The 57671-nt window shown below is 72.2% G+C and carries 47 protein-coding genes (1 of these 47 cut by a window edge); 24 read left to right on the top strand and 23 right to left on the bottom strand.

The window, feature by feature from the left end; translation table 11 throughout:
• Positions 1-859, top strand: the 3' portion of a protein-coding gene (locus ACFW3L_RS05030) for a glycosyltransferase (RefSeq protein WP_378736512.1). 845 nt of this gene lie to the left of the window's left edge; the window shows 859 of its 1704 coding nt (coding positions 846-1704); its start codon lies beyond the left edge, outside the window; the stop codon is at positions 857-859.
• 161 nt (positions 860-1020) lie between these two features.
• Here the strand turns inward: ACFW3L_RS05030 and pstS are convergent, their stop codons facing one another.
• Positions 1021-2160: a phosphate ABC transporter substrate-binding protein PstS gene (gene pstS / locus ACFW3L_RS05025; protein WP_378736510.1), complete on the bottom strand. Its 1140-nt coding sequence runs from the start codon at positions 2158-2160 to the stop codon at positions 1021-1023.
• 301 nt (positions 2161-2461) lie between these two features.
• On the opposite strand from pstS, the gene treY reads away from it, so the two are divergent.
• The 7 genes from treY (at position 2462) to treZ (ending at position 11100) form a co-directional block, all read left to right on the top strand.
• Entirely contained in the window at positions 2462-4822 is a 2361-nt protein-coding gene (gene treY, locus ACFW3L_RS05020) for a malto-oligosyltrehalose synthase (protein ID WP_378736508.1), read from the top strand.
• A gap of 158 nt (positions 4823-4980) precedes the next feature.
• Positions 4981-5865 (top strand): TetR family transcriptional regulator C-terminal domain-containing protein, encoded by an 885-nt coding sequence (locus tag ACFW3L_RS05015; protein WP_378736506.1) that lies wholly within the window; start codon positions 4981-4983, stop codon positions 5863-5865.
• A gap of 39 nt (positions 5866-5904) precedes the next feature.
• A complete protein-coding gene (locus tag ACFW3L_RS05010) occupies positions 5905-6801 on the top strand; it encodes a 3-keto-5-aminohexanoate cleavage protein (RefSeq protein WP_378736504.1) in 897 nt (298 codons plus the stop codon).
• Between the two features lie 36 nt (positions 6802-6837).
• Positions 6838-7827 carry a 3-hydroxyacyl-CoA dehydrogenase NAD-binding domain-containing protein gene (locus tag ACFW3L_RS05005; protein WP_378736502.1) on the top strand — a complete coding sequence of 330 codons (990 nt, stop codon included), beginning with the start codon at positions 6838-6840 and terminating at the stop codon, positions 7825-7827.
• Positions 7824-8276, top strand: a complete 453-nt coding sequence (locus ACFW3L_RS05000) for a thioesterase family protein (RefSeq protein ID WP_378736500.1) — start codon at positions 7824-7826, stop codon at positions 8274-8276. Before ACFW3L_RS05005 ends, ACFW3L_RS05000 begins: the two co-directional genes overlap by 4 nt.
• A 91-nt stretch (positions 8277-8367) precedes the next feature.
• On the top strand, positions 8368-9216 hold the full coding sequence (locus ACFW3L_RS04995) for a putative RNA methyltransferase (protein ID WP_378736498.1): 849 nt from the start codon (positions 8368-8370) through the stop codon (positions 9214-9216).
• 66 nt (positions 9217-9282) lie between these two features.
• Complete coding sequence (treZ, locus tag ACFW3L_RS04990) at positions 9283-11100, top strand: malto-oligosyltrehalose trehalohydrolase (RefSeq protein ID WP_378736496.1); 1818 nt, start codon at positions 9283-9285, stop codon at positions 11098-11100.
• Between the two features lie 117 nt (positions 11101-11217).
• Here treZ and ACFW3L_RS04985 read toward each other — a convergent pair whose 3' ends face one another.
• Both ACFW3L_RS04985 and erm read right to left on the bottom strand, forming a co-directional pair.
• Positions 11218-11793 carry a hypothetical protein gene (locus tag ACFW3L_RS04985; protein WP_378736494.1) on the bottom strand — a complete coding sequence of 192 codons (576 nt, stop codon included), beginning with the start codon at positions 11791-11793 and terminating at the stop codon, positions 11218-11220.
• A gap of 9 nt (positions 11794-11802) precedes the next feature.
• Positions 11803-12699 (bottom strand): ErmE/ErmH/ErmO/ErmR family 23S rRNA (adenine(2058)-N(6))-methyltransferase, encoded by an 897-nt coding sequence (gene erm / locus ACFW3L_RS04980; protein ID WP_378736492.1) that lies wholly within the window; start codon positions 12697-12699, stop codon positions 11803-11805.
• Positions 12700-13222: 523 nt separating this feature from the next.
• On the opposite strand from erm, the gene ACFW3L_RS04975 reads away from it, so the two are divergent.
• Entirely contained in the window at positions 13223-13924 is a 702-nt protein-coding gene (locus ACFW3L_RS04975; protein WP_378736490.1) for a class I SAM-dependent DNA methyltransferase, read from the top strand.
• A gap of 12 nt (positions 13925-13936) precedes the next feature.
• Here the strand turns inward: ACFW3L_RS04975 and ACFW3L_RS04970 are convergent, their stop codons facing one another.
• Both ACFW3L_RS04970 and ACFW3L_RS04965 read right to left on the bottom strand, forming a co-directional pair.
• On the bottom strand, positions 13937-14761 hold the full coding sequence (locus ACFW3L_RS04970) for a phosphotransferase enzyme family protein (protein WP_378736488.1): 825 nt from the start codon (positions 14759-14761) through the stop codon (positions 13937-13939).
• 57 nt (positions 14762-14818) lie between these two features.
• Positions 14819-16096 carry an MFS transporter gene (locus ACFW3L_RS04965; RefSeq protein ID WP_378736486.1) on the bottom strand — a complete coding sequence of 426 codons (1278 nt, stop codon included), beginning with the start codon at positions 16094-16096 and terminating at the stop codon, positions 14819-14821.
• A gap of 111 nt (positions 16097-16207) precedes the next feature.
• Between ACFW3L_RS04965 and ACFW3L_RS04960 the strand changes: the two genes are divergently transcribed.
• Both ACFW3L_RS04960 and ACFW3L_RS04955 read left to right on the top strand, forming a co-directional pair.
• Positions 16208-16705 carry a GNAT family N-acetyltransferase gene (locus ACFW3L_RS04960; protein WP_378736484.1) on the top strand — a complete coding sequence of 166 codons (498 nt, stop codon included), beginning with the start codon at positions 16208-16210 and terminating at the stop codon, positions 16703-16705.
• Positions 16706-16788: 83 nt separating this feature from the next.
• Positions 16789-17337 (top strand): helix-turn-helix domain-containing protein, encoded by a 549-nt coding sequence (locus ACFW3L_RS04955; protein WP_378736482.1) that lies wholly within the window; start codon positions 16789-16791, stop codon positions 17335-17337.
• A gap of 14 nt (positions 17338-17351) precedes the next feature.
• On the opposite strand, the gene ACFW3L_RS04950 is transcribed toward ACFW3L_RS04955, so the two are convergent.
• Positions 17352-19601, bottom strand: coding sequence for a DUF6351 family protein (locus ACFW3L_RS04950; protein WP_378736480.1), 2250 nt, complete (start codon positions 19599-19601; stop codon positions 17352-17354).
• A gap of 240 nt (positions 19602-19841) precedes the next feature.
• Entirely contained in the window at positions 19842-20402 is a 561-nt protein-coding gene (locus tag ACFW3L_RS04945; RefSeq protein WP_378736478.1) for a pyridoxamine 5'-phosphate oxidase family protein, read from the bottom strand.
• A 277-nt stretch (positions 20403-20679) separates the two neighbouring features.
• On the opposite strand from ACFW3L_RS04945, the gene ACFW3L_RS04940 reads away from it, so the two are divergent.
• On the top strand, positions 20680-21336 hold the full coding sequence (locus ACFW3L_RS04940) for a response regulator (RefSeq protein ID WP_378736476.1): 657 nt from the start codon (positions 20680-20682) through the stop codon (positions 21334-21336).
• 11 nt (positions 21337-21347) lie between these two features.
• On the opposite strand, the gene ACFW3L_RS04935 is transcribed toward ACFW3L_RS04940, so the two are convergent.
• From ACFW3L_RS04935 to ACFW3L_RS04910, 6 genes are all read right to left on the bottom strand, one after another.
• The gene (locus ACFW3L_RS04935) at positions 21348-23117 is read right to left on the bottom strand and encodes a GAF domain-containing sensor histidine kinase (protein WP_378736474.1); all 1770 of its coding nucleotides are present in this window, start codon (positions 23115-23117) and stop codon (positions 21348-21350) included.
• 193 nt (positions 23118-23310) lie between these two features.
• A complete protein-coding gene (locus ACFW3L_RS04930) occupies positions 23311-26625 on the bottom strand; it encodes an NACHT domain-containing protein (protein ID WP_378736472.1) in 3315 nt (1104 codons plus the stop codon).
• Positions 26626-26768: 143 nt separating this feature from the next.
• Positions 26769-28073, bottom strand: a complete 1305-nt coding sequence (locus tag ACFW3L_RS04925) for an FG-GAP repeat domain-containing protein (RefSeq protein WP_378736470.1) — start codon at positions 28071-28073, stop codon at positions 26769-26771.
• 384 nt (positions 28074-28457) lie between these two features.
• On the bottom strand, positions 28458-29819 hold the full coding sequence (locus ACFW3L_RS04920; protein ID WP_378736468.1) for an MFS transporter: 1362 nt from the start codon (positions 29817-29819) through the stop codon (positions 28458-28460).
• Positions 29820-30129: 310 nt separating this feature from the next.
• Positions 30130-30813, bottom strand: a complete 684-nt coding sequence (locus ACFW3L_RS04915; RefSeq protein WP_378736466.1) for a nucleoside/nucleotide kinase family protein — start codon at positions 30811-30813, stop codon at positions 30130-30132.
• 136 nt (positions 30814-30949) lie between these two features.
• On the bottom strand, positions 30950-31486 hold the full coding sequence (locus tag ACFW3L_RS04910) for an NUDIX hydrolase family protein (protein WP_378736464.1): 537 nt from the start codon (positions 31484-31486) through the stop codon (positions 30950-30952).
• Between the two features lie 461 nt (positions 31487-31947).
• Between ACFW3L_RS04910 and ACFW3L_RS04905 the strand changes: the two genes are divergently transcribed.
• The gene (locus ACFW3L_RS04905; RefSeq protein ID WP_378736935.1) at positions 31948-32301 is read left to right on the top strand and encodes an STAS domain-containing protein; all 354 of its coding nucleotides are present in this window, start codon (positions 31948-31950) and stop codon (positions 32299-32301) included.
• Positions 32302-32434: 133 nt separating this feature from the next.
• On the opposite strand, the gene ACFW3L_RS04900 is transcribed toward ACFW3L_RS04905, so the two are convergent.
• Positions 32435-34249 carry a PH domain-containing protein gene (locus ACFW3L_RS04900; protein ID WP_378736461.1) on the bottom strand — a complete coding sequence of 605 codons (1815 nt, stop codon included), beginning with the start codon at positions 34247-34249 and terminating at the stop codon, positions 32435-32437.
• On the bottom strand, positions 34246-34743 hold the full coding sequence (locus tag ACFW3L_RS04895; RefSeq protein WP_378736459.1) for a PH domain-containing protein: 498 nt from the start codon (positions 34741-34743) through the stop codon (positions 34246-34248). Before ACFW3L_RS04895 ends, ACFW3L_RS04900 begins: the two co-directional genes overlap by 4 nt.
• A gap of 121 nt (positions 34744-34864) precedes the next feature.
• Here ACFW3L_RS04895 and ACFW3L_RS04890 point away from each other — a divergent pair, with 121 nt between their 5' ends.
• Entirely contained in the window at positions 34865-35773 is a 909-nt protein-coding gene (locus ACFW3L_RS04890) for an SPFH domain-containing protein (RefSeq protein ID WP_378736457.1), read from the top strand.
• Between the two features lie 16 nt (positions 35774-35789).
• Positions 35790-36044 carry a hypothetical protein gene (locus ACFW3L_RS04885; RefSeq protein ID WP_378736455.1) on the top strand — a complete coding sequence of 85 codons (255 nt, stop codon included), beginning with the start codon at positions 35790-35792 and terminating at the stop codon, positions 36042-36044.
• A gap of 54 nt (positions 36045-36098) precedes the next feature.
• On the opposite strand, the gene ACFW3L_RS04880 is transcribed toward ACFW3L_RS04885, so the two are convergent.
• Positions 36099-36758 carry a Uma2 family endonuclease gene (locus ACFW3L_RS04880; RefSeq protein WP_378736453.1) on the bottom strand — a complete coding sequence of 220 codons (660 nt, stop codon included), beginning with the start codon at positions 36756-36758 and terminating at the stop codon, positions 36099-36101.
• Between the two features lie 168 nt (positions 36759-36926).
• A complete protein-coding gene (locus ACFW3L_RS04875; RefSeq protein WP_378736451.1) occupies positions 36927-38591 on the bottom strand; it encodes an FAD-binding dehydrogenase in 1665 nt (554 codons plus the stop codon).
• Between the two features lie 249 nt (positions 38592-38840).
• Here ACFW3L_RS04875 and ACFW3L_RS04870 point away from each other — a divergent pair, with 249 nt between their 5' ends.
• Entirely contained in the window at positions 38841-39707 is an 867-nt protein-coding gene (locus ACFW3L_RS04870) for a hypothetical protein (protein WP_378736449.1), read from the top strand.
• 42 nt (positions 39708-39749) lie between these two features.
• On the opposite strand, the gene ACFW3L_RS04865 is transcribed toward ACFW3L_RS04870, so the two are convergent.
• Positions 39750-40844 carry a zinc-binding dehydrogenase gene (locus ACFW3L_RS04865; RefSeq protein ID WP_378736447.1) on the bottom strand — a complete coding sequence of 365 codons (1095 nt, stop codon included), beginning with the start codon at positions 40842-40844 and terminating at the stop codon, positions 39750-39752.
• A gap of 247 nt (positions 40845-41091) precedes the next feature.
• On the opposite strand from ACFW3L_RS04865, the gene ddaH reads away from it, so the two are divergent.
• Both ddaH and ACFW3L_RS04855 read left to right on the top strand, forming a co-directional pair.
• Positions 41092-41931: a dimethylargininase gene (gene ddaH, locus ACFW3L_RS04860; RefSeq protein ID WP_378736445.1), complete on the top strand. Its 840-nt coding sequence runs from the start codon at positions 41092-41094 to the stop codon at positions 41929-41931.
• A 224-nt stretch (positions 41932-42155) separates the two neighbouring features.
• A complete protein-coding gene (locus ACFW3L_RS04855; protein ID WP_378736443.1) occupies positions 42156-42779 on the top strand; it encodes a TetR/AcrR family transcriptional regulator in 624 nt (207 codons plus the stop codon).
• Between the two features lie 43 nt (positions 42780-42822).
• Here the strand turns inward: ACFW3L_RS04855 and speB are convergent, their stop codons facing one another.
• Positions 42823-43782 (bottom strand): agmatinase, encoded by a 960-nt coding sequence (gene speB / locus ACFW3L_RS04850; protein ID WP_378736441.1) that lies wholly within the window; start codon positions 43780-43782, stop codon positions 42823-42825.
• A gap of 139 nt (positions 43783-43921) precedes the next feature.
• Here speB and ACFW3L_RS04845 point away from each other — a divergent pair, with 139 nt between their 5' ends.
• Positions 43922-45505: a PucR family transcriptional regulator gene (locus tag ACFW3L_RS04845; RefSeq protein WP_378736439.1), complete on the top strand. Its 1584-nt coding sequence runs from the start codon at positions 43922-43924 to the stop codon at positions 45503-45505.
• A 466-nt stretch (positions 45506-45971) separates the two neighbouring features.
• Entirely contained in the window at positions 45972-47267 is a 1296-nt protein-coding gene (locus ACFW3L_RS04840; RefSeq protein WP_378736437.1) for a GAF domain-containing protein, read from the top strand.
• A 304-nt stretch (positions 47268-47571) separates the two neighbouring features.
• Here the strand turns inward: ACFW3L_RS04840 and ACFW3L_RS04835 are convergent, their stop codons facing one another.
• The gene (locus ACFW3L_RS04835) at positions 47572-48177 is read right to left on the bottom strand and encodes a hypothetical protein (RefSeq protein WP_378736435.1); all 606 of its coding nucleotides are present in this window, start codon (positions 48175-48177) and stop codon (positions 47572-47574) included.
• A gap of 558 nt (positions 48178-48735) precedes the next feature.
• Between ACFW3L_RS04835 and ACFW3L_RS04830 the strand changes: the two genes are divergently transcribed.
• Together ACFW3L_RS04830 and ACFW3L_RS04825 are read left to right on the top strand one after the other, a co-directional pair.
• Positions 48736-49968 (top strand): PLP-dependent aminotransferase family protein, encoded by a 1233-nt coding sequence (locus ACFW3L_RS04830; protein WP_378736933.1) that lies wholly within the window; start codon positions 48736-48738, stop codon positions 49966-49968.
• A 25-nt stretch (positions 49969-49993) separates the two neighbouring features.
• Positions 49994-50974, top strand: coding sequence for a D-alanine--D-alanine ligase (locus ACFW3L_RS04825; RefSeq protein ID WP_378736433.1), 981 nt, complete (start codon positions 49994-49996; stop codon positions 50972-50974).
• A gap of 113 nt (positions 50975-51087) precedes the next feature.
• Here the strand turns inward: ACFW3L_RS04825 and ACFW3L_RS04820 are convergent, their stop codons facing one another.
• Complete coding sequence (locus ACFW3L_RS04820) at positions 51088-51831, bottom strand: SDR family oxidoreductase (protein ID WP_378736431.1); 744 nt, start codon at positions 51829-51831, stop codon at positions 51088-51090.
• A gap of 56 nt (positions 51832-51887) precedes the next feature.
• On the opposite strand from ACFW3L_RS04820, the gene ACFW3L_RS04815 reads away from it, so the two are divergent.
• Positions 51888-52235 carry a MerR family transcriptional regulator gene (locus tag ACFW3L_RS04815; protein WP_378736429.1) on the top strand — a complete coding sequence of 116 codons (348 nt, stop codon included), beginning with the start codon at positions 51888-51890 and terminating at the stop codon, positions 52233-52235.
• Between the two features lie 75 nt (positions 52236-52310).
• On the opposite strand, the gene ACFW3L_RS04810 is transcribed toward ACFW3L_RS04815, so the two are convergent.
• Both ACFW3L_RS04810 and ACFW3L_RS04805 read right to left on the bottom strand, forming a co-directional pair.
• Complete coding sequence (locus ACFW3L_RS04810) at positions 52311-53327, bottom strand: FAD binding domain-containing protein (RefSeq protein WP_378736427.1); 1017 nt, start codon at positions 53325-53327, stop codon at positions 52311-52313.
• Positions 53324-55933 carry a molybdopterin-dependent oxidoreductase gene (locus ACFW3L_RS04805; RefSeq protein WP_378736425.1) on the bottom strand — a complete coding sequence of 870 codons (2610 nt, stop codon included), beginning with the start codon at positions 55931-55933 and terminating at the stop codon, positions 53324-53326. The genes ACFW3L_RS04810 and ACFW3L_RS04805 overlap by 4 nt, the downstream gene beginning before the upstream one ends.
• 218 nt (positions 55934-56151) lie before the next feature.
• Here ACFW3L_RS04805 and dctA point away from each other — a divergent pair, with 218 nt between their 5' ends.
• Positions 56152-57570, top strand: a complete 1419-nt coding sequence (gene dctA, locus ACFW3L_RS04800) for a C4-dicarboxylate transporter DctA (RefSeq protein ID WP_378736423.1) — start codon at positions 56152-56154, stop codon at positions 57568-57570.
• The last annotated feature ends 101 nt before the right edge of the window (positions 57571-57671 follow it).

Genomic DNA, 57671 nt, shown 5'->3' with positions numbered 1-57671 from the left:
GCCGCACCCGCACGCCTACCGGGAACGCGTCCCCGAGGCGCGCCGCCGCACCCCGCTGGTCCACGCCGTGGTGGACGTGACGGGAGCCCCCTACGACCTGGTCCGGGGCTGCGTGGACCGGCTGCTCAACGGCACCGAGACCGACCTCGCCGTGACCCTGGTCGCCGATTGGGAGGGCGCCGGATCCGCCCCCGGCGGTTTCGACGGGCCCCAGCTGGACCTGCGTCTGATTCAGGCCAACTACCTGCGGGAACCGTGGATCTCCTTCGCCGCCACCGCGCCCAGGACCGGTTTTCCCTCGCCCTTCCTCCTCCAGGTGCCGGTGGCGTGGGGGCTGGGTGAACTGGCGCTGTCCCGGCTCCTGGCCAGTGCCGAACGCGCCCGCGCCGGGCTCACCGAGCTCTTCCTGGCGGCCTCGCCCACCCGCGACGCCGGGGTCCGGCTCTGGCGTACCCGGGCCCTGGCCCGGGCCATGCGCGTGTGCGACGACGAGGAGGACCTGGCCGACGTGGTCGCCGCGCTCCACGGCCGCTACCGCATCCACGGTGGGGAGGGCACCCTCACCGACCTCACGCTGCACCGCTCCGTCCCGCCTCCGCCCCGGGCCGCGGTCGAGTGCCCGGGGCCCGTCTCCGTCGCACCCGTCCACGCTCATGGGGGCGACACGGAGACGGAAGGAGGGGAAGAGCGGGAGGAGAGCGAGGGCGAGGAGGAGCCTCGCCGACGGTGGTGGCGCCGACGTCGACGCCGGAGGCCACGAGCGCGGCTCCGCTCGCTCTGGTACCGGGCCTGCCGGGCCTGCGGGCGCGAGATGCCAGACGAGGACGACCCCGGTGGGGACCCGGCCGCGACCGGGTAGGTGGGGGAAGACACCGACCCGGCCGGACGGGCTCCGGCGTACCGCGCAGCGCCCGTCCGTGACGCATGACCCAGCGCTACGTGGTCAGTACGTAAGGTACCGGATCAAAGGTGTGGATCGGGCGCGCCACCGGGGTGACGCGCCCCGAACCACGGTGCCGTCTAGGACCCGATCGCCTCGATGGAGGCCAGCAGGTCCTCACGCAGAGAGTCGTTGACCGGGGTCGAGTCGGTCTCCTCGGAGGCCGCCGCCTGGCCCTCCGGACTCACCACGTACCGCAGGAACGCCTTGACCCGCTCGGCCTCGGCCTGGTCGGCGTAGTCCTGGCACACCGTCTCGTAGCTCACCAGGACCAGTGGGTAGCTGCCGGGTTCGGTGGTGCCGTAGTCCAGGGCCAGAGCGAGGTCGTGCTCGCTGGTGTTGTCCTCCCGGCGGGGCGAGTCGGCCACGACCTGGGCGGCCGCCTCCGGCGAGATCTCCACGAACTCGTCTCCCACGCCGATGCTCGCGGCGGGCAGCCCGTGCAGGTGGGACATCTCCACGTACCCGATGGCGCCGTCGGCCCGCGAGACGGTGTCGGCGATACCGCTGTTGCCCTGTGCGGACTCGCGCGGGGTGATCGGCCACTGCCCGTCGGCCTCGTGCGGCCACGAGTCCGGGGCGGCCTCGGCCAGGTAACGGGTGAAGTTCTCCGTCGTGCCGGAGTCGTCCGCCCGGTTGACCTGGGTGATCGCCAGGTCCGGCAGGTCGGCGTCGGGGTTGTCCTCCGCGATCTGCGGGTCGTTCCAGCGTGTGATGTCCTGGTTGAAGATCTTCGCCACGGTGTCCGGGCTCAGGTTGAGCTCCTCGATCCCGTCGAGGTTGAACACCACCGCGATCGCCACCACGTACGCGGGCAGGTTGATCGTGTCCGACCCGTCGCAGCGCGACACGGCGTCGGCGTTCTCCTCGGGGTCCATCGCCGCGTCGGTCCCGGCGAAGGTCACCGCGCCGTCGATGAACTGGTTGCGGCCGCCGCCCGAACCGATCGAGTCGTAGTAGATGCGCGCGTCCTCGCAGGCCGATTGGAAGCCCGCGATCCACGTCGTCATCGCGTTCTCCTGGGCGCTGGACCCGGAGCCGTGCAGGCTCCCCGAGAAGCACTCCAGGTCGTCGGGGACGGCCGGGCCGGCCCCCTGGACGGCGTCGTCGCTACCGCAGGCGGTGGACGCGAGCAGAAGTCCGGCCAGCGCGGCCGAGGCCGCGCCCCGGTAGGCGTTCGAACGGCGCTGGGTGCGGGTGCGCTTGTTGGGCGGGAGCACGCTTCCTCTATCCCCTTCGTCGGAGTCGGTGGTCCTCGTCGTCCTGACCGCTGGTCGCCGGTACCCGGCACGTTGTCGCTGGTGATGGAAGACCGCCGATGAATTTAACCATTGCCGGACCAACTTCCCCAACGCGGGTGTGTGCGGAACCGGACGTGTCCGTGGCGGCACGGGGGACTCCGGGTGGACGGAAGGTGAACGAGGAGTTCTGCCCCGGTGAAAGTCGCTCCCTCCGACCCTTCGTCACCAGTCCGGGCGGGCATGTATGACACGCCGAACGACCGGGCACGGGTCCTGGGTGATGAGCGCGCACAGCACCGACCCGAACGGGCAGCAGACCCCCACCTCGACCTACCGAATCCAGCTGAGGCCCGGTTTCGGTCTTCCCGAGGCGACCGCACTCCTGGATCAGCTGCACCGGCTCGGGGTGGGCGCCGTGTACCTGTCACCCCTCCTGGCGGCCACCCCCGGTTCGGACCACGGGTACGACGTGGTGGACGCCACACGCGTCTCCGAGGCGCTGGGCGGCGAGGGCGCCCGCGCGGACCTCGTCGCGCGGGCGCACGCGCTCGGCATGGGGGTGGTCGTCGACATCGTCCCCAACCACATGTCGGTGGCCCGACCCGACGCCAACCCGTGGTGGTGGGACGTCCTCGAACACGGCCGCGACTCCGTGTTCGCCCGCTGCTTCGACCTCGACCACGACTCCGGGCCGATCCTGGTGCCGGTCCTGGCCGACGACGGTGACGACGGCCGCGCGGCCCTCGCCGAGCTCACCCTCACCGACGGCCACCTGGTCTACTTCGACCTGCGCTTCCCGCTGGCCCCCGGCACCCACAGCCCCGGAGACGACCCGGCCGACGTGCACGCACGCCAGCACTACCGGCTGGTCTCCTGGCGTCGCGGAGACAGCGAGCTCAACTACCGCCGCTTCTTCGACGTCGACCACCTCGCCGCAGTCCGGGTGGAGGACCCCGGGGTCTTCGACGCCACCCACGCCGAGATCCTGCGCTGGGGCGTCGACGGGCTGCGCGTGGACCACGTCGACGGGCTCAGTGACCCCGGGGGCTACCTCCGCCGCCTCGCGGAACGCTTCCCCGGGTGGATCGTGGTGGAGAAGATCCTCGCCCCCGGGGAGTCCCTGCCCGCCTCCTGGCCGGTCGCCGGGACCACCGGGTACGACGCCCTGCGCACGGTCTGCGGGGTGTTCGTCGACCCCGACGCCGAACCCGTCCTGACCGCTCTGGCCCGCGATCACGGCGTGCCCACCGACACCGAGGCCGTCGACCACCAGGCCCGCTCCCACGCCGCCAACGAGCTCCTGCGCGCGGAGGTGCGCAGGATCGCCGCGACCCTGCCCGGTTCCGGAAGCGCGGAGGAGGCCGTCACCGAGCTCCTCGCCTCCTTCGACGTCTACCGCTCCTACCTGCCCGAGGGCGAACCGGCCTGGGCCCGGGCCGTGCGCGCCGCCGCCGAGCGCCGACCCGACCTCCAACCCGCCCTGAAGACCCTCGACCGCACCGTCCGTGAGAACCCCCACGGGGAGACCGCCCGCCGGGTCCAGCAGACCAGCGGCATGGTCGTGGCGATGGGCACCGAGAACACCGCCTTCTACCGGGGGACCCGCTTCGTCGCGCTCAACGAGGTCGGCGGCGACCCGGCCCTGTTCGGAGTGGGCACGGCCGCCTTCCACGAGGACAACCTGCGCCGCGAGGCCGCCGAACCCCGCACCATGACCACGCTCTCCACCCACGACACCAAGCGTTCCGAGGACGTCCGCGCCCGTCTGGCGGTTCTGTCGGAGATCCCCACCGAGTTCGCCGACGCCGTCCGCCGGTGGAGCGCTCGTGCCCCGCTGCCCGAACCCTCGCTGGACCTCCTCGGCTGGCAGACCCTGCTCGGTGCGTGGCCCCTCAGTGACGAGCGCCTGGTCGAGTACCTGCTCAAGGCCGCCCGCGAGGCCCGACTCGGTACCTCCTGGACCGCTCGGGACACCGACTTCGAGGACCGCGTCCGCGCCTGGCCCGGGCGGCTGCGCGCCGACGCGGACCTGTACGCCGAGGTCGGGGCCATGGCCGCGTCGCTGCGAGAGCCGGGTTGGAGCAACGCGCTCGGGCAGAAGGCCGTCCAGCTGCTGGGCCCGGGCGTGCCCGACCTCTACCAGGGCACCGAACTGTGGGACCTCTCCCTGGTCGACCCGGACAACCGCAGGCCCGTGGACCACGGGGCGCGTGCCGAGCTCCTGGACCGCCTCGAACGGGGGTGGCGCCCGCCCGTGGACGAGACCGGCGCCGCCAAGCTCCACCTGGTCCGCACGTGCCTGCGCGCCCGCGAGGAGATGCGCCCCACCGGCTACCTGCCGCTGGCCGCCCAGGGGCCGTCCGCCGAGCACGCCCTGGCCTACGCCCGTGCGGTGCGGGGCTCCCGCGAGCCCGCGCTGGCGGTGGTGGCCACCCGGTTGCCGGCGACACTGGCCGACGCCGGGGGCTGGGCCGACACCGTGCTCCCGCTGCCCTCGGGGCCGGGGGAGTGGACCGACCTCCTCACCGGGCGCACGCTCGCGCCGGAACGGGTCGACGGTCTCACCACCGCGCGCCTGTCCGAGGTCCTCGACCACTACCCGGTGGCGGTCCTGGCCAGGGGGCGCACCACCATCAACTGACTAGTCAGTCGATCAGGCGTTGCCGGGTCTTTTCGTGCGAGGCGAGTCGGTTATGGCCAGGTTATTCATGGTCTGTGCGGCGGGTGACGTGTTGCGAAGAGGAGGGCGTCCCGGTGAATGGATTGCGATAATCGCCATGGCGTTGGTACGTTCTCCACGTGACAGACAACGTGGCCGACGACGTTCGGGGCAGGGCCCGCGAGGCGATCCGCAGATCCGGACTCTCCCAACGGGAGTTCGCGACCCGGCTCGGCATCGACCCCAGCAAACTCTCCAAGTCCCTGACCGGCACCCGGCGGTTCACCGCCCTGGAACTCGCCGGGATCGCGGACGAGACCGGAGTGACGGTCAACTGGCTGATCAACGGTGAGGACGACGCCGAGACGGTCTCGGCGGCCCCGCGCGACTCGTCGGCGGTTCGGCCGCCGCCCGCCCGACTGGCGGACCACCCGAAGGCCGCCCGGGAGCACAACCGGCGCCTCCAGATCATCGAGGCGGCCTGGACCCTCATCGCGGAGCGCGGGTACCACTCGGTGCGCGTCGCCCAGGTCGCCCAGGCCTGCGGGACGTCCACCGCCACCGTCCACTACCACTTCCCGACCCTGAACGACCTCCTCGTGGAGGCGCTGCGGCACTCGGTGAAACAGGCGTTCGACCGCCAGGTCGCGGAGCTGCACACTCTCGCGGACCCGTACGAGCGCCTGCTCCGCCTCGTCGAGCTCCAGCTGCCCGGCTCCGACCGTCTGCGGCTGGAGTGGTCCGTGTGGCTCCAGGTCTGGACGGCCGCGGCCCTGGACCCCGGGATGCGGGACCTGCACGCCGACTCCTACCGGCGCTGGCACGAGACCATCGCGCGCACCCTGCACGAGGGAAGCCGGAGCGGCGTCTTCCGGGACCTCGACGTCGAGGAGACGACCCGACGCCTCACCGCCCTGATCGACGGCCTGGGCATCCAGGTCATGACCGGCATGCCCGGACGGACCGTCGGACACATGCGCGACACCCTGCGCTCGGTCATCGACCGTGACGTCCTGGGTCGCTGACCCCAGCAACCACCGCACACGCCGAGAGGGAGCCCCATCGTGAGCGACACCATGAACCCCAACCCCATCCTGACCTGTGCCCTCACCGGCGCAGGGGACACCGTCGGCCGCAGTGAGCACGTCCCCGTGACACCCCGCCAGATCGCCGCGGCCGCGGTCGAGGCCGCCGAGGCGGGCGCCAGCGCGGTGCACATCCACGTCCGCGACCCCGAGACCGGTGCCCCCTCCCGCGACAACGCCCTGTACCGGGAGGTCGTCGACCGCATCCGCCAGACCGGGGTCGACATCGTCATCAACCTCACGGCGGGGATGGGCGGCGACCTGGTGATCGGCCAGGACGACCCGCTCCAGTTCGAGGAGGGCACCGACCTCGTCAACGGCCTGGACCGCCTCCCGCACGTGGAGGAGCTGCTGCCCGACATCTGCACCCTGGACTGCGGGAGCCTCAACTTCGGCGACGGCAGCCAGGTGTACATCTCCACCCCGGACATGCTGCGCGCGGGCGCCAAGCGCATCCAGGAGCTGGGGGTCCGCCCGGAGCTGGAGATCTTCGACACCGGCCAGCTGTGGTTCGCCAAGACCATGCACGCCGAGGGCCTCATCGACGACCCGACGATGTTCCAGCTGTGCACCGGGATCCCCTACGGCGCGCCGTCCGACCCGGGCGTCCTCCAGTCGATGGTGAACCTGCTCCCGGAGGGCGCGCAGTGGGCGAGCTTCTCCATCGGCCGCAAGCAGATGCCGTGGGTGGCGCAGTCGGTACTGCTCGGCGGGCACGCCCGGGTGGGGCTGGAGGACAACCTCTACCTCAGCCGCGGGGTGAAGGCCACCAACGGCCAGCTCACCGAGAAGGCCGTCTCCCTCATCGAGAGCCTCGGTGCCCGGGTGGCCACGCCCGCCGAGACCCGCGCCATGCTCAAGCTCCGCAGTGCGTAGTCCCCGCCCCCGACCCCCGAACACTGGAGTCACACGATGACGGAGAACACGAGAACCACCCCCGAGACCGTCCGCACGGTCGCCTGCGTCGGAGCGGGCGTCATCGGCGGCGGCTGGGTCGCCCACTACCTCGGGCGCGGCTACCAGGTGGTCGCCTGGGACCCCGCCCCCGACGCCGAGACCAAGCTGCGCGGGCTGGTCGCCTCGGCGTGGCCCGCCCTGGAACAGCTGGGCCTGGCCGAGGGCGCCGCCCTGACGAACCTGAGGGTCGTGGACACCCTCGCGGAGGCCGTGGCCGACGCCGACTTCGTCCAGGAGAGCGCTCCGGAGCGCCTCGACCTCAAGATCGACCTCCTCGCCGAGATCGATGCCGCCACCCCCGAGGGCGTGGTCATCGCCTCGTCCACCTCGGGCTACAGCATGAGTGAGATGCAGGTGGAGGCCGCGACGCCGGAACGGCTCGTCGTCGGTCACCCCTTCAACCCGCCCTACCTTGTGCCTCTGGTCGAGGTCGTCGGCGGTGATCGCACCGAGCAGTGGGCCGTCGACTGGGCCTCGGACTTCTACCGCGCGGCGGGCAAGTCCGTGATCAGCATGGACCAGGAGCTTCCGGGGTTCATCGGCAACCGCATCCAGGAGGCCGCCTGGCGCGAGGCCCTGCACATGGTCGCCGAGGGCGAGGCGACCGTCGAGCAGATCGACCAGGCCATGACCAGCGGACCCGGGCTGCGCTGGGCCTTCTTCGGACCCTGTCTGACCTTCCACCTGGCCGGGGGAGAGGGCGGTATGGCGCACATGCTCGACCACTTCGGCCCGTCCCTGAAGTCGCCGTGGACCCGCCTGGAGGCGCCCGAACTCACCGAGGACCTGCGGAACCGCATGGTCGCGGGCACCGACGAGGTCGTGGCCGGGCGCTCCACCGCCGAACTGATCGCCCAGCGCGACCGCCGTCTGATCGCGGTGTCCCGCGCCCTGGAGGAGGTCGAACGGGCGGAGGCCGCCGAACGGAACGGGGGAGCGGCGTGAGCGCGACCCTCACCCAGCGGCTGCGGCCCGAGTGGATCGACTACAACGGCCACCTCAGCGAGGCCTACTACGTCCTGGTCTTCGGGTTCGCCACGGACGCGCTGATGGACCGGGTCGGTCTGGACGCCGCCTACCGCGCCGGGTCCGGCTGCTCCCTGTACACGGTGGAGGCGCACGTGCGGTACCTGCACGAGGTCGGCGCGGACGCCGAGGTGGAGGTCCGCACCCGGGTGATCGGCCCGGCCCCGGGCCCGACCGGTGCCAAGAAGGTGCGGATCTGCCACGAGATGTGGGTCGGGGACGTCCTCGCGGCGACAGAGGAACTGATGGCGCTCCACGTCGACCAGGCGCTGGGACGGGCGGTTCCCCTCCCCGACGAGGTCGCCGCGCGGCTGGCGGCCCTCACCGAGCCCGCACCCGACTACGCGGGCCGGGCCGTCGGCGCCTAGCACGCGGCCGGTGAACGGAGCGGACCCCGTCCGCGGACGCGCGACGGGGCCCGCTCCGACACCCTGGTCAGACGGTAGGCTGACCGCGATCATGACGAACAGGACCGGACCCGAACTGCGCATGCCCGCCTCCCTGGCGGCCTCCCTCACCTGCCCCGTCTGCGCGCGCCCCCTGGGCCAGGGGCTCACCTGCGCGGGCGGCCACAGTTTCGACGTCGCGAGGGAGGGCTACGCGAGCCTGCTCACCGGCGCCACACCGCCCGGGTCCGGTGACAGCAGGGACATGGTCGCCGCCCGGCAGCGCTTCCAGGAGCGGGGGCACTACGACCCCATCGGTCGCGCCCTGGCCGAGGAGCTCGAAGGCCGACACGTCATCGTCGACGTCGGCGGCGGCACCGGGCACTACCTCACCCAGATCCTCACCGCGCTCCCGGACGCCGTCGGCCTGACCACCGATGTCTCCAAGTTCGCCGCGCGGCGGGCCGCCAGGGCCCACCCCCGCAGCGGGGCGGTCACCGCGGACTCCTGGCGGCGCCTGCCCCTGGCCGACCACACCGCCGACGCCCTGATCAACGTCTTCGCCCCCCGTAACGCCCCCGAGTTCCACCGCGTCCTGCGCCCCTCGGGGGTCCTGCTGGTCGTCACGCCCGCCCCCGACCACCTGCGCGAACCCCGAGCGGCCCTCGGGCTGCTCGACGTGGACCCCCGCAAGGACGAACGCCTGGCCGAGAGCCTGGGGGACCACTTCGCGCCGGTCGCCACCCGCGATCTGCGCTTCACGATGGAACTGGCCCACGAGGAGGTCCTGACGGTCGTGGGCATGGGCCCCAGCGCCCGGCACGTCGCCCCCGAGGAGCTGCGGGCCCGCGTCGCCGCGCTTCCGGACCCCTTCACCACCACCGCGTCGGTCCTGGTCCGGACCTACCGCAGGTCCGGGTAGCGGCCGGTCACACCGGTCGAGGAACCCTCGGCGTGGCGCCCGGGCCAGCGGGGTAGGCCACCCCCCGTGAACGAACCGGCCACGCACCCAGCACCGTCCACCACCCCGGACCCCACACCGCTCGCCACCCCAGGACGCGGCGCCCGGGGGGACTTCTCCGTCTGGGCGCCCCGGTGCCGTCGCGTCCGCGTACGCGTGGACGGCGTCGACCACCCCATGGAGCGCACCGCCGACGGGTGGTGGCACACGAGGATCGAGGGCGCCGGACACGGAACCGACTACGCCTACCTCCTCGACGACGACCCCCGGCCCCTGCCCGACCCCCGCTCCCTGTGGCAGCCCGAGGGTGTGCACGCGCCCAGCCGGGTCCTCGACCACGCGGCCCACACCTGGTCCGACACCGTGCGTCCCGCATGGACGGGCCGACCGCTCGCGGGGGCCGTCGTCTACGAACTGCACGTCGGGACCTTCACCTCCGAAGGCAGCCTCACCTCCGCGATCGACCGCCTGAACCACCTGGCCGACCTCGGCGTCACCCACGTCGAGCTCCTGCCGCTCAACGCCTTCGACGGAACCCACGGCTGGGGTTACGACGGCGTCCTGTGGTCCACCGTGCACGAGCCCTACGGAGGCCCCCGCGCACTCAAGGCGTTCGTCGACGCCTGCCACCAGCGTGGCCTGGCCGTGCTGCTGGACGTCGTCTACAACCACCTGGGCCCCTCCGGCGCGTACCTGCCGCGCTTCGGCCCGTACTTCTCCGGGGAGAACGACTGGGGGCCCGCGCTCAACCTGGACGGGCCCGACTCCGATCCGGTCCGGCGGCTGATCATCGACGGCGCCCTGGACTGGCTCCGGCACTACCACCTGGACGGGCTGCGACTCGACGCGGTCCACGCCCTGCGCGACGACCGCGCCGTCCCCCTGCTCGCCGAACTCTCGGCCGAAGTGGACGCCCTGGCCGCCGGGCTGGGCCGCCCCCTGTCCCTCATCGCGGAGTCCGACCGGAACGACCCGCGCACCGTCCTGGCCCGGGAGGCCGGGGGCCTCGGCATGACGGCGCAGTGGTCGGACGACCTCCACCACGCCCTGCACGTCGCCCTCACCGGCGAGAACCACGGCTACTACGCGGACTTCGACGGTCCGGGGGTGCTCGCCGAGACGCTGCGCCGGGTCTTCTGGCACGACGGGACCCACTCCACCTTCCGGGGCCGCGCCCACGGGGCCCGGGTCGACACCGCGCGGATCCCCGGCGACCGGTTCCTCGGCTACCTCAGCACCCACGACCAGATCGGCAATCGCGCCCGGGGCGACCGGATGGGCGAGTACGTCTCGCCGGGCCTGCTCGCCTGCGGCGCCGCCCTCGTCCTCTGTTCTCCCTACACCCCGATGATCTTCATGGGAGAGGAGTGGGCGGCCACCACGCCCTGGCCGTTCTTCGCGTCCTTCACCGACCCCGCCCTGGTCGACGGCGTCCGCCGTGGGCGCCGCCGTGAGTTCGCCGCCCTCGGCTGGGCGGAGGAGGACGTCCCCGACCCCATGGACCCGGCCACCCGCGACAGCGCGGTGCTGGACTGGTCCGAGGCGGACCGCGGGCCGCACGCCCAGGTGCGCGACACCTACCGGGCCCTGATCGCCCTGCGCCGCGCCGAGCCCGAACTCGCCGACCCGCGTCTGGACCGGTTCACCGTCGACGCGAGCGAGGACGGTCGAACGCTGACCCTGGTCCGGGGGACGCTGCGTCTGGTCTGCAACCTCGGTGCGGACGAGGCCAAGGTGGAACTCGCGGCGGAACCGAGCGAGGTGCTGTGGGAGAGCGGGCGCCCGAGGGTCGCCGGGAGCACGGTCGCCGTTCCCGGGGAGTCCTTCGTGATCCTGCGGATCTGAGCGCGGCGGGCGGCGGGGTCAGGGTCCCCGCGCCGCCGCCTCCTCGCCGCCACCCCGACCGGAGCCGCCAACGCCACCCGACCGGTGCACCGTCGGGCCCGATCCCTCGCGCACCGCTCACCCCACCGGGCCTGCGAAGTCCGCCTCGTCCTCGCCGTTCACCACCGAGACCAGCACGGAGGAGGGGGAGTCCGGCCCCCCGCACACCATGTCCGTCACGTGCGTACCGGTCTCCAGCTCACCGAGCGGCGCCTCCGTGGTGGCGGGGCCCTCGTGGCCCTCGTACGAACACCGCACGTCCAGGAACCCCGTGCCGAGGACGCGGCCCAGCTCCGGCACCTCCAGGGTCAGGGTGAACCCCACCTGGCCGGAGGGGGTGAGGGCGACGTCGTCCACCGTGTAGACCACGTCCTCCTCCACCCCCTCCCGGAACTCCTCCTCGTAGGCGCCGACCGGGTACGGGAAGACCGCTCCCTCACCGAAGGCGTACTCGGTGCCGCGCACGGTCCCCTCCGCGGAGTCGTCCCCCTCATCGCCCTCCGGCTCCTCCCACTCGTCCGTCGGTGACCCGGACGGGTCGGTGGCGGTCCCGGGCGGTTCCGGCGGTTCCGCGGGGACCTCCCGTTCCGGGGTACCGCAGCCGGTGAGCAGAAGGATCGGAAGGACCAGGGCGCAAGGGAGGATTCTTCGCATCCCTCCACGCTAGGTCAGGGGTGTCCGCCCTCGACGTTCCCGTCGCGCGCCCTCCCGGCCGGAACCGGCCAGGGACCGGAAGACCTCCACCCACTGGTCGGGGTGGACCAGCCCCACCGGCGCGCCGCCGGGCACCCGCGCCGACCGCAGGGCGGCGGTCACGCGCCCTGCGGGGTACACCCGGGACAGCGACGCCGCCAGGGAGCCGCCCACGCCGCCGAAACCGAGTTCGACCACCCGCCGGTACTCGGCCCGTCGCTCCGGGGGCACCAAAGGCGCGGCTCGCCTCTTCAGCACCAAAATCCCGGCGTCCACCCGAGGCACGGGATGGAAGCGGTCGCGACCGATCCGCCCGGCCAGCCGCCACGACCACCACGGCCAGCTGAGCACGGTGACCAGACTCCACCTCCCGTAGGCCCCGGTGCGTTTGCGGGCGTACTCCAGCTGCGTCACGAGGGTGGCCGAACCGAGTCCCGGCGCCTCCAGGCACCAGCGGACGATGTCGGAGGTCCGGGAGTAGGGGATGTTGCCGACCACGGAGAACGGCGCACGGGGCGGCCGTGCCCGGGTGAAGTCGCCGTGGACGATCCGCACGCCCCTGGCGGGGTCCCGGTAGCGGGCCGCGAGCCGTTCGGCCAGCCGGGGGTCGAGTTCGTACGCGATCACCCGGTGGGCCGTCCGGGCGAGGAACCGGGTGACGGCTCCGTCACCGGGGCCGATCTCGACCACGAGGTCGTCGGAGGTCACCCCGGACAGCCGTACGACCCAGCGCGCGGTGCCGGGGTCGGTGAGGAAGTTCTGGGAGAGTCGCCGCCGTCTGTTCGGGCGCGTGCCCCCCTTGCCGGAACCGTCGTTGCGTCGGTCGGGGGTCCGGTGGGCGGGGTCTCTGCGGGAGTGGCGTGCCACGCGTGGTCCGTTCTGCCGCCTCGGAGGGCGGACTGACGTGGACGGGCGGCACGAGGGAACGCCACACCGGGGTGGGCGCACACCGGAGACCGGTGTGATCCAAGGCCGCCCGTCCGAAAGGGAAGGACGTCGGCAGGGCCTGGACCGGTACGCGGCGGATCGACACTCGTCCCGTCCGGGGCACGGCGCGCGGAGCGACGTGACCCGACACGGGCATGACTCTCCTGGCACCGCCGACGTCGCCCCGGGGAAAACGGGGGCGGAAACGGCGGTGCGCTCGGAGGGGTTCGGCTACCGGTCCAGTGGTACGGACCGGTGACGGGTGTGGGAGGGAGCGACCACGGACCAGGCGTGCTGGCCGCGAACGATCGCGCAGAAGGCTGACATGGACAGCACGTTAGGTGAGGGGGCCACAGTCCGGCAACGGGTTTTCCGGCCCGCCCGGACCGTCTGCCCCACGGCGGGCCGGGGCCGCCGAAAACACGCTCGCACGAACCACGACGGTCGCGCCATACTCGGCCCCATGCCTGACTTCTCCGACTTCGACACGCGTCACTACCGCACGGTCGACGTGGCCACCGGCTACGACGGCTGGTCCAGCACCTACGAGGACTCGGTGCTCGACGCCATGGACCTCGCCCTCCTCGACGGACTCACCGCACCCGACTGGTCCCGGGTCCGCCGCGCCGCCGACCTCGGCTGCGGCACCGGACGCACGGGATCATGGCTGCGTGGCAGGGGCGTGGAGCACGTGGACGGGGTGGACCTCAGCGCCGGGATGCTCTCCCTCGCCGAGGAGCGGGGCGCCCACGACACCCTCACCCGGGGCGACGTCCGTGCGACCGGACTGCCGGGCCACACCTACGACCTGGTTATCGCCTCGCTCATCGACGAGCACCTGCCCGACCTCACGCCGTTCTACGCCGAGGCGTGGCGGCTGACCCGGCCGGGAGGCCGCTGTGTGCTGGTCGCCTACCACCCGCAGTTCATCATGGCCTCCGGTATGCCCACGCACTTCACCGACTCCTCGGGGGAGGAGGTCGCCATCACCACCCACGTGCACCTGCTCGGTGACCACGTGAGCGCGGCCCTGGCCAGCGGCTGGCGCCTGGAGGAGCTGAACGAGGCGGTCGTGGACGACGGCTGGGTGGCGGCCAAGCCCAAGTGGGAACGGTACCGGGGGTACCCGATCTCGGCCGCCCTCGTGTGGGCCCGGCCCGACTGACCGGACGGGGGATCACGGCTCGGTCAGCACCTCGATCCAGCGCTCCTGGTGTCGCGCGACGTACTCCGAGGCCGGGCCCCAGTGGTCGGCGTGCCCCTCGGCGTGCAGACGCGCCCACGGCATCCTGCCGGTCCGTGCGCCCTCCTCCAGGACGTCGAACATCCCGCGCACCCGACGCAGCGCCGCTCCGGGAAGGGCCCGGCGCTGTTCGGCGTCGCAGCCGTAGCCGTCGGCCAGCGCCCGCAGCCTCCGGCCGTCGGCCTCGGGGTCGCCGCCCTCGTGCAGGGGGACGAACCCGTGCGCGGCGTAGCCGAGGTCGCCCATCCGACTGGCCGGACCGGCACCGTCCCAGTCGATGAGGCACCAGGACTCGGACCGCCGCCCGCCCCCGGCGAACGCCTCCTGTGTCCCCTCCCGATCACGGACCAGGTTCCAGGGGGCGAGGTCGTTGTGGCAGATCACCTCGGGTTCCTCGGGCGGGAAGAGGCGTTCCCATCCGGCCTCCTCCGGAGGCCGGAAACCGGCGGTGAGGTCGTGCAGCCGCCGGGCCATCGCGCCCAGTTCGCGGAGCTCCTCGGTGGTCATGGGCGGCATCCGGTCGGCCGGGACGCCGGGGACGTACGCCAGGCACTGGTGGCCCTCGGGGCGTTCGCCGTAGGTGACCGGGGCGCCGGTGTAGCCGCGTCGACGGAGGTGTTCCAGCAGGGAGGTCACCGCCGGGGAGGAGGGCAGCCAGGGCTTGCGCACGGTGCCGCCGATCCGCAGGACCCGGTCGGAGACGTTGCCGCCCTCCAGGACCTCGACGTCGTCCTCCGGGCCTGGGTGGTCGTGTGTCACGCGGCCATCCTCACGGAGGGGACCGGGCGGCGTCCACCGGAATTCCCGGCCGGTTCCTCAGTCCCTCCGCCGCGGACGGTCCGTCAGGTCCGCCTCGTGCATCCGCCCGAGGGGGACCAGCAGGGTCAGCATGAGCACCCCCATGCCGAGGAACACCGCCCGGACCCCGAGGAACTCCGCGAGCAGCCCGCCCGCCAGCCCGCCCAGGGGCATGGTGCCCCAGGCCAGCAGGCGGTAGACGCTGTTGACGCGACCCATCAGGTCGGCCGGGGTCACACGCTGACGCAGCGACACGGTGATGACGTTCCACACCGTGATCCCGACGCCGCCGAGGCAGAATCCGGCTCCCACCAGCCAGACGTCGGGCGTCAGGCCGGGGACCAGCAGGAACAGCGCGAACAGGGGGACGCACAGCCGCAGGGCGAGGGCCCGGCCGAGCACCCGCTCGCACCACTCGGCCACGAACGACCCCAACAGGCTCCCCGCGGCCAGGGCCGTCAGGAGCGCGCCGTAGGCGGGTTCGGACAACCCCATCGGGGAGTCCGGGCCCACCGCGTACAGCACGATGACCGCGAAGCAGGCGCTGGTGGCGAAGTTGGAGACCCCGACCATCACGGCGAACGAACGCAGGAGACGGTGGGACCACAGGAAGCGCAGTCCCTGGCCGATGTCGGCGCGCACGCTGGTGGGCGGTCCCGTGCGTTCGACCCGGAACCCTCCGCGTACCAGGAGCAGGACGCCCAGGGCGGCCACCCACAGCGCGGCCGGGGTCACGAACGCCAGGGCCACACTCGCTCCCACCAGGGCGCCGCCCAGGGGCGGGCCGACGAACTGCTGGGAGGTGAACTCCACCGCGTACAGCCGCCCGTTGGCCCGGGAGAGCCGGTCACGGTGGACCATCTGCGGCAGGATCGACTGCGCGGAGGTGTCGTACAGGGTCTCGGCCGTGCCGATCAGGAACGCGGCCGCGTACAGCAGCCAGATCGATCCCACGTCCAGTGCCAGCCCCACGGCCAGCAGGAGGACGAGGGCACCGCGTACGGCGTTGGCGCCGACCATGGCCCGCCGCCGGTCCATGCGGTCGGCCAGGGCACCGGCGGGCAGGGCGCACAGGAGCCAGGGCAGGCCCAGGGCCACGGTGACGCCCGCGACGAGGACGGGGGAATCGGTGAAGCGCAGGGCCGCCAGGGGCAGGGCGACCTTCAGGACACCGTCCGCCAGGTTCGAGAGTCCGGACGAGGTCCACACCCTCCAGAACCCTCCGCCCAGCGAGCGGGTCACGGGTGAGGTCTCGGTCAGGGGATCAGGGGGCGTGTGCCCTTGGGGGTCGGACATACGTCGAGACTGACAGATCGATTGAGAAAACTCAATCGATTGGGGTTGCTCAATCAGTGCCGCGTTCCGCGTTCAGCCCCCATGTCGGTGGCCGGGTGTACGGTGCCCAGCATGAACGCTCTCCGCCTCGAACCGTGGTCCGAGTCAGCCCTGGAGGTTCTGCGCCGCCAGAACACCCCCGAGATGACCGGGCACCTCGGGGGACCCGAGACCGAACAGGCGGTCGTCGACCGGCACCAGCGCTACCTGAGCCTCAGCGGCGGTGAGATGCTGATCGTCCGGCTCGGCACGGTGGCGATCGGTTCGGTCGGGTACTGGGAACGAGAGTGGCGGGGGCAGCAGGTCCACGAGACCGGGTACGCGATCCTTCCGGAGTTCGGCGGTCACGGGTACGCGGCGGTCGCCCTGCGGTTGGCCGCCGGTCGGGCTGCGGTGCGGGGCACCCGGCGTCACCTGCACGCGTTTCCCCACGTGGATCACGCGGTGTCCAACGCGGTCTGCCGCCGGGCCGGGTTCGAGCTGGTCGGCGAGGTGTCCTTCGAGTACCCCCCGGGCACCTGGCTGCCGTCCAACGACTGGCGCCTCGACCTGAGAACCCTCGACGCCTGAGCGCCCGATCCGTCCGCTGGTCGACCGCTCGCCGACCAGGCGGAGGTTCCGCCGGTCCGCGGAACTGGCCCTAGGCTGCACCCATGGCAGAACCGGACCCCGAACAGCCCGCCCCGCGCCAGCGGCGCCCGGCCACCGCCCGGGAGGCCAAGGCCCTCGGCCACCCGTTGCGCCTGCGCATCCTGCGCCTGTGCCTGAGCAGGGACCGCACCAACCGGGAGCTCGCGGACCGGCTCGACACCAACCCCGGCACCGTGCTGCACCACGTCCGCGCCCTGGTGGACGTGGGATTCCTCGTCGCCGGACCGGTGCGCAAGGGCGCGGCCGGAGCGCTGGAGAAGCCCTACCGCGCCACCGGGGAGACCTGGTGGCTGGACGACCCGCTCCGTGGCACCCCCACGGAGGAACACTCCTCACCGCTCGCCGCGTTCACCACCGAACTCGACGAGGCCGACCCCGACTCCGTCCAACTCGTGGGGCGCTTCGCCCTGCACCTGAACGAGGAGGAGGTCGCCGAGTTCAACCGGCGGCTCCTCGCCGTCATCGACGAGTACGTCACCACCGACCACCAGCGCCGAGACCGTCCCCTGCGCGGCGGAGCGCTCATCCTGCACGACATCCCCGAGGACTGACGCGGGTCCTCGGCTCAGAAGGACTGCCACGGACCCTGCGGGGGCCGCTGGCCCTCGCCCGGCTCCGACCAGTCGCACACCCCGTCCGCGAACACCTCCCGGGCCCGTTCGGCCTGGTCCTCGTCGAACTCCGCCGGGTGTGCCACCTCGTCGAAATCGGTGAGGCGGCACTTGACGACGTCGGAGGAGAGCGGGCCGCCCGCCACGATCCTCGGTGAGCCGTACGTGGGGAAGGCGTCGGCGCAGCGGTCGCCCCCGCCCTCCGGCAACGGCAGCTGCGGGGCGACCACGCGCTCGTCCCCGATCCAGCAGGAGTCCGTGAGCCACTCCGGGCGGGACCCGCGCAGGTGCTCGGCGGGTGCCCCCCGGGGATCGTCCCTGGCCAGCTCGGCGGCGGAGGTCACCCACGCGTCGAGTTCGGTCAGCGCGCGTCCGGCCACCGGCTGGTCGGCGGAGAACACGCCGCCCCGGTGCGCCTCCACCAGCATCACGTGGTTGTCGGCGGTGCCGTTGGCGGCGAGCAGGCGTTCGCGGGTGCTGAACGAGTGGTACCGCATGTGGATGTCCCCGTCCGGGGCGTGGTCCTGGTGGGGGCGGTGGTCCACGATCGGGACGTCGGCCAGTCCGCCGCCTCCGTGGAGCAGCCGCCCGCTGTCGTGGGCGGCCCGGATCGCCGTCGGGTCGCCCACGGTGCGTTCGGCCACCACCCCGCCGTCCCGGTCGAACCCGCCGACGTGCTCGTTCAGGTGCAGGAACTGGTCGGCGTCGATGGCCCCGTCGAGCAGAGCGGACAACCCGTACTGCACCCCCACGTTGTCCAGGGGAAGACGGGGCTGCCCGGTCTCGGGGTCGGTGCCGTAGACGTTGCGGGCGTGGGAGAACACGTCGCAGCGGGCGCCGTCCGGGTTGTCCTCGGGATGGTAGCGCTCCTCGGTCGGCAGCGCGGACGGGCACACGCCCCGGGGATCGATCCGGGCGGCGGCGTCGGCCATCGCGCCGATCCCCTCCCAGGTCCCGAACCCGGAGACCGCGCGCTGCTCCTCCCTGGTCAGGGCGTCCGGATGCGCCTCGGCGTAGGTGCGCAGCAGCAGGGCGTCCGACACGGCGGGAACGGTCGCGAATCCGACGTCCGGGTAGCTCTGGGAGACCACGATCCCGTCGAGCAGCCCGGGATAGTTGTCGGAGATCTGGTGGGACTGGTAGGCGCCACCGGAGGAACCCCAGCCCAGCGTGTGGTCGGGGACGCCGAGGGAAAGGATGAACCGCTGCTTGACGGCGCTCATGGTCTCGGCGGCCAACAGGTCGTCACAGTTGTGTCCGAACACGTTCAGGGAGGCTGAGGCCACCGCGTACCCCTGGGAGAGCATCCCGTGGTCCACCACCCCGGCGGTCCGCGCCCCCTGCACGAACCAGCCTCCGGGGCAGCCGCCCCCGAACTTGTACACCAGGCGGCGGTTCCAGCCCTCCGGAGCGGTCCACGGGTCCGGGGCCGGGTCGCGGGGGTCGTGCAGGACGGCCGTCTCGTACACGGAACGGTTGGCGGTTCCGGTCTCCACCCGGACCGTGTACGGCACCTCCTCACCGGTGGAGGTGGTCGTGCGGGCGACGTCGGCGGGCAGGGAACCCCCTTCCGGGAGCGGCGCGAACCGGCCGTCCGTGGTGCGGTACACGTAGCCCACCACGGTCTCCACCGAGCAGTCGTCGTCCGACGGATCGCCCAGGTCACCACCCCAGGCGAGCGTGAACTCCCCGGTCTGGCAGACGAACGGATCCTGGTGCGGCCCGGCGAACACGGGACCGGAGGCCGGGTGGTTGGTGACCACGACCCGGGCCTCGGTGGGGGTGCCGGGAGCCGGGGCCGCCCCCTCGGTCAGTGTGGCCACCAGGGCGGAACCCCCCTCGGGCAGGTCCGTGACCAGCCCCTCCAACACGTGTCCGCCCTCGGGGAGGAGTACGGGGCGCAGCGCGTCCGTGACGTCCGCGCCGTCCGCCGCCAGGCGCACCTCGTGCGGTTCGACCGTGGGCGGCGGTTCCACACGCACCAGCGCCGTCCCGCCCGTGACCGTGTCGGGCCGGGAGGACAGCACCCGGACCCGAAGCGCGTCGGGATCGCCGTCCGTGGGCGACACGACCGGTGCGGCGGACGTGGGCAGCGTCAGTGCGGCGGCGTGGTGGAGCAGCAGCGGTGTTCCGGAGACGGTGAAGAGGACGGCGGTGGCGGCCGCGCCCGCGCCCAGGGCCACCCGGCCCCACAGGGGCCTCAACGTCCGGCCCCCGCACGGGTGGACGTGTTCCTCCCCGTGCCGGAGCCCGGACCGAGATGGCAGTGGTGGCCGCTGTCGCACGAGGAGATCGTCCCCGTGCGGCACGGGTCGGGGTCAGGGACACACCGGCGGTGAGACGGGCTTTGCGCTCCCATGTCGCCACCGATACCCCGATCGGTGGCGAAACACACCAAAGGCCCGGGACCCGGGCGGTCGTTTCCCGGGTCCGGTGTGCCGTCCTCAGGTGTGGTGGACGTCCCGCCCGGTCACCCGGCCCGGCGTGATCCTCAGGATCTGGTCGCGCGGCCCCTCCGCCCAGGGCTGGGGGAGCCGCCCCTGGGGGATGCGCTCCAGTTCGGCCTGGTCACGCACCCAGCGGCAACGTCCGGAGGCCAGGACACTCCACCCCTCACGCCGCTCCTCGTCGAAGTGGTCGATCTGGAAGGCCGCGTGCCCCCGTGCGTGACGCATGATGGTCCCCGCCAGCGTGGACCGGAAGACGATCGTGTCGTTCACCATCGCGTAGTTGACCGGCAGCACCGTCGGTGCGGCGTCCCCCTCGATGGTGAACGCGACCCTCCCGATGTCGTGCGAGGCCAGGAGGTTGAAGCAGGTCTGGCGCGCCAGGATGGTGAACGCCGAGTGCTCGTCGTCGGCCAGGTCGGCCCCGGTCGTCATCTGGTCGCTCTCGGGGAGCCGGTTCGTGCCCTCCTCGGCGCTGCGCTGCTCTGGGGGCGAGGCCGGTCCCGTCACCCAGCTCCGGTCCCGTGCGGACGCGTCCGTACCGCCTGATCCAGTCATCACGAACCCCCGAAGTACCGTGCCCTCGATGTCATCCCTCCGCCATCATCGCTGGTCGTGCTCCCGAGGGCGGAGGGGCACGAGCCCCCTGTCCGACGGCGAAGGTCCCCACCTGCGGACTACCCGCCAGGACACTCGCCCCAAACGAAAAAGGACGTTTGACTCGTATGCCGCCAATCAGAACTGTCTAGGGTGGGAAACGCACCGTGTCCCCCACACGACCCGAGGCGGCCGCGCCGCCCCGGTCACCGCACCAGCGCTGAGGAGAACCGCCCCGATGGCCGGCGACGCAACGATCCGGGTTTTCCTGGTGGACGACCACGAGATCGTCCGACGAGGGGTCGGAGCACTCCTGGACGACGAGGACGGCATCGAGGTGGTCGGAGAGGCCGGAACCGCCGCACGGGCCCTGGCCCGGGTCCCCGTCCTCGAACCCGACGTGGTCGTGCTCGACGTCCGCCTTCCCGACGGCGACGGCGTCACCGTCTGCCGGGACCTCCGCTCGGCGCTCCCCGACACCCGCGTGCTCATGCTCACCTCCTACTCCGACGACGACGCCCTCTACGGCGCCGTCATGGCGGGAGCCTCCGGCTACATCCTCAAGCAGATCCACGGCACCGACCTGGTCGGCGCCGTCCGCACGGTGGCCGGGGGACGCTCGCTGCTCGACCCCGAGTCGACCACGCGCATGCTCGAACGGCTCCGCGCGGACGCCGTGCGCGAGGACCCGCTGAGCGATCTCACCGACCAGGAACGGCGCGTCCTGGAACTCATCGGTGAGGGCCTCACCAACCGGGAGATCGGGACCAGGATGTACCTGGCCGAGAAGACCGTGAAGAACTACGTGTCCCGGGTGCTGGCCAAGCTCGGCATGGCCCGCCGCACCCAGGCCGCCGCCTACGCCGTGCGGATGTCGATGAACCAGACCGCCTGACCCGTGCCCGGCTAGACCGTCCGCCTCTCGGCGTCCCGCCGGGCCGGAACCGACCACTCCACCACGGTGCCCTCCTCGGGACCGGAGACCACCGACACCGCTCCCCCCAGCTCCTCGGCGCGCGAGGCGATGTTGCGCAGACCGCTGCGGTGACCCCCCTCTCGGAAACCCCGGCCGTCGTCGGAGACCCGCAACACCAGCGCGCCGTCACCGACCGACACCTGGACGTCCACCGAGGCGGCCCCGGAGTGCCGTGCGGCGTTGGACAGCAACTCGCGCAGCACGGCGACCAGGTGTTCGCCGGTCCCCTCGTCCACCCCGTTGTCCACCGGACCCTGGGTGAGCAGACGCGGCGCGAACCCCAGGGACTCCGTGGCCGAGTTGACCACCGCCAGCACCTGGGAGCGCAGGGACGCGTCGTCACCCGCGGAGCTCTGGAGCGCGAAGATCGTCGACCTGATCTGCCGGATCGTGTCGTCCAGGTCGTCCACGGCGGACTGGACCCGCCCCGCCGACGTGGAGTCGTCGATCCGCCGCACCGTGCCCATCAGGGTGAGGGCGGTGGCGTAGAGCCGCTGGATGACCGTGTCGTGCAGGTCCCGCGCGATCCGGTCCCGGTCCTCCAGCACACTCAGTCGCTCGGAGTCCAGCCGGGCCTCGGCCAGTTCGAGGGCGACCGCCGCCTGGTTCGCGAACGAGGACAGCATGCTCAGCCAGTTGCTCTGGAAGGGCTCCCGGTCCTGGTCGCGGGCGAGCACCAGGACGCCCCGGGCGCCGTCCGGCGGACCGAAGGGCAGCACCAGCACGGGGCCCATCCCCAACCGGCCCAGGAAACCCACCCCGAGGTGTTCGAACTGGGCGACGTCGGTCCGCACCGGCGTCCCGCTCAGGTAGACCCCGCCCAACAGGGTGTCGGCCTCCCGCGGCAGGGTGGCGCCCCGCACCCCGGCGGACAGTGGCGCGCACGGGTCGTCCGGACCGTCCCACACCCGCACGGTGAGGGTCTCGGGTTCCTCCCCGGGCATGGCGATCACGGCGAGGTCGGCGTGGGCCATCACCCGGGCGCGCCGTGCGACCAGCCCCAGCACCTCCTCCGGGGCGGCGCCGGACAGCAGCCGGGTGGTGATCTGCCCGGAGGCGTCCAGCCAGGTCTCCCTGCTCTGGGTCTGCGCGAAGAGCTGCGCGTTCTCGATCGCCGTGCCCGCCGCCGTGGCCAGGGCCCGCAGCAGCAGCTCGTCGTCCCCGGTGAACTCGGCGCCACCGAGCTTGTCGGTCATGTAGAGGTTGCCGAACACCTGGTCGCGGATGCGGATCGGCACCCCGAGGAAGGTGTGCATGGGCGGGTGACCGGCGGGAAACCCGCGCGACTCGGGGTGTTCGCGCACGTTCCGCAACCGCAGGGGTCGGGGTTCCTTGATGAGCAGCCCGAGGATGCCCTCGCCCTTGGGCCAGTGCTCGATCTGGTCGATCTCGTCCGGCCCCAGCCCCACGGGGATGAACTGGCTCATGTCACCGTCCGGCCCGATCACCCCGAGCGCGCCGTACCGTGCCTCCACGAGGCTGGTCGCGGTCTCGGTGATCCGCAACAGGAGGGGTTCGAGCTCCAGGCCCTCACCGATGGAGACGACGGCTTCCAACAGTGTGCGGATGCGCTCCTGGGTCCGCGAGATCTCGGTCATCCGGGACCGGACCTCGTCCAGCAGATCGTCCAGCCGTACCTCGGGCAGTGACAGCCGATCCTGGCCGAGGTGGCGGTGGGGATCGCCGTCTGGGGCGCGCATGGGGGACTCTTTCCGGCAGCTGTCCTGGGTCCGCCACCGAGTCTAGGCGGGAGTTTCCGGCCCCCGTCGCCGCGTGCGCGTCGGTCAGGTGTTCCAGGTCACCAGTGATGACCAGGCAGTTCCCCCAGCTGCACCTCTACGAGGCGCAAGTGCCGAAAGCCCCCTCCAGAGGGGACCTTTCTCCCGAGCACGGTCATGCCGTCCCGGCGCCTCTTCGTGGTCTGAGCAGATAGGGAGCGTCCCGCACCACGCGGGAACCTTCCCCGAGAAGCTCCGCCCCGATCACCGTGGACGAGCGGAACGCGGCGACCTCCACGGTCAGGTCCGTCATCCCCGCCAAGGGGGTCAGATCCACGGGGCCACAGCCGTGCATGCGCAGGGTGCGCAGGTACGGAAGTCGGCGAAGCCACGCAGGTGCCGTGACTGGATCGAGGCTGAAGGTTCCGTGGTTCAGATTTATTTTTCGTAGTGCGGGAAGTTCCCTGAGGGCCTCCGCGAACTCCTCGTCATCGGAGTGGTGAAAATCGACTCTGATCTCTTCGAGGAGGGCCAGTTCCCGCAATATGGAAGCGGGTATGATCTGGGAATCATATCCCGTGAAATGAAGGCTCGTCAGGGAATCTCTCTGACTCAGTAGGCCGCTCGTGTCGCCGAGCTCTTTGTGATTGATCAGCGTGAGTTGGCGTAGGGCGTTCGCAGCAGTTCTCAGGTAACCCACATGGTCTGGATCCTGCTGAAATCGGAGTGTTAGGGAGTACTTCCTGTCTCTGTCGGGGAGGAGGTCATCGAGCGGGTGTACTGGGAGGGAGATGTCGAATCGAAGGTGTTCCAGATCGCGCAGGAAACTCGCCTCCCGAAGGTCGGGAACGGTTTCCGGGTGACTGAGGGAGAGATTCCTGATCCGAGTTCCAAGGAGAGGCTCGATGCTGGAAACGTAGGAAGCGTTGAAGTTGGTGAAGTGCTCCAACTCCTTGAGTCCGTGAAGTGGTCCGAGGTCGATGCGCCACGGGGCACTGGCGGAAACACCGTTGAGGGACACGTTGGTGAGATGAGGCATCTCGGAGAGCGGAGTGATCCCATCGCGGTCCGTCCCCCCAACCATGACGACACGAGCCTGCTGTGCGTAGCGGGGAAGTAAGTGCAGGTCGCGGGCCGACAGGGGAAACGCATAACGATAGGTGTCATGTACCTCCTTCAGCACTGCGTGGGCGAGGTCCGGGGAGGGGGCTCGCTGCCAGGCGTCTCTGGTCGCGAGAAACACGGCCTCGCTGCGGAAGGGCAGACTCCGTTCGATCACCGGAACCGAATCCGGTCCGCCGATCAGTGATGCGGCCTCGATGGTCTTCGCTGCCTGTCTCGCGTTCTTCGGTGGACTTTTCGCGAGCAGGGGCAGTGCGGATTCACCGACCATCCCCAGGGCGTGAACGTGTTCCTTCGTTCTGGGTGGCAGGATGCTGAGGACGCGGTCCTCGATCTCCTCACGCAGTCGCTCGGCCAACTGGGGTGAGGTTTCCAGGCAGGCGAAGGCGACCAACAACAGCCGGTCGTGGTGCTTCTTCACCTGGTCGGCGCGGTCCAGCAGCCCAGTGACCAGTTCTTCCCTCTGCGTCGGGGTGGCGTGCCCGGCGGCCATCACCACCACCTCGTGCCACTGGTCGTCATGGGCCTTGCTGACCAGGAGCGGAAAGCTGTCGTCCTCCACGATCGCCTTCGCGGCCAGGTACTCCTCGAAGGTGCGGTGAAGGAAGCTCACCCGGTCGACGGTCGGGCACTGGAGCAGCCCGCTACGGACGACCAGATGGGTGAAGACCTCCTCCGGTTCCTCCTCGACACGGTGCATGGTCCGCAACACTCTGGAGACCTGGCGCTGTGCGGTCGCTCGCGGAGCGTCCGAACTGCCGTTGATGATCAGCCATTTGGCGAGTTCCTGGAGTAGCAGCACCAGTTCACCTCGGGACAGCTCCACCCCCGCGATCCCGCGCTGGTGATCGCGGTCCTTCAGGAGCATCGCCAGGGCGGCCTCGTACACCTCCATGCGGTCTCTGGGCAGCGATGTGTTGCGATCCCTGTGCAGTGCGCACAGCAGCGCGCACAGCAGGGGCGTCGCGGCGATCGCGCGCAGGTGCCGCTGTCCCAGGACCTTGCGCGTGAGCTCGTTCTCGTAGGTGTTCAGGAGTTCCAGTTCGGTGTCGTCCGCGACCTCGCTGCGCACCGCCCCGTGCCAGTGGTGGATGAAGGAACTGACGTCCTCGTCGGTGAGCGGTTGGAGTTCGGCGCTGACGAACCCGTCCGCCTCCAGCCAGGACTCCTGGGCCGCCCCGGGCCTGGTGGTGACCACGTACCGGCACTCGGGGAAGTCGGTCATGAGCTCCCGCAGCCAGCGCCGGGCCGCCTCTCTCTGTGCCTGGGGGAGTTCGTCCACCCCGTCGACCAGGACGATTCCTCTGCCCTCGGCGAGTACACGGTTCGCCCAGCCCTCCGGGGCCTGGTCCGCCAGGTGGCGGCCGGTGTGCCGGACGAAGTCGGCGGGCTCGGGCAGCTTCTCGCCCACGTACTGGCGGAGCGGAACCATGAAGGGGATCAGCCCGTTCCAGGCGGACATCGCCTCGGGGAAGTCGCCCCGGCAGGCGCGCACCCCCACCCAGCGCATCAGGGTGGTCTTGCCGGTACCGGCCGGTCCGCGCAGGAAGGTGCGTCGGGTGTGGGCCAGAGCCTGTTCCACCCGTAGGTGACCGGTGTGCACGGTGTCGGCCCACAGAACGTCCTGCTCTCGGTCCTCCTGCTCCCAGGACACCCGCAGGCTCAGGTACGCCAGGGTCAGCGGGTACCTCTGGGTCCGCGCGTCCGTGCCGAACAGCTCCAGGACGTCCCACCGCTCGGCGGCCGTCCTGCGGTACGCGGTCACGAAGGCTGCCTCGGCGTCCTCCTCCCGGCCCTTCCCCTTCCGCTCCTCCGCCTCCGGGATGCGGTCCAGCAGTTCGTCCAGCTTGCCCAGCACCAGGCTCTCCCGGCGCAGCAGTTCGCTGAACGCCCCGGCCTGGAAGCGCGGCAGCGTCCTCAGCGTGGCCATCACGTAGGCGCAGGACTCCGGCAGCACCCGGTCGTAGAGGGCGACCGCCTGCCCGCCGAGGTCCCTGGTGGCACCCGGCGCCCCGGCCCGCACGTACCGCTCCAGGTACAGGGGGTCGAGGTCCTGTTCGAACAGGACGCGGTCGGTCAGTCCGGCCCGCTCGAAGGAGTCCGCGACGGCCAGTACCGCCGCTTCGCGCTCGTTCTCGGCCAGCCCCTGGAACTCGTGGTCGAGGTAGCCGACCACCCTGTCGGCGATGCTCTCCTCGATCTCCGCGAACCTGCGCTCCAGCTTGCGCTGGTCGCGTCTTCCGGTGACCCTCTCCTGGACCAGGTCCACCACGGTGGTCGCGGTGTTCTCCGCGATCGGGTTGCCGATCCAGAGGCCACAGGCGGCCTTGACTACCGAGACACCCAGCTTGAGCGCGGCTTCGTACACGTGCGGACTCCGGGGGGTCGGAGGGAAACGGGGGCAGGATCCACACTAGGACGCGAAGGGCCGGTCCGGGCGTTCTCCACAGCCCGAACCGGCCTTCCGTCCGAAGACGGCCTCCCGTGCTCCGCCTGCCTGCTACCTACTGCCTACAGGCTCTCGGTGGTGAACTCCACCGGCTCCGGGTCGAAGCCGTCGGGACCGCCACGGAACAGCGCGTATCCCGCGTCGCCCTCCGGCATGGCCGGGTGCGCGGTGCTCAGCAGCAGGTCGGGGTGACCGTCACCGTCGTAGTCGGCCAGCGAGTGGGGGAGGTGGGCCCCGAGGTCGCCGCGCTCCGGGACCGGGAGTGCGGTCGCCCGCTCGCCGGTCAGCCCGTTGGGGCCACCGAACAGCAGGGTGGCGGCCTCGTAGGAGTGGAACGGGCCGGTCATGGCCACCGCGTCGTCGTAGCCGTCGCCGTCGACGTCACCCACCAGGAGTCCGTTGCCGAACCCGTCCCCGTCCTCGGCGTCGCCGGGAACGCCCTCGCTGTCGAGGGTGAGACGGGACGGTTCGGCGTCCAGGAAGCCGTCCCCGCCCGCGTAGGAGTCCACGTACCCCGGGTGCAGTTCGTCCTCGTATCCGGGTTCGTTGTTGGGGATGCCGCTGACCCCGACGAGCAGGTCGGGATGGGCGTCGCCGTCGAAGTCGCCGTTCGCGTACGCGTGGTTCAGCGCGGTGTCACCGAGGACCTCCTGCGCGGGGCCGTCCGGGCCGGAGCGGAGCACCAGGTGGGGCGCGGGGGACTCGTCGCGGTTGCGGACCAGCAGCAGGTCCAGGGCCGCGTCGCCGTCCGCGTCGATGACGTCGAGCTGCGCGTCCCCGGCGTCCTCGGGCAGGGCCACCTCGCCGCTCTCGGCGGGGGAGCCGTCCCGTTCGAAGGGCCCCTGGTGGAAGGCGGCCTCGTACTCGTCGATCGGGCTGCCCTGGAGGTGGTCCAGGACGGTGACGTCGGTGTGGCCGTCGCCGTCGAAGTCACCGACGACCAGGGACACCGCGTACATGTCGCTCGGGTCGTCCTTCTCCAGCCAGGGCAGCGGCACGGCCTCCCCGGCGGGGCCCTCGGGCCCGCCCCACACCACGTAGCCGCTCCCGGCGTCCACGAGCAGGTCGGTGTGGCCGTCGCCGTCGAGGTCACCGGTGCCCAGGACGGTGAGGAGCTCGCCGTCGTCGGGCAGGCCGAGGTCCGCGCGGGTCAGCGTGACGGAGCGGTCGGGGGACAGGCCGTCCGTTCCGCCGAGCAGCACCCCCACGTAGGGCTGGCCGGTCTCCGCGTCTCCGGAGCGTCCGGTGATCGGCACGTCCGGGAACCCGTCGCCGTTGACGTCGTTCGGCGCGGGGGTCGTGCTGCTGGTGTTCTCCACTTCGTCGAGGTCGGTGCTCGGCGCGCCGCAGGCCGTGGCCAGCAGCACGAGCGCCGCACTCAGGGGGACGGTGGTTCGGTGAAGGATGGGGATCTCCCTGGGGTGAGGGGGACGGGAATCCGTCCGGTCGTGGGCAGTACGGACCTCGGACCGTTCACCGGTTCAGGGGCGTGGTCCCGGGGCGCTCCGGGGCCGTTCTGGTACACCCTTCCGTGTACTCGTCGGTCGATAAGTTCCCCGTGAAGACCGCGCGTGTGCGTCGGACGGCCGTCGTTAGGCCGCCGTAGGGGCCTGCCCGGACCCCCGGGGCCGCCTGCCTCCCCTCACGCGATCGGCGCCGCGAACCGGTACGGACGACGGAAGGGCCGGGGCGGCGTGTGCCGTCCCGGCCCTTCCCGACGCGGGGGAGAGGCCCCCGCCCACTGCTGCCCGCTACTTGGTCACCTTGGTGGAGATGCTGTCCAGGTCGTCGTGACTGGTCTCGCGGCTGACGATCAGCGCGCCCAGGGTGATGGTGCCGACCAGGACCAGGTAGCCGCCGACCCAGGCGAGTCCGAAGGTCCCCGCGAGCCAGGTCGCGATGTAGGGCGCGAACGAGGCGCCCAGCAGGCTGGCGAGGTTGTAGGCGGCCGAGGCGCCGGTGTAGCGCACCTTGGTCGGGAACAGCTCCGGCAGCACCGCCGCCATCGGGCCGAAGGTCAGACCCATCAGGGACAGGCCGATGATCAGGAAGGCCATCACCCCGACGGTCCCGCCGCTGCCCATGAGCGGACCCATGGCGAAGCCGAACGCGATGATCGTGCACGTGACCGTGATCAGGACGGGCCTGCGGCCGAACCGGTCCGCGAGCAGTCCGGAGATCGGTGTGAACAGCGCGAAGAACAGGACACCGATGAGCAGGAAGACCAGGAAGTCGGTGCGTTCGTAGCCCAGTCCGGTCTCCGCGTCCGTGCCGAAGCCCAGGGAGAAGACCGTCATGAGGTAGAAGAGCACGTAGGTCGCCAGCATGATGAGCGTGCCGATGACCACGGCTGGCCAGTTGTGGCGGAAGACCTCGACGATGGGGGTCTTGACGCGTTCCCCGGAGGCGATGACCTTGGCGAAGGCGGGCGTCTCGTGGAGGGTGAGCCGCACCCACAGGCCGACGATGATCAGCACGGTGGAGAGCAGGAACGGGATGCGCCAGCCGAAGGCGAGGAAGTCCTCGTCCGACATGGCCTGGCTCAGGATGAGGAAGACGCCGTTGGCCAGGAAGAAGCCGATCGGCGCGCCCAGCTGCGGGAACGTGCCGTAGAAGCCGCGCTTGCCGGGGGGTGCGTTCTCGGTGGCCAGCAGCGCCGCACCGCCCCACTCGCCGCCCAGGCCCAGGCCCTGGCCGAACCGGCACAGCGCCAGAAGCAGCGGCGCGGCCACGCCGATCTGCGCGTAGGTCGGCAGCAGGCCGATCGCGATGGTCGCGATACCCATGGTCAACAGGGAGGCCACCAGGGTCGCCTTGCGGCCGATCCGGTCCCCGAAGTGGCCGAACAGCCAGGATCCGATCGGGCGGGCCACGAAGGCGATGGCGAAGGTCGCCAGCGACTGGAGGCGCGCCGCCATCAGGTCGCCCTCGGGGAAGAACAGGTAGGGGAAGACCAGGACCGCGGCGGTCGCGTAGATGTAGAAGTCGTAGAACTCGATGGACGTGCCCACAAGGCTCGCCGTGAGGACCTTCCGCTTCGGGTTGGTCGGTGGCGCCGCCGTCTCGGCTTGTGGCCGTTCCGGCGCCGGGTTGTCTTCGGCGACGTCCTTCATGAGGAGTTTCTTTCCAGGTCAGTGCGGGTCGATGGAGGGATGTTAGCCGCGGTGGACGCCATATGGAACTTTTGTCTCAACATGTGGACGCCGGGGGCGAGGGTCGACGTTCCGCCACACGAGCGGACATATCTGGATCAACCGCCCTGACGGCCCTCCCGTCCTCCCGGTGATCCACCTCACCGGCCGGGGTGCTCGGTCGGGGGCGGAGGGGGCCGGGCGCGGACCGTCCCCAGGGCCCTCGGTGCTCGCGCTCGGGTCCCGCCTCCGGGCGGCGAGGTCCTCCCAGGGGACCGGCTCGCGGGAGGGGTCAGCGCGCGGAGTAGCGGTCCCGCGACCCCAGCCTCGGGACACCGCTCACCCGCACGACCCGGGTGCAGTGGTCCCGCAGGGTCTTCACGAGTTCCCCGTTGGGCCGGTCGCTGCGCTCGACCCACTCCTGGGCGGCGCTCACGCTCGCGCCGCCGGCCATCTGGCGGCGGCGCAGACGTCGCTCGCGGACCCGGTCCTCGGCCTCCACGTACCAGAGCTCCGCGAACAGCCCGCGCACCCCGGCCCACGGTTCCTCGTCGCTGGCGAGGTAGTTGCCCTCGGTCACGACCAGCCGCGTGCGGGGCCCGATCACGTGCTGGGCGGCGATGGGCTCGTGCAGCCTGCGGTCGTAGTCGGGGACGTACACCGGGTTGTCGGTCTCGGCCAGGAGTCGACGCACCATCGCCAGGTAGCCGAACGCGTCGAAGGTGTCCGGCGCCCCCTTCCGGTCTCGGCGGCCGATTCGGTCCAGCTGGGCGTTGGACAGGTGGAAGCCGTCCATGGGCAGGTACCCGGCGGTGCCCGCCCCCGCCTGCTCGTCGACCGCGTGCACCAGGTAGCGCGCCAGGGTGGACTTGCCCGCGGCGGGGGCGCCGGTCAGTCCGAGGATCACACGTGGGGGACCCACGGGTGGGTCCTCGGGGACGAGGGCGAGCACGTCGGTGACGAGGGAAGCGAGCATGGCCTCCAGCCTAGACCCACTCGCCGTAGGAGATTCGGAGTCGCCTCGCACGTGAAGGGGGATCCCGGACCCCGGGCCCGTGAGGGACCGGGGTCCGGGGCCCGCGCTCAGGCCCGCGTTGCGGTGGCGGGGACCGTCACGGCGCGTGCCCGACGTGGGCGAGTGCCTGGCGTACCAGGACGCCCTGGCCGCCCGGCATCTCCTCCCGCACCTGCGGGCTGGTGGCCTCCTCGGGGGTGAACCACACCAGGTCGAGGGCGTCCTGGCGGGGCTGGCAGTCACCGCTCACCGGTACCACGTAGGCCATGGCCACCGCGTGCTGGCGGGGGTCGTGGAACGGAGTGACACCGGGCGTGGGGAAGTACTCCGCGACGGTGAACGGCTGCGGTGAACTGGGGATGCGCGGCAGGGCGACCGGCCCCAGATCCTTCTCCAGATGGCGCAGGAGCGCGTCCCGCACCCGCTCGTGGTAGAGAACCCGCCCGGAGACCACCGAACGGTTGAAGCTGCCGTCGGGGTCGGCGCGCATCAGTAGTCCCACGTGGGTCACCGACCCGGACTCGTCCACCCGAACGGGCACCGCCTGGACGTAGAGCACGGGCATGCTGGCGCGGACGCTCTCCAGCTCCTCGGAGGAGAACCATCCGGGCTGGGTGTCAGCGGTTTCGGTCATCGGGGTCGCGGTCGCCGCACTGCCCGGGGGCAGCCGCGTGCCGCTCCCTCCCTTCGCTCTCTTCGTGTCCATGAGGGCGGTCGGGGGCCCGTTCCCCAGGGGGAACGGAGCCACCGGCCGACACACGGGTGTCCAAGTACCGCTTTTACCGCACGAAGGCGAGGAAAGCACGGTGCGGGGGCCGGATCGGGAGTGTCCGAGAGAAAGGAATGGGGGTCCTGTGGAACCGGGGCCCGCGCGACGACGCGGTCAAACCCGGGAGTCGGTGACACCGGGGTGACGGTGGGGTCATATCAGCGAGATTCCGGTGGATTTTCTCATGGAAACCCTCCCAGAAGATCCCTGAAGAGGTTACGATCTCGTACGCGGTTGCGTAGTGGAAAGGTTACGTCCGGTGAGAGGTGGCCCGAGTGGCGAAGGATGGCCCGTTCTCGGCCCAGGAACGTTTTCCCTGCACGGGAGTGACGGTGGTGCGCGTCCACGGTGAGGTGGACCTGGCCACCGCCGAACACCTTCGGGAGCGGCTGCTCCAGGCCGCGGAGGCCTCACGGTGCGACTGTCTGGTCGTGGACATGTCCGGCCTCGGCTTCTTCGACGCCAGTGGAGTGCGCGCCCTGGTCGCCGTCTACCAGGTCCTGACCGGGCAGGGCAGACACGTGGTCCTGGCCGAACCCGCGCCCATCGCCGAACGGGTGCTGGCGGCCCTCGGGATGCGGCGGCTCTTCGAGGTCTACCCCATGGTGGAGATGGCGCTCACCCACACCAGCGGCCTGCGCGTCGACGGCGAACCCATCTTCGACAACCCCGTGCCCTGAACCGCCGAGCACCGGGCGCGACCGTGCCCGGAATCCGGCACGTGAGCGGAGACGACCGTGTCCCGGCGCCCCGGGGAAGTGGGGCACCGGGCCACGGTCCCGTACGGTGGCGGCGGATCCGCGCCGCGTGCCGCTAGGGCAGCACGGAGGTCGCGGCCCCGCGCTCCCGGCCGTCGCCCTCCGTGCGCACCAGGAAGGGCGCCAGAAGATCGGGAACGGCCTCGTCGGCCCAGCCCAGGCCCTGGCCCAGACCCACGTCCAGGGCCGCGTACATCCCCTCGCCGGAGGCGGTGGTCGCCGCCACGTCGGCCAGACCGAGACGACGCTGGAACGGCGACCGCGTGACCCGCCAGCCGATCACCGCGTCCCGCTCCAACGTGACGGTGTCACGGGAGGCCATCCCCTTGCGCACCACCAGGTACTCCGGGTGCAGACCGTGGCCGAGGCCCCGGTACGAACCGACCGCGTACCAGAACGCCACCGCCGCGAACAGCAGCGCCACCGCGAACCAGCCCCAGCCGGGGGTGGCCTCCACGGCCGGGGTCGCCAGCGAGAACGGCAGGAACTGTTCCTCCGCCGTCCGCAGGACGTCCCACCACGCCTCGGTGGCCACCTGGTGGAGCCAGGCGAGTCCGCCGGCCAGGGCCAGCGCCACCAGTGAACACACCGTCGCCCGGGTGAACCGGCGGCGCAGGGCAGCCTTCGGGTGGCGGGCCAGCGGCACGTCCAACGCCGAGGAAGGCCCCTTCATCAGGGCGGCGCCCAGCTCACGCGCCCGTTTCCTTGGCATGGCCGGGGACAGGCGGCTCTTGGCCTCCGACTTCTCCGCGTCACCGGCGGCCAGCCCCGTGGCCACCGCGCGCACGGAGGCACCCCCCACGGTCCTCAGGACGAACGGCTCGTGCAGCACCACGCCGTTGAGGCGTCGGCCCTCCACTGACAGCGAGACACTGGTCAGCAGGCCCCTCCGCAGCCGCACCGTACCGTCGGACTCGCGGACGAGCCGGTAGTCCCACCAGGTCTCCACGGCGATCAGGAGCAGGACCGCCACCCCCGACACCAGCAGCGCCAGCAGCACGCCGGGGACGACCAGCAGCAGTCGCGCCATCACGAAGCTGGACATCGCCTCCGCGCTGGGCAGGTCGGCCCGTTCCGAGATCCACCTCCACCCGTGGCCTCCGCTCTGGGCGTTGATGCCGACCAGCGCGGCGATCACACCGAGACCGATGCCGAAGGTGGCCGAGGTGGCGGGGGCGTAGGCGAACCAGCGCGGGTTCAGCCGGGCCAGTTCCGTCTCCTCCCCGTCCGGAGCCTCCTCCGAGCCGCTCCCGGAGCCCTCGGGGACGCCCGCCGAGCCGGCGCCGGGCGCGGTGCGGCGCAGGAGTTCCCGGCGGAGCCGTTCCCCCTGGTCCGCGGTCACGTACTCCAGCTTGAGCTGGTCGCCGCCGCCGGAACCGGCGGACTCGCCCGTGCCGACGGTCACCGAGCACAGGCCGAAGATCCGGGTGTAGAGGGGAGCGGCCACGTCCACGGTGCGCACGCGCTCACGCGGGATGGAACGGTAGGCCTTGGCGATGACGCCCGAGCGCGTCTCCATACGCTCGGCGGTGACCCGGTAGCGCACGGCGCGCAGCCGCAGCATCTCCAGGTAGGTCAACAGGGCCACGAAGGCCAGGGTGGCCGGGACCGGTACCAGCGCCCACCACGGCAGTCCCACGACGAGCAGGACGACGGTGCCCACGACGGCCGCGGGGACCAGGAACACGGAGACGATGACCGCCGAGGCCCACACGCTGAGCGGGCTCAGGCCCTCCCAGCCGTCCTCGGCGCCCTCCGTGACGGGTGTGGCGCCCTCCACGGGCGGTTGGGCGGGCGCCGGTCCCGGTCCGTCGTGGGCGTGCTCCACGGGAGGGGTCTCCTCGGGGCGGTGGTCGTCATGGGAGGTCATGTCGCGTCCCCCGGAATCGCCTGGGTGCTGTCGGTGAGCTGGTCGGCCACCCGGGTCGCCAGTTCGTGGTCCAGGCCGCTGATCTCGATCGGCCCGGCGGCCGAGGCGGTCGTGACGGTCACGCTCGACAGCCCGAAGGCCCTCTGGAGCGGGCCGCGTGCGGTGTCCACGGTCTGGACGCGGGACATCGGGGCCACCCGCCACTCCTGCCAGATCCACCCGCTGGAGGTGTAGACGGCGGTGTCGGTGACCTCCCAGCGGTGCACCCGGAACCGCCACTGCGGCATGACGATCGTGACCAGCAGCCCGATCCCGCCGACGACCCCGGCGGCGACCAGGAACCAGAAGCGCACCGGCTCCCAGATCAGCGCCGGAACGACCGCGATGACGGTGAGCGTCACCGTCACCGCGAGGGAGCGGGTCGTCCACCACCAGACGGCGCGCCGGTCCACGCGGTGGTGCGGCGGTCGCAGGCGCAGAGCGTCGGTGCTCATCGCGTCCACGTCTCCTCTCAGTCAGGGCCCCGGGGGAGGCCGTCCATTAAAAGTGATATCACAATGCTATGCTCGAGTCATCACACGAGGAACGCACCACGAAGGAAGGGAAGGTCGACGGATGAGCGAGACGTCCAGTGTCGTCAGGCCAGCACCGCAGTACCGGGAACGTGAGGCCTTCGGGTCCGGCGGCATCCCCATGTTCGTCGTCTCGGTCGTGCTGTTCCTCGGCGGAGCCGGGATCGCCGCCCTGCCCCTCCTCGGCCTGCACGGGTCACTGATCGCCGTCGGCGTCGTGATCGCCGCCGTGGGCGTCGTCCTGGCCATCGGCCTGACGATGGTCGCGCCCAACGAGGCCCAGGTCGTCCAGTTCTTCGGCCGTTACGTCGGGACCATCCGCACCGACGGCCTGCGCTGGGTCAACCCGCTGACGGTGCGCAACGCGATCTCCACGCGCATCCGCAACCACGAGACCTCCGTCATGAAGGTCAACGACGCCTCGGGCAGCCCCATCGAGATCGCCGCCGTCGTCGTCTGGCAGGTGGAGGACACCGCGCGCGCCTCCTTCGAGGTGGACGACTTCATCCAGTTCGTCTCCACCCAGACCGAGGCCGCGGTCCGGCACATCGCGGGCAAGTACCCCTACGACTCCTACGGCGAGGACGCCGTCCCCTCACTGCGTGACAGCGCCGACGCCATCACCGAGCAGCTGTCCAAGGAGGTCGCCGAACGGGTCGACGCGGCGGGCGTGAAGATCGTGGAGTCCCGGTTCACCCACCTGGCCTACGCCCCGGAGATCGCCCAGGCCATGCTCCAGCGCCAGCAGGCCAGCGCCATGATCGCCGCCCGCGCCGAGATCGTGGAGGGCGCCGTCACCCTGGTCGACCGCGCTCTGGAACGCCTGTCGGACGAGGACGTCGTGGACCTGGACGAGGAGCGCAAGGCGGCCATGGTCAGCAACCTGCTCGTGGTCCTCTGCTCGGACCGCCCCGCCAGCCCCGTCGTGAACACCGGGACCCTCTACCAGTAGATCCGGGTGAGGTGCCGTGCCCGAGCGCAAGAAGGTGCTGCTGCGGCTCGACCCCGCCGTCCACGACGCGCTCGCGCGCTGGGCCGGGAACGAGCTCCGCAGCACCAACGCCCAGATCGAGTTCCTCCTGCGCCGCGCCTTGGACGAGGCGGGCCGGATGCCCAGGGAGGCCAAGGACATCCCCCGCAGGGGGCGCCCGCGCAAGGGTGCCTCCGACCCCGAGGTCCCCGAGGGTCCGAAGGATCCGGAAACGGGGACGGAGCGGACATGACGGAGCCGGGTGCCCGACGGGCACCCGGCTCCTCTGTTGTCGTGGGGCGGGCGTCTAGGCGTCGTTCTCCGGCTTCTCCGTCTCCTGCTCCGCGCGCGTCTCATCCGCCTCCTTCGGTCCTCCCACGTGTTCCCGCCAGTCTCCGTCCAGGCGCAGCAGCCACTGCGGTGCGATGCGCACGGGGAACGGCAGGTCGGTGTCGAGCACGTCCTTCCCGAAGGCCGCCGCCACCTCCGTGTACTCACCGTCCTTGAGCTGCAACTCGATGATGCTCGGGTCGTCCGGGTCGGGGGTGATCAGCCAGTACGAGGGGATCCCGAAGGCGGCGTACTCGTGCTTCTTGGTGTGGTGGTCCCGCAGGACGCTCTCCGGGGACACCACCTCCACCGCGAGGAGCGGAGGCCGGGTCGTGTACGGCATCTGGAAATCCTCGTTGCGGATCACGGCGACGTCGGGGATGCGGTGCCGTGTCCGCTGTGCGTTGAGGGTGATGCCGGGGCCGTCCATGATCATGAGACCCGTGGGAGCGCAGTTGCTGAGGTGCGCCGTCAGGCGGCCGGTGACCAGTGTGTGAAAGCTGGCGGGGGCGGGGGACACGTCAAGCCTCCCGTCGACCAGCTCGTACCGCCGTCCATCGTCCGGCGTGCGTTGCAGGTCGTCCACAGTGAGCCGTGTCGGTTCCAGGTCCGTGTCGCCGGTAGTCATGACACTCATGATGCCTCCTTGGTCGCATGGAGACCAGCGTGTCGGAACCCTCGGTCACTCAGGGCGGGAATCGCCAGATTCGCGAGTAAGTGACCACATCATTCGCTTCTCCGGTGTGCCCGGAAAGGAACGGAGGGGGTGGGTACGGCTCGCCGCGCCCACCCCCTCCGTTCCGACCTAGCCCAGGGCGGCCGCGGCGGCTCTGCCCGCCGTGCGGCCGGAGAAGAGGCAGCCCCCCAGGAAGGTGCCCTCCAGGGACCGGTAGCCGTGCACGCCGCCGCCGCCGAACCCCGCCACCTCACCGGCCGCGTACACCCCCGGCAGCGGCGTGCCGTCTCCCCGGAGCACGCGGGCGTCCAGGTCGGTGTGCAGGCCGCCGAGGGTCTTGCGGGTGAGGACGTGCAGGCGCACCGCGATCAGCGGTCCGGCCTTGGGATCGAGGATCTGGTGCGGTCTGGCCACGCGGGCGAGCCGGTCCCCGCGGTAGTTGCGGGCGCCGTGGATCGCCATGACCTGGAGGTCCTTGGTGAAGGTGTTGACCATCTCCCGGTCGCGGGCCACCACCTCGCGGGTCACCGTCTCGGCGTCGAGGACGTCGTCGCCCGCGACCTCCCGCATCTTCCGGATCAGCTCGGGCAGCCGGTCCGCGACCACGAAGTCGGCCCCGTTCTGCTTGAAGGCCTCCACCGGGCCCGGGGCTCCGGGGAGCACCCGCTGGAGGACCAGCTTGACGTCCCTGCCGGTCAGGTCGGGGTTCTGCTCGGAGCCCGAGAGCCCGAACTCCTTCTCGATGATCTTCTGCGACAGCACGAACCACGTGTACTCGTGGCCGCTCCGCATGATGTGGTCCAGCGTGCCCAGCGTGTCGAACCCGGGGAAGTACGGGGCGGGCAGCCGTCGGCCGGTCGCGTCCAGCCACAGCGACGACGGTCCGGGCAGGATGCGGATGCCGTGACCCGCCCAGACCGGGTCCCAGTTCTGGATGCCCTCCGTGTAGTGCCACATCCGGTCCCGGTTGATGATCTCGCCGCCCGCCTCCTCGGTGATGCCGAGCATGCGCCCGTCCACGTGGGCGGGCACCCCCGACAGCATGTGCCGGGGCGCGGTGCCCAGCCGCTCCGGCCAGTTCCGGCGCACGAGGTCGTGGTTGGCGCCGATCCCCCCGGCGGTCACGATGACGGCCTGTGCGCCGATCTCGAACTCGCCGACGGAGTCGCGGCTGCTGGCCCGTCCCCGTGCGACGTCGCTGGGGGCCAGCACCGCGCCGCGCACTCCGGTGACGGTTCCGTCGGTCACGACCAGTTCGTCCACCCGGTGACGGAAGCGCAGGGAGACCAGGCCGCGCTCGGCGGCGGCGCGGACCCGGCGCTCGAAGGGCTCGACCACGCCCGGTCCGGTGCCCCAGGTGATGTGGAAACGCGGTACCGAGTTGCCGTGCCCGTCCGCGAGGTAGCCGCCGCGCTCAGCCCAGCCCACCAGCGGGAACACCTTGAGACCCTGCTGGCGCAGCCACGAGTACTTCTCCCCGGCGGCGAAGTCCACGTAGGCCTCGGCCCATCTGCGGGGCCAGGCGTCCTCGGGGCGGTCGAAGGCGGCGGTCCCCATCCAGTCCTGGAGGGCCAGCTCCTTGGAGTCCCGGATGCCCATGCGCCGCTGTTCGGGGGAGTCGACGAAGAACAGTCCGCCGAACGACCAGTGGGCCTGTCCGCCGAGCGACTGCTCGGGCTCCTGGTCGAGCAGGATCACCCGCTTCCCGGCGTCGGCCAGTTCCGCCGTGGCGGCCAGTCCGGCCAGTCCCGCCCCCACGACGACGACGTCGGCCTGGTCGACTCCGGTACTCATACGGTTCTCCTTGGGGGGTCGTCCGTGCCCCCGGGGGGGGCACGGAGTGCGTGATGGTGTCGACTGTGCACCGGCGGGGGTCGTGCGACAAGACGGGTGTGTGTCCGCCGCCACATCCTTTGTCAGGCGGTGACAAATCCAGGTGTGACAAAAGGGGATTGTTCGGACAGAATCTCGCTGTCGCGCACCCGTGGTTCGCTCCCTCGGACCGTCGCGGTTCACCGCGCGACCTCCCGAGAAGGTGCCCCCGTGTACTTCCAGCCCCCGACCCTCGACCCCGGCCCGGTGGCCACCGTCGTGGCCCTCGTGCTGCTCGCCCACTGCGTGGTCTCGCCCCCGCTGGCCCGGTCCCGGGCCGCCGCGCGGTGTCGACGCGGCACGGGGCCGCACACCACCCATCACGCCGAGAGCCTCCGTACCGGGGCCTGGTTCCTCCTCTTCGAACTCCTCCTGGTGATGGCCTTCGTGGGCACCGCCGACGGGGTGTCCGTCGCGGACCTCGGCTGGTCGGCTCCGGCCCCCGGGGACCTCCCCGAACCGGTCCTCGCCCTGGCGGGAACGGTGCTCGTGGGCGGTTTCCTGGCCCACCTCCTGACCCTGGCCCGGTCGAACGGCGCGCTGCTGCGCCGCGTCCACTCCGGGAGGCCCCTGCCCGAGGAGGACTGGTACCGCGTCCTCCGACTCCCCGGCGACCGGCGCGGGTTCAGGGCCCTGGCGGTCGGCCGCGCCCTGGTGGTGCTGTCCGACGTCCTCGTGGTCTACACGGTGCTCCTGCCGACGATGACGCTGGCCTTCGACTCCGTGCCGTTCGTCGTGACGGTCCTGACCCTGCTCCTCGGCTGGCGGCACGTGGGCGGCGGCGGTGAGACGCTCTGGACGCAGACACTGCTGGCCCTGCTCGGCCTGCTCCTCTACACACTGGTCCTGCCCGGGTCCGTGTGGGGGCCCGTGCTGGTCGGGGCGGCCCACTGGGCGGTCGTTCTGGCCACCCAGCGGGCCCTGGTCGGGCTACCGGTGCCCGGCCGGGCCCGCCCCCTGCCCGAGGTCCGGGTGACCATGCTGGACGCCGACGGGAAGCCGGTCGAGCGCCCCGGAGGACGAGCGCCCGGCCGCTGACCCCGAGGGCACCCGCCCCCTCCGGGGCCGGAGTCCCCCCGGTCAGGAGCCGAAGCGGATCAGGGACCGCCCGCCCCGCCCCCGGCGCATGCGCTCGAAGGCCTCGGGGACGCCCTCCAGCGGGATCTCGTCGGTGACCATGGCGGCCAGACGCAGGTCACCGGAGCGCACCGGCTCCGCGAGCAGCGGGATGTCCCGGGCCGGGTCGGAGGACCCGTACACGCAGCCCTGGAGCGTGCGCGCCTGGTGGAACAGCTCCAGGGCGCTGAAGGCCACCTCGTCCTGGTGGGAACCCACACCCACCACCGTCACGGTCCCGCCCCGGCGGGTCGAGTTCCACGCGGTGCGCACCACCTCGGACCGGCCCACCACCTCGAAGGCGTGGTCGACCCCGCGCCCGGAGGTGAGCGCCCGGACGGCGCGGTGGGTGTCCGAGCCGGAGACCAGGTAGTCGGTGGCGCCCAGCGAGCGGGCCAACTCCTCCTTCTCCGGGGAGACGTCCACCGCGATCAGGGGGTCCGCCCCGGCGATCCGGGCCGCCTGGAGGAGTGACAGGCCCACGCCGCCCATGCCCAGGACCAGCGCGGACTGGCCCGGCCGCACCTTCGCGGCGTTGTTCACCGCGCCCCAGCCGGTGAGCACGGCGCAGCCCAGCACCGCGGCGACCGCCGGGTCCACGCCCTCCGGCAGCGGCACCAGGGCGCTGACCGGCACCACCGTGGCCTCGGCGAAGGCCCCCGTGTTGAGTCCGGGGTAGACGGGTGTGCCGTCGGTGAGCGCGGCGTAGGGGGAGAGCGTCCCGTCCAGGGCGCGCTCGCACAGGTGGGGTTCGCCCTGCTCGCAGAACCAGCAGACCCGGCAGGCCGGTGCCCAGTTCAGGATCACCTGCTGGCCCGGCACGACCCCGGTCACCCCGGGGCCGACCGCCTCGACGGTGCCCGCGCCCTCGTGGCCGAGCACGGCGGGCCAGGTCTGCGGCAGCGTTCCGTCGGACAGCGAGAGGTCGGAGTGGCACACGCCCGCCGCGACCATCCGGACCCGCGCCTGGCCGGGGCCCGGGTCGGGCAGGACGACGTCGCGGATCTCGGGGGAGGCGTCGGTGGCGAGGAAGACGGCGGCCCTGACGGTCGTACTCATGGTGAGCTCTCCAATCGCGGAAGTCCCGTGACCCTAGCAATACCGGCCGGTCGGTCTCCTGCGCGGGTGTGCTCACCGAGGGCCGTGTCGCCCCTCGGGAGAAGGGCCCGCCCGCTTTGTGGAAAGCCTGTGTTGGCGGGGCTTCGGGGCGGGTATCTCCCTTCTGTCAGCCGGAGAGCACGGTGTGGTCGGGGCTCGGAGCAGCGCGCGCCACCCCACCTCCGGTACGCCTCGACGGGGAGGTTCCATGGCTCGACCCGACGGCCCCGTGGCCGCGCTCCCACGACGGCACTACCTGATGTGCCGCCCCACCTACTTCGCGGTGGAGTACGCGATCAACCCCTGGATGGATCCGGCCGCCGGGGTGGACCGCCCCCGCGCCATCCGCCAGTGGGAGGGCCTGCGGGACCTCTACCGCTCCCTCGGCCACCGGGTCAGCGAGATCGCGCCGATCGAGGGTCTGCCCGACATGGTCTTCGCCGCCAACGGCGCCCTGGTCGTGAACGGACGCGTCTACGGCGCCCGGTTCGCCAGCGCCGAGCGCACCCCCGAGGGACCGGCCTACCTGGACTGGTTCCGCCAGGAGGGGTACACCGAGACCCTGGAGCCCAAGCACGTGAACGAGGGCGAGGGCGACTTCATCACCCTCGACGACGTCATCCTCGCCGCCACCGGGTTCCGCACCGAGGCCGCCGCGCACCAGGAGGCCGAGCGCCTGCTGGGCCGCCCGGTCGTCACGCTGCAGCTGGTCGACCCGCGCTTCTACCACCTGGACACCGCGCTGTTCGCCCTGTCGGGCGACCGGATCGCCTACTACCCCGGCGCCTTCTCCGAGGGCAGTCTCCGAGTGCTGCGCTCGCTCTTCCCGAACGCCCTCATCGCCACGGAGGAGGACGCCTCGGTCCTCGGGCTCAACGCCGTCTGCGACGGCCGTGACGTCGTCATCGCCGCCGAGGCCGTCGGGCTCGCGGACCGCCTGCGGGCGGAGGGCCTCACGGTCCACCCGGTGGAGCTCGACGAGCTGCGCAAGGCCGGGGGAGGGGCCAAGTGCTGCACCCTCGAACTGAGGGACGCGCCCACGCCCTGACCTCGCCCGGGGACAGGCACCGGGCGGGCGCACCGCTCCCGCGCGGCGCCCGCCCCCGGCCGCACCGCTGTGGGATGCGCCACGTGCCCGCCCCGGCGGGTCCGGGGCCGTGCGGGTGCCGCACAGGTCACGACCACGTCGTACCTCCCTGCCGAGGGCGGGCCGGGCGACCCCGGACCAACGACCCACGGTCGTGACCACCGACCCCCTTAGGCTCGGTTCACGTGACGACCAAACAACGCAGACTTCCGCGCGGTGTCCGGGAACAGCAGCTGATCGACGCCGCCGTCTCCGTGTTCTCACGCGGTGACTACCGCACGGTCAGCGTGGACGAGATCGCGGCGGCCGCCGGGACCTCCAAACCGACGGTGTACCACCATTTGGGCTCCAAGGAACGCATCTTCGTCGCCTGCGTACGCCGGGAGATGGAGCGGTTGGTCGAGGCGGTCCGGTCCGCCGTCCACGACCCCCACGCGCCCAGGGACGAGGATCCGCTGCGCCGGGGGATCCAGGCCTTCTTCACCTTCGTCGTGGACCACCGTGAGAGCTGGACGGTCCTCTACCGACGCGCGGCCGTCCAGGGAGAGCCCTTCGCGGGTGAGACCGCCCGGATGCGCGACCGCGTCACCGCCGAGGTGGCCGAGCTCATCACCTCCTGCACCCAGAGCGACTACGGCACGCTCGAACCCCGCGACGCCCAGCTGCTCGCCCGCGTCGCGGTGAGCACGGCCGACGCCTTCGCCGACTGGCTGCTGGACCACCCCGACGAGACGCCCGACACCATGGCCGGGCACGTCACCGCGCTCACCTGGTCGCACCTGAGCGCACGCCGCCCCGCCAGCTCCTGAACGGGGAGGCCACCGCCGCCGGGCGGCGACGGCCGGGCCCGTCCTAGCTCTCGGACCTGCGCTGGTGGTTCAGGGCCAGCAGGCCGACCAGGTCGTAGGCCGCGTGCGAGGCGGCCGTCGAGGTGATCTGGGCGTGGTCGTAGGCCGGGGCCACCTCGACCACGTCGGCGCCGACCAGGTTCAGGTCGGCCAGCCCGCGCAGGATCTCCAGGAGCTCACGGCTGGTCAGACCGCCGGCCTCGGGGGTCCCGGTGCCGGGGGCGTGCGCGGGGTCCAGGACGTCGATGTCCACGGACACGTACAGCGGGCGGTTCCCGATCCGCTGGCGCAGGGCGTCGGAGACCTCGTCCACGCCCTTGCGCATGACGTCGGCCGCGGTGACGATCCCGAACCCGAACCGGCGGTCCTCCTCCAGGTCGCGCTTGCCGTACAGCGGCCCCCGCGTGCCCACGTGCGCGATCGCCTCCGTGTCGAGGACGCCCTCCTCCACGGCACGGCGGAACGGGGTGCCGTGGGTGTAGGGCTCACCGAAGTAGGTGTCCCAGGTGTCCAGGTGGGCGTCGAAGTGCAGCAGGGCGATCGGACCGTGCTTCCGGTACAGCGAACGCAGCAGCGGCAGCGCGATGGTGTGGTCGCCGCCCAGCGTGACCAGCCGGGTCCCGGCGTCGACGAACGCGGAGGCGCCCTGGTCCAGGGTCTCCACCGCGTCTCCGATGGAGAACGGGTTCACGGCGATGTCCCCGCCGTCCACCACCTGGAGGCGCTCGAAGGGGGCCACGTCCAGGCCCGGGTTGTACGGACGCAGCAGGCGGCTCGCCTCGCGGATCGCGGACGGCCCGAAGCGAGCGCCGGGCCGGTACGACACACCGGTGTCGAAGGGGACCCCCACGACGGCCACGTCGGCGTGGTCGACCTGGTCGAGACGGGGCAGCCGGGCGAAGGTCGCCGGGCCCGCGAAGCGGGGGACGAGGCTGGAGTCGGTGGGTCCGATCGGGCTGTTCATCTGGTCCGTTCCTGTCGTGGGCTCGGTCACGGCCAGCGTAGGGAGCGACTAGGCTCCGCTCCAGTAGCCGAACCGTACGAGTCGGATCCGTTCCTTGGATAAATCATCCAAGGAACCCGGTGCGGCGGGAGGGGAACAGATGAGCGGAGTGACGGACGCCGTGGACAGCCACCACGTGCCCCTGAGCGTGGTCACGGGCCGCCGCGACCTCGCCCTGGAGACCGTGGTCGCGGCGGGTGACCCGGCCATCACCTGGGCGGTGGCCAGCGAGATGGTCGAACCCGCGGCCTACCTGCGCGGCGGGGAGCTCCTGCTCACCGCCGGGGTCAACCTGCCCGGCACCCCGGAGGGGGCGCACGCGTACGTGGGCTCCCTGGTGCGCGCCGGGGTCGGGGCCGTCGGCTTCGGAGTCGCCCCGATCCACACGACCGTGCCCGAGCTCCTGGTCGAGGAGTGCCGTGCCCAGGGACTGCCGCTGTTGGAGGTCCCCGGATCCACCCCCTTCGCGGCGATCAGCCGCGCGGTCGGGGAGGAACTGGCCGAACGCCACCTGCGCGACGTACGCCGACTCGGTGAGGCCCACCAGGCGCTGGCCCGCGCGGTCACCGCGGCCTCTCCCGTGGAGCGCGTCCTCGCAGTGCTGGCCGACGCCCTCGGCGGCTGGGCGGCCCTGGAACCCTCCGATCCGGCCGCACCCGCCCACCGCACTCCCGGCGCGCCCCGCGCCGTCGACCCCGCCCTGCGCCCGCTGCTGGCCCGGCTCACCGCGCCGTCGGGACCGCGCGGGGCCAAGGCCCCCAGCGGCGACGACGAGGTGTTCCTCCACACCGTCGGTTCCCCGCCGGAGGAGTACGGCGTGGTCCTGGTGGGCCGTCCCGAGCCCCTGGGCATCACCGACCGCGCCGTCCTGCGCACCGCCACCGCACTGATCGACCTGCTCTCCCGCACGGTCGACGACTCCGCCACGCTCCTTGGCGGGCTGCTCACCGGCCTCCTCCTGGACGGCGAGCTGGACGAGGCGGCACGGCCCCTGCTCACCGAGCTCACCGCGCTCGGCGGACGGCCGGACACGACCGGACTCCACCGCGTGCTGCGCGCCCGGCCTCCGGGCGCGCGAGGCCGTGCCGGGGAACCCGACCCGCCGCTGGGCACGCACCTGGTCGACCGGGTACGAAGGTCGTCCGACGACGGCCCGGCCTCCGAGGACACCGTGCGCGCGGTGCTCGCGGACCGGGGGAACGAGGCCCACAGGGCGCACCTGCACCTGCTCGGGTCCCACGGGTGGACCGTGGCCCTCGGCCCGCCCGTACCCCCGAGCGAGCTGCCCCGAGCCGACCGCCAGGCGGCCGCACTGCTCGTGCGCGCACGGGCGTCGGGGGCCGCGCTGCTCTGGGCGGACGGCACCGACCCCTTCGACACCCTCCTCGACCCCGCCGGGGCCGACGACCTCAGCCGCGCGCTCCTGGGACCGCTGGCCCGGGACACCGGGGCCGCCCGCAGCCTGAGGGAGACCCTGCGCGCCTGGTTGGCCCGCCACGGCAACTGGGACCGCGCCGCCGCCGACCTGGGCGTGCACCGCAACACCGTCCGCTACCGGATCGGCCGGATCGAACGCGACCTGGGCGTGGAACTGGCCGACGCCGAACAGCGCATGCGCCTGTGGTTCGCGCTCACCCGCCACACCGGTTCCGAGTCCGCCGAGCCCGACGGGGCGCGCCGATAGCAGACGAACCCCGCCCCGTGGCGTGGGTGGCCGCTTCCGGCCACGGCCGCGCCCGGGCCGAGGGTCCCCAGGACCCTGGTGGTGCGGCGTCCTCCCGCGGGGGAACCAGGGTGAACAGCGAGACTCGGGCACAGCCGATCGCCGCAGGAATCGGAAGGTGCTGACCGAAAGGCCCTCCGAATAGAACGCTTCTCCCGGTTCCGTTGGCCCCGCCCGACCGGAACCAGGAAACTGGGGATCTCCTTGACGAACCTGAGGACCTGGGGGCCCACATGATCGCTCGTGACCAGCTGAGTGGGTTCCGGTTGGTGGGCGGGCGCGGGGTGGTCGGACACGAGGCCCCACCCGACTGGTGGCACCGTGTCGCCGGGGACCGCCTCCGTGGCGCCACCGCGCTCCGCCGGAGTCCGCTGTGAGTGGGCGGGGCCAGCCCCCGGGCCGTGAACGGGGAGTACGCTTCCCCCCGTTGGACACCGCGCTGCCCTCGGGGGCCAACGCCCGCGAGCACGCCGTCCTGCTCCGCCGTGTCCACGACGCGCTGCTCACCGGAAGGCCGCAACCCGCGCCCCTGCGCCCGGTGATCGAGGACTCCTGGGGGCGCATGCGCCAGTTCGGCATCGACCCGGACAGCGCGCCGCCGCCCAGGATGGCCCGGTTGGACGAACTCCAGCGCTACCGGGACGCCTCACCGATCTCCGAGGTGCTCCCGTTGATCCGCCGCTCCCTGGTGTCGGTGGCCGACGAGGCCGAACACATCATGCTGGTGACGGACGCCTCCGGGCAGGTGCTGTGGCGGGAGGGGTCGCGCCGGATGCGCGCGGTCGGGGACCGGGTCGGGCTGGTGGAGGGCGCCTACTGGAACGAGGGCAGCGTCGGCACCAACGCCATCGGCACGGCTCTCGTGGTGGGGCGTCCGCTCCAGGTCTACTCCGCCGAGCACTACGTGCGCAGTCTGCACGCCCTCACCTGCGCCTGCGCCCCCGTGCACGATCCCCGGGACGGGCGCCTGCTCGGCGCCATCGACGTCACCGGCCCCGTCTCCACCGTCCACCCCACCACCCTCGCCCTGGTGAACGCGGTCGCCCAGCTGGCCGAGGCCCACCTCCAGGGCCTGCACCACGCCCACCTGGAGCGGTTGCGTTCCGTGGCCGCGCCGCTGCTGGCCGGGCTCTCCCGGCCCGCGCTGGTCGTGGACGACGCCGGATGGACCGCGGCCGCCGTCCACATGGAGCCGGTCCGGAGGGTGCTCCTGCCCAAGAACTGCGAGAGCGGGAACGTCTGGCTCCCCGCGCTGGGGGAGTGCGCCCTGGAACCGCTGCCCGGCGGGTGGCTGATCCGCCCGGGGCCGGAGGACCGGGCCGTGCCCTCCACCGTCACCCTGGACCTCACCAGACCGGGCTCCGCCACCGTGTCGGTGGCCGGGGACAGCGGCGCGTGGTCGCAGCGCCTGTCGCCGCGCCACACCGAACTCCTCCTGCTGTTGGCGGTGCACCGCGACGGCCGCTCCGGGACCCAGCTCTCCCACGACGTGTTCGGCTCCGACCAGCACGTGGTGACCGTGCGGGCCGAGCTCTCCCGGGTGCGCCGCAACCTGGGCGGGGTGATCGAGAGCCGCCCCTACCGCTTCTCCGACGACGTGCGGGTCCGGGTGCTCTCCCCGGAGTCGCCGCTGGACCTGCTGCCCGGCTCGTCGGCGCCGGGCGTGCGCGAACTACGCCGGCGCGTGAGCTCGGAGGACCTGTTCGATCGCTCTGGGCGATGACGTCGCAACCTGTTGCAACCGTTGCTGACGGCGCGTGAATGGGATCAACTGTTCCTGCGCGGCCCGCCACCGGTGGGCGGCCTCCGGGCAAGAGAGGGCACGGCGGGCCGTTCACCGGTGCGGGACGCGTCCGCGTCCTTCGCACCTTGAGGGGGGTGACGGGGGCTCACAGCGGACGCGCCGACGGGCTGGTGCCCCGGAAGTGTCGGGGGAGACTCCGGGGCCACCGCGCACACGACGGTACGGCCCGGGGATGTGTGCATCCCCGGGCCGTACCATCACGCGTCGGAGCCGGTCGTGGCGGCTACTCGGCGTCCGCGCGCGGTTCGGGGGCCTCGGGTGACTCGGACGCCGCCGTGTCCTTCCCGGGCGGCTCCGCGTTCGAGGGTGAGCACTGGAAGCAGTCCATCGTGAAGACCTCCTCCTCACCCACCAGACCGGTGAAGTCGCCGCGCAGGCTGTCGTCACCGGCCTCGCGTTCGGCCAGCGCCTCGCGCAGCAGGCGGCCCTCGAACCGGACCTGCTCACCGTCCCGGCTCTGTCCGGTGCACAGGACCTCCAGTCGTCCCCCGCGCGTCTGCTCGCCCCCCGCTCCCTCCTGCTCCCGGGCTCCGGCCTCCTCCTGGTCGCCACCCGCGGTGACGGCGTCCTCGGCCGGGTCCTCGCCGGGTCCGCCCTCGGGCACGGCGGCGCAGGCGAGCGGTGCGGCCACGGGGTGGCCCTTACGGGCGAAGGCGCGCTCGGCCCCGGGGCGCAGGACCGACACGGTCAGGGCGTCGGCGGCTCGTTCCAGCTCCAGCAACGCGGCGTCGGCGTTCTGCTCCGGTGCCTCGTCGGCGGTGCACGAGGTGAGCGGCGCGCACAGCAGCAGCGCCAGTGACGCGGTGACGGTGGTCGAGCGGACTCCCATGACTTCCCCCCGGGGTCGGTGGCGCCGCGTGTGCGGCGCGCTGGCCCACGGAACCAATGTCTCTGATGTGGAGTTCGTGCCCTATGTCCGACTCAGGTGAAAAGGGTGAAAAGTGCGTCATGTTCGAGCCATGCCGGTGTGAGTCGGGACACGCGTGTGGGTACCGTGCCCGGTGAGACGACGCGACCGCCCGGCGGGACCGACGGAGGGAAAGGGGAGGCCACACGGGGCGCGAACCCGCAGACACCGCCGCTGGGCTAGACTCGGGACATTTCCCGAACCGTGTTCCACCACGGTGCACTCCAGCCGAACTCCGCACCGCCGGGCTCCCCGTGGCTTCGACGCCACAGGAAGCCCACGGTGAACCAACGGGCCGTGACCGGCGTCGAACCAGGGGATCAACGACGATCCCCGGATCGTCCCGCGCCGACGGCCGCCCACAGACCGTCCTTCCTTCGGAGGTGGATCGTGTCCGCTGACCACCGAGAGCAGCAGCCCAGCCAACAGGGTTCCCGTATCGACCCGCACGTCGGCCGTTACGCACTCCGAGCACAGGGCATGGTCGCATCGGAGGTCCGGGCACTCTTCGCGGTCGCCTCGCGGCCGGAGATCGTCTCCCTGGCGGGCGGCATGCCCAACGTGGCCGCCCTGCCCCTCGAACAGCTCGGTGACCTCGTCAAGGACGTCGTCTCCGAGGAGGGCGCCACCGCGCTCCAGTACGGCTCCGCCCAGGGCGACCCCGTCCTGCGCGAGCAGATCTGCGAGTACATGACCCTGGAGGGCGTACGGGCCAGCCCCGACGACCTCATCGTCACCGTCGGCTCCCAGCAGGCCCTCGACCTGGTCACCCGGGTCTTCGTCGACCCCGGCGACGTCGTCCTCACCGAGGCCCCCACCTACGTCACCGCGATCAACACCTTCGCCGCCTTCCAGGCCGACATCCGCCACGTGGGCATGGACGACGAGGGCGTGGTGCCCGAGGAGCTGGAGGAGGCCCTGGTCCGTGCCGAGCTCGACGGGCGGCCTGTCAAGTTCTTCTACACGATCCCCAACTTCCAGAACCCCGCCGGGATCACCATGAGCGCCGAGCGCCGCGCCCGGGTCATGGAGGCCTGCGAGCGCCACGACGTGCTCGTGGTCGAGGACAACCCCTACGGCCTGCTCCGCTACGACGGCGAACCCGAACCCACCCTGTACTCCCAGGGCAGCGGCAACGTCATCTACCTCGGTTCCCTCTCCAAGACCCTCTCCCCGGGCCTGCGCATCGGCTGGGCCCTGGCACCGGCCGCCGTGCGCGCCAAACTGGTCCTGGCCGCCGAGTCCGCGATGCTCAGCCACTCCACGTTCAACCAGCTCGTGGTGCGGCGCTACCTGAACACCTTCCCCTGGAAGGAACAGATCAAGGCGTTCAACTCCATGTACGGCGAGCGTCGCGACGCGATGCTCGGCTCCCTGGACGCGATGATGCCGGCCGGATGCACGTGGACCCGCCCCGAGGGCGGGTTCTTCGTGTGGGCCACCCTGCCCGAGGGCATCGACGCCAAGGCCATGCTGCCGCGCGCGCTCAACGAGCGCGTGGCCTACGTGCCGGGCACCGGCTTCTACGCCGACGAGCGCGGCCGGGACAGCATGCGGCTGAGCTTCTGCTACCCCACCCCCGAACAGATCCGCGAGGGCGTCCGCCGCCTCGTGGCCGCGATCGAGGGTGAGATCGACCTGCGCGACACCTTCGGACCCGCGATCCCCACGCCCACTGAAGGCAGCCAGGCACCCACCCCTGACCTGCCCTGACATCCTCCCGTAAGGGCACAGCACCATGACCGCAGCACAGAAGGAGGTCCGCGCCGTGGCCGACCTTGACCGGGTCCTCGTCCTCGCCGGAGGGCTGTCCCCCGAACACGAGGTGAGCGTCCACTCCGGCCGCAGCGTCGCGGAGGCGCTGCGCCGACTCGACGTCGAGGTCCAGGTCGCCGACGTCGACGCCGGGCTGCTGGACCGGCTCGCCGCCGATCCGCCCCAGGTGGTCTTCCCCGTCCTGCACGGGGCGGCGGGTGAGGACGGCGCGATCCGCGAGGTCCTGGAACTGGTCGGCGTGCCCTACGTGGGCGCCCGGCCCGACGCCTGCCGCCTGGCCTACACCAAGCCCGCCGCCAAGGCCCTGCTCGCCGAGAAGGGCGTGCGGGTGCCGCGCGGCGCCACCCTGCCCAAGTCGGCCTTCCACGACCTGGGCGCCCCGGCCCTGCTCCGCCGTCTGGCCGACCGCCTGGGCCTGCCGCTGTTCGTCAAGCCCGACCGCGGCGGCTCGGCGTTCGGCGCCACCCCCGTCACCTCGGTCACCGACCTGTCGACCGCACTGGTGTCGTGCTTCGCCTACAGCGACTCCGCGCTCGTGGAGGAGCAGGTCCAGGGCACCGAGCTGGCCATCGGCGTCCTCGACACCGGCGACGGCCCCGTGGCGCTGCCCCCGGTGGAGATCGTCCCCGACGGCGGGGTCTACGACTACGCCGCGCGCTACACCGCCGGGCGCACCGAGTTCTTCTGCCCGGCCCGACTGGACGAGGACGTGGTCGCCGCCGCCACGGAGGTGGCCCTGACCGCCCACCGCACCCTGGGGCTGCGCGACTTCTCCCGGACCGACCTCATCGTCGACGCCGACGGCGAGGCCATCTTCCTGGAGACCAACGTCGCCCCCGGCCTGACCGAGACCTCGACGTTCCCGATGGCGGCTGCCGCCGCCGGACTGGACTTCGCGGTGGTGTGCCGCGAGCTCGCCCACCAGGCGCTCCTGCGCGGCTGACACGGACCGGTACGGACCCAACAGCGGCCGGGGGCCCGCCGTCACGGCGGGCCCCCGGTGTGTGTCGGGTCGCTCCGCGTGGTGGGACCCGGTGCCCGGAGCGCGGGTGGGGCTCACACGGCTCCACCGCTGATCTCCGCGGCCAGGCGCGTCGGGTCGTCGGCCAGGGACCGCTTCACGTGGGCGCTCCACGCGTCGGCGAGCACCTCGGCGGCACCCTGCGTCAGGCCGTCCAGCGCGACGCGGACGGAGTCGGCGGGATCACCCTTGGGGCCGTCGTAGGCGGCACTGAAACCGGTGTCGACCGCGCCGAGGTGCAGCCCCGTCACCAGGGTGCCCTGGTCCGCGAGCTCCAACCGGACGCCGTTGGTCAGGGCCCACTGCGCGGCCTTGGCCGCGTGGTAGCCGTTGGTCCCGGGGTAGGCGAACCAGGACTGCGCCGAGAGCACGTTCAGGATCGCCCCGCCACCGTTCGCGGCGAGCACCGGGGCGAAGGCGCGGACCATGGCGAGCGTGCCCCAGAAGTTGGTGTCCATCTCCTGCCGGAGCGCGGCGAGCTCGCTCGTCACCAGGTCGGTCCAGTTGCTGATACCCGCGTTGTTGACCAGCAGGGTGACGTCCCCGGCCCTGGTGCGGGCCCTCGCCACCGACGCGTCGTCCGTGATGTCGAGTTCCAGGGGGACGACTCCGGGGAGATCGATCTCCCCGGGTCGTCGGGCGGCGGCGTACACGCGCTCCGCACCGCGTTCCAGGAGCTGCTGGGCGAAGAGCCGGCCGAGACCGCGGTTGGCCCCGGTGACGAGGGCGACGGAACCCTCGACGGCGAAGTGCTGGGTGTGGGTTGACGAAGTGTCCATGTCGGGGACACTAGGACCTGACGTCAACGTGAGGTTCAAGTGCCGAGGAGGAATCCGTGCGCATCGGTGAGGTGGCCCGGCGTTCCGGTGTGAGCGTGCGGGCGCTCCGCTACTACGAGGAGCAGGGCATTCTCAGCTCCGAGCGCGGTCCGGGCGGCCAGCGCGATTTCGACGAGGGGGCCGTCGACCGGGTCCGCCTGTTCCAGCAGTTCTACGCGGCGGGTCTGTCCAGCCGCCGGATCGCCGAGCTCCTTCCGTGCGTCGAGACCGGGGCCACCAACGCCGAGCAGCGGGCCATGCTCGTGCGCGAACGCGGCCGCATCGTCGAACGGATCGGCGCGCTGGACACCGCCCTCGCGCGCATGGACGACCTGATCCTCGCCGCCGGGGACCACTCCGACTGACCCCGAGCCCGGGTGGGCGCCACGCCACGGCGTCCACCCGGACCCACACACGCGGTCACGCGCTCCGCGCCCGTGTCACCCGGCCGGTGCGTCCAGGGCGCGCTCGACGACGTCCCGCACGGTCGCCTGGAGCAGGTCGACCTTGTAGCCGGTGGCGGGCAACGGGGAACAGAGCTCCACGATCGCCTCCAAGGCCCGGTCCACCTCCTCACCCGGGGCCCGGCCGGGTACCGAACCGACCAGGGCGCGCTCCACCCCTGGCAGCCGCAGCGGGGTGCGGGCCACCCCGCCCACCGCCACCGAGGCGCGGGTCACGGGACCCCGCCCCTCCTCGGCGCACTCCAGCCGGACCACCGCCTCGACCAGCGGCCACTCCGCCCGCGAGCGTCCCGCCACGCGCAGGTGGGCCGCGCGCCCGCCTGACACCGGGGCTGGCAGGGCCACCGCGACCAGGAGGTCGCCGGGGGCGAGCACGTGGTCCCGGGTCGGATCGGTGCCGTCGTACAGCTCGGCCAGGTCCCGCTCGACCTCCGCCCCCGACCCCCGCTCCACCACGACCACGGACGCGTCGTACGCCAGCAGTGCCACCGCCAGCGACGACGGGTGCGGGGCCACGCACGGGCCGAGGTCCACCACCACGGCGCGCAGGTGGTCGCCGTCGCGGGCCGGGCACGAGTCCCCGCCGGTCTGGAAGCACTCGAAGGCCGGGTTGCGGAGGTAGGGGCAGCGGTTGCGCTGGAGCAGGTTGCCGCCCACCGTCGCCGTCCCCCGGATCTGCGGGGTGGCCAGCGCACGCGCGGCGGCCGCCAGCCCCGGGTAGGCCTCGGCCAGGAGCGGGTCGGCGCCCAGCTCCGCGACGCTGGTCATGGCGCCGATCCGCACCGCTCCGTCGCCGTCCCACCGGGGACCGCGCAGCTCGGGCACGTCGACCAGGTCCACCAGGGGGCCGGGGGCGATCACCCCGGCCTCCACACAGGTGACGAGGTCAGTGCCTCCGGCGCGGGGAAGCGCGCCCTCGACGAGCTCCCTGGCTGCTCCGGCCACGCTCGTGGAGCGGGTGACGGTCGGGACGGTTCCTCGCTGGGTGCTCAACGCAGTCCTCCGATCAGTCGGTCCGGGCGCAGCGGCAGGTCGTGCGGGCGCCAGCCGGTGGCGTCGTACACGGCGTTGCCCAGGGCCGCCGCCACCCCCACCACCGAGACCTCGCCCAGGCCGACTCCGCCGCCCGCCACGTGCTCGAACCCCTCCTCGTGGAAGTACACCTCGGTCTCGGGCACGTCGCCCATCCCGGGGATGCGGTAGTCCTCCAGGTCGTCGGAGAGCACCACCCCCGTGCCGAGGTCGTCGCGCCGTTCCTCGTGGAGTGCGTAGCCCACGCCCTGGACCACCGCCCCCTCGCACTGGTTGCGCGCCAGCCGCTCGTCGTAGACGCGACCGGCGGCGATCCCCGCCCAGCAGCGGGTGGGGCGCACGCGCCCGAACCGGGTGTCCACCTCCACCTCCATCACGTGCACAGCGCCGCTCATGCCGCGCCCGACCGCCAGGTCGCCCATGTTCGGGGTCAGCTGACCCCAGCGGTCCCGGCGGCGCTCTCCGATCACGCTCACGCCCTCGGCGGCGGCCAACGCCTCCTTGAACACGTGCTCGGGGACGGGGCCGGTGGCGGGTACGTCGGGGGAGCGCTCACGCAGGGCCGCGCGCAACCGGTCGGCGGCGTCGGCGGCGGCCGGACCCATGGAGGTCGTCGTACGGCTGCCGAAGGAGCCGGTGCCGTGCACCGACGAGCTCCGACCGATCTCCACCCGCAGGCCCGCCGCGTCCACTCCGAGCCGCTCCGCGACCACGCCTCCGAGCACGGCGCGGATGCCGGTACCGATGTCCTGTGTGGCCGAGCGCACCACCAGGGCGCCGCCCTCCACCGCCAGCTCCACCCGGGCGTCGGGGGCCAGCAGGTACGGCCACCCGGCGGCGGCCAGACCCACCCCGCGACGGAACCTCCCGGTGCGCGACCCGCGCGGTCGGTCCCGCCACAGGGGGAGCTCGGCGACGCGTTCGTACAGGGCCCCGCGCTTGGGGTTGCCGTCCCAGCGGCGCCGCAGGGTCAGCGGGTCCACACCCAGCCGCGGTGCCATGGTGTCCACGGCCTGTTCCAGGGCCCACGCCATCGGAGGCCCGCCGGGGCCCCGCATGGGTGCAGCCGGCGGCCGGTTGGTCACCACGTCGTAGTCGCGGACCCGGCGGGGGGAACGGCCGTACATCAGCGCGGCCAGGACGGCGGTGTTGGAGCCCACCGACACTCCGCCGTCGCCGTGCGAGTCCACGCTCAGCGCACGCAGGGAACCGTCCTCTCCGGCGAGCAGGGCCACCCGGGTCCGGGTGGCGGGCCGGTGTCCGGCGTCGGTCAGTTCCTCGGAGCGGTCCAGGCACACCCGCACCGGATGGCCGGTCAGCCGGGCCAGTTCCACGGCGGCCACCACGTCCGGGGAGAGCGAGTTCTTGGCTCCGAACCCGCCGCCGACGTACTCGGCCGCCAGGTGCACACGCTCCCGGGGCAGGCCCCAGTACCGGGCCGCCCGGTCCGCGGTCTTGCTGACCGCCTGCGTGGACACGTGCAGGAACAGGTCGCCGTCCACCCACGAGGCCACGCTCACGTGCGGCTCCAGCGGGCTGTGCACCTGGGTGGCGGTGGTGTACTCCTCGGCCACGAGCAGCGGGTCCCGACAGCGCGCGGCGGTGCGGAGCCGGGCCACGGCGGTGGAACCGCGCCAGCTCAGCACCCCCGGGCCGCGCACGTTCCCGTTCCAGGGGGCCGGAGGAGTCGGTGCCTCGCCGTAGGCGGGCGCCGCCTCACGCTCCTCCCTGGTGCGGTAGAGCACGGGGGCGTCGGGGGCGGACGCGGCACGGGGGTCGGTCACCGAGGGCAGGGGGTCGAGGTCCACCCGCACGGTCGCCGCGCGTTCCCGGGCGAGCGACCGGGAGGGGGCGGCCACCGCCGCGATCGGCTGCCCGACGTAGCGCACCACGCGGTCCTCACCGAGCAGGTCCACCAGGGGCGTCGGTGCCCCGTCGGGGCCGGGGGCCGCGCTCACCTTCCGCACCCGCGCGTGCGGCACCGCCGAGCGCACGATCACGCCCTCCCAGGTGCCCGGCGGGGCGTGGTCGGCGCTGAACCGCGCGCGCCCGGTGACCTTGTCGGGGGCGTCGGAGCGCGGCGGGGCCTGGTCGGGTTCGGTGTCGAACTCTCCGGCGCAGGCCGCGGCCACGGCGGCGAAGATCCCCTCGTAGGCACCGCACCGGCACAGGTGTCCGGCGAGCGCGTCCGCGACGGCGGCGCGGTCGGGGCGGGAGTTCCCGTGCTCGGCGCGCCAGGCGTCCACGAACACGGAGGCCTCCACGGCGAACCCCGGCGTGCAGTAGCCGCACTGGAGCCCGTCGTGGGCGGCGAGGGCGCGCTGGACGGGGTGGACGCCGTCCAGGCCCTCCACGGTGGTGACCGACCGTCCGGAGAGGTGGTCGGCGGGCAGCAGGCAGGAGGCGGTGGGTGCGCCGTCCACCAGGATCGTGCAGGCCCCGCACACGCCGGAGCCGCAGGCGATCTTGGTGCCGGTCAGGCCGAGCCGGTCGCGCAGGTGGTCGGCGGCGCTCAGGCCGGGGTCGTCGGGGGCGGGGGAGGGTGCGCCGTTGACGCTGGTGTCCATGGGCGGCTTCCCGGGGAAGGGGTGGAAGTTGGCATTGACAACTTAAGGCGGTGAAAAGTCCGGTGTCAAAGACCCTGGACGGCGCCACCGTTGTTACCAGCCGGTTTGTGCTGATGTGCCTTGCGTGGTCAATGTGACCCCCGTTACTCTGTCGGAATCTCTATTCCGCCATGAGGAATAGGGATTCCGAATTCAAGAACCCCCTGTGGAGGGCCCGCATGGCAGCAGCCACGGAAACCGAAGCACCCGACCGGCCCCGCCCCCGCTTCTACCGGTCCCTGTTCTTCCAGGTGATCGTCGCCGTCGTGGTGGGCGTGCTGATCGGACACCTGTGGCCCTCGTTCGGAGAGAGCCTGCGCCCCCTGGGCGACGGCTTCATCCGACTGATCAAGATGCTCATCGCCCCGCTGATCTTCTGCGTCATCGTCACCGGCATCGCCAAAGTCGGAGACCTGGGCGCCGTGGGCCGGATCGGGATCAAGGCGCTGGTGTACTTCCAGGTCGTCACCGCCTTCGCCCTGCTCTACGGCATGGTCGTGGCCAACCTCCTCAAGCCCGGCGTGGGCTTCGAGGTCAACCCCGCCGACCTCGACACCGGCGCGCTGGAGGAGGTGACCCAGGGCGGCGAGATCCCCGGTTTCGCCCAGTTCCTCCTGGACGTGATCCCCGAGAGCGTCGTGGGCGCCTTCGCCGAGAACTCGCTGCTCCAGGTCCTGTTCTTCGCCGTCTTCGTCGCCCTGGCGCTGTCCAAGATGGGGGAGCGGGGCAAACCGATCCTCGACCTCATCGACCGCTTCACCGACGTCATCTTCACCTGCATCGGCTGGATCATGCGCGTCGCGCCGCTGGGCGCCCTGGGTGCCATGGCCTTCGTCATCGGCGCCTACGGCCTGTCCTCGCTCAGCAGCTTCGGCATGCTCATCATCGCCTGCTACTCCGCCGCCGCCGTCTTCCTCCTGGCCCTCGCGGTGATCGCCCGCGTCCTGGCCGGGGTCAACCTCTGGAAGTTCCTGCGCTACACCAAGGAGGAGTTCGCCCTGGCCATCGGCGCCGCCTCCTCCGAGGCGGTCATGCCGCGCATCATGCAGAAGCTCACCAACGCGGGCTGTTCCAAGGCGACCACCGGCCTGGTGGTGCCCACGGGGTACTCCTTCAACCTCGACGGCGCTGCGATCTACCTGCCCATCGCCGCGCTCTTCCTCGCCCAGGCCTTCGGCGCGGACCTGAGCATCGCGGACCAGCTGATGATGGTGCTCATCCTCCTGCTGACCTCCAAGGGCATGGCCGGTGTCCCCGGATCGGCCTTCCTCGCCCTGTCGGCCACCGCCACCGCGCTCGGCGCCTTCCCGGCCGCGGGCGTGGCCCTGCTCCTGGGCGCGGACCGCCTGATGGACACCATGCGGGTGTCCATCAACCTGCTCGGCAACTGCGTCGCCACCTTCGTCATCGCCAGGTGGGAGGGGCAGCTCGACATGGAACGCATGCGCGCGGTCCTCGACGGCAGGGAACCGCCCGCCCGCGAGGAGGACGCCGAGACCGAGGACGCTCCGGACCGTTCGGAGGCTCCGGGGGGTTCGGAGGAGACGGAGTCCGTCTCCGTGTCCGCCCCCGCTCCCGAGCCGCACCAGGACCGGTAGCCGCGACGGGAACGGCCGGGGCGGCCCCCGCCCTCGGGGGCCCGGCCGGTGCGCGGGGGGGCAGTGGGGCGGGGGCGGTCGGGCCCCCGCCCCAAAAGACC

The sequence above is a fragment of the Nocardiopsis sp. NPDC058789 genome (assembly GCF_042745575.1).
Lineage (GTDB): Bacteria > Actinomycetota > Actinomycetes > Streptosporangiales > Streptosporangiaceae > Nocardiopsis > Nocardiopsis eucommiae.
The sequence above is the reverse complement of the archived record's forward strand: the minus strand, read 5'-3'. Positions and strand labels throughout refer to the sequence as shown.

Coding starts and splice junctions, on each gene's coding strand:
- treY (WP_378736508.1), top strand. CDS start 2,462: ATGAGCGCGCACAGCACCGACCCGAACGGGCAGCAGACCCCCACCTCG.
- ACFW3L_RS05005 (WP_378736502.1), top strand. CDS start 6,838: ATGACGGAGAACACGAGAACCACCCCCGAGACCGTCCGCACGGTCGCC.
- ACFW3L_RS04995 (WP_378736498.1), top strand. CDS start 8,368: ATGACGAACAGGACCGGACCCGAACTGCGCATGCCCGCCTCCCTGGCG.
- ACFW3L_RS04985 (WP_378736494.1), bottom strand. CDS start 11,793: ATGCGAAGAATCCTCCCTTGCGCCCTGGTCCTTCCGATCCTTCTGCTC.
- ACFW3L_RS04975 (WP_378736490.1), top strand. CDS start 13,223: ATGCCTGACTTCTCCGACTTCGACACGCGTCACTACCGCACGGTCGAC.
- ACFW3L_RS04965 (WP_378736486.1), bottom strand. CDS start 16,096: ATGTCCGACCCCCAAGGGCACACGCCCCCTGATCCCCTGACCGAGACC.
- ACFW3L_RS04960 (WP_378736484.1), top strand. CDS start 16,208: ATGAACGCTCTCCGCCTCGAACCGTGGTCCGAGTCAGCCCTGGAGGTT.
- ACFW3L_RS04955 (WP_378736482.1), top strand. CDS start 16,789: ATGGCAGAACCGGACCCCGAACAGCCCGCCCCGCGCCAGCGGCGCCCG.
- ACFW3L_RS04945 (WP_378736478.1), bottom strand. CDS start 20,402: ATGACTGGATCAGGCGGTACGGACGCGTCCGCACGGGACCGGAGCTGG.
- ACFW3L_RS04940 (WP_378736476.1), top strand. CDS start 20,680: ATGGCCGGCGACGCAACGATCCGGGTTTTCCTGGTGGACGACCACGAG.
- ACFW3L_RS04935 (WP_378736474.1), bottom strand. CDS start 23,117: ATGCGCGCCCCAGACGGCGATCCCCACCGCCACCTCGGCCAGGATCGG.
- ACFW3L_RS04920 (WP_378736468.1), bottom strand. CDS start 29,819: ATGAAGGACGTCGCCGAAGACAACCCGGCGCCGGAACGGCCACAAGCC.
- ACFW3L_RS04915 (WP_378736466.1), bottom strand. CDS start 30,813: ATGCTCGCTTCCCTCGTCACCGACGTGCTCGCCCTCGTCCCCGAGGAC.
- ACFW3L_RS04910 (WP_378736464.1), bottom strand. CDS start 31,486: ATGACCGAAACCGCTGACACCCAGCCCGGATGGTTCTCCTCCGAGGAG.
- ACFW3L_RS04900 (WP_378736461.1), bottom strand. CDS start 34,249: ATGACCTCCCATGACGACCACCGCCCCGAGGAGACCCCTCCCGTGGAG.
- ACFW3L_RS04895 (WP_378736459.1), bottom strand. CDS start 34,743: ATGAGCACCGACGCTCTGCGCCTGCGACCGCCGCACCACCGCGTGGAC.
- ACFW3L_RS04890 (WP_378736457.1), top strand. CDS start 34,865: ATGAGCGAGACGTCCAGTGTCGTCAGGCCAGCACCGCAGTACCGGGAA.
- ACFW3L_RS04880 (WP_378736453.1), bottom strand. CDS start 36,758: ATGAGTGTCATGACTACCGGCGACACGGACCTGGAACCGACACGGCTC.
- ACFW3L_RS04875 (WP_378736451.1), bottom strand. CDS start 38,591: ATGAGTACCGGAGTCGACCAGGCCGACGTCGTCGTCGTGGGGGCGGGA.
- ACFW3L_RS04865 (WP_378736447.1), bottom strand. CDS start 40,844: ATGAGTACGACCGTCAGGGCCGCCGTCTTCCTCGCCACCGACGCCTCC.
- ddaH (WP_378736445.1), top strand. CDS start 41,092: ATGGCTCGACCCGACGGCCCCGTGGCCGCGCTCCCACGACGGCACTAC.
- speB (WP_378736441.1), bottom strand. CDS start 43,782: ATGAACAGCCCGATCGGACCCACCGACTCCAGCCTCGTCCCCCGCTTC.
- ACFW3L_RS04845 (WP_378736439.1), top strand. CDS start 43,922: ATGAGCGGAGTGACGGACGCCGTGGACAGCCACCACGTGCCCCTGAGC.
- ACFW3L_RS04835 (WP_378736435.1), bottom strand. CDS start 48,177: ATGGGAGTCCGCTCGACCACCGTCACCGCGTCACTGGCGCTGCTGCTG.
- ACFW3L_RS04830 (WP_378736933.1), top strand. CDS start 48,736: ATGGTCGCATCGGAGGTCCGGGCACTCTTCGCGGTCGCCTCGCGGCCG.
- ACFW3L_RS04825 (WP_378736433.1), top strand. CDS start 49,994: ATGACCGCAGCACAGAAGGAGGTCCGCGCCGTGGCCGACCTTGACCGG.
- ACFW3L_RS04820 (WP_378736431.1), bottom strand. CDS start 51,831: ATGGACACTTCGTCAACCCACACCCAGCACTTCGCCGTCGAGGGTTCC.
- ACFW3L_RS04805 (WP_378736425.1), bottom strand. CDS start 55,933: ATGGACACCAGCGTCAACGGCGCACCCTCCCCCGCCCCCGACGACCCC.
- dctA (WP_378736423.1), top strand. CDS start 56,152: ATGGCAGCAGCCACGGAAACCGAAGCACCCGACCGGCCCCGCCCCCGC.